Annotated in this window: 40 protein-coding genes and 1 pseudogene; 21 read left to right on the top strand and 20 right to left on the bottom strand. The window is 62.2% G+C overall.

All coding sequences use genetic code 11. From position 1 onward, the window contains the following. The 6 genes from FFS60_RS23430 to FFS60_RS23405 form a co-directional block, all read left to right on the top strand. A partial coding sequence (locus FFS60_RS23430) for an Ig-like domain-containing protein (protein WP_256658137.1) occupies positions 1-1,871 on the top strand: 1,871 nt, incomplete at its 5' end. Positions 1,872-1,967: 96 nt separating this feature from the next. Beyond that, the gene (locus tag FFS60_RS23425; RefSeq protein WP_137823317.1) at positions 1,968-2,480 is read left to right on the top strand and encodes a hypothetical protein; all 513 of its coding nucleotides are present in this window, start codon (positions 1,968-1,970) and stop codon (positions 2,478-2,480) included. Positions 2,481-2,963: 483 nt separating this feature from the next. Continuing rightward, positions 2,964-5,252, top strand: a complete 2,289-nt coding sequence (locus tag FFS60_RS23420) for a type I secretion system permease/ATPase (RefSeq protein WP_137823316.1) — start codon at positions 2,964-2,966, stop codon at positions 5,250-5,252. A gap of 11 nt (positions 5,253-5,263) precedes the next feature. After that, on the top strand, positions 5,264-6,517 hold the full coding sequence (locus FFS60_RS23415; protein ID WP_137823315.1) for an HlyD family type I secretion periplasmic adaptor subunit: 1,254 nt from the start codon (positions 5,264-5,266) through the stop codon (positions 6,515-6,517). Positions 6,518-6,556: 39 nt separating this feature from the next. Further along, the gene (locus tag FFS60_RS23410; RefSeq protein WP_171016565.1) at positions 6,557-8,131 is read left to right on the top strand and encodes a TolC family protein; all 1,575 of its coding nucleotides are present in this window, start codon (positions 6,557-6,559) and stop codon (positions 8,129-8,131) included. Positions 8,132-8,286: 155 nt separating this feature from the next. Next, positions 8,287-9,009: a response regulator transcription factor gene (locus FFS60_RS23405; protein ID WP_137823313.1), complete on the top strand. Its 723-nt coding sequence runs from the start codon at positions 8,287-8,289 to the stop codon at positions 9,007-9,009. Between the two features lies 1 nt (position 9,010). Here the strand turns inward: FFS60_RS23405 and FFS60_RS23400 are convergent, their stop codons facing one another. After that, positions 9,011-9,232: a hypothetical protein gene (locus FFS60_RS23400; protein WP_137823312.1), complete on the bottom strand. Its 222-nt coding sequence runs from the start codon at positions 9,230-9,232 to the stop codon at positions 9,011-9,013. A gap of 101 nt (positions 9,233-9,333) precedes the next feature. Here FFS60_RS23400 and FFS60_RS23395 point away from each other — a divergent pair, with 101 nt between their 5' ends. The 3 genes from FFS60_RS23395 (at position 9,334) to FFS60_RS23385 (ending at position 11,744) form a co-directional block, all read left to right on the top strand. Then, positions 9,334-10,242 carry an EAL domain-containing protein gene (locus tag FFS60_RS23395; RefSeq protein ID WP_137823311.1) on the top strand — a complete coding sequence of 303 codons (909 nt, stop codon included), beginning with the start codon at positions 9,334-9,336 and terminating at the stop codon, positions 10,240-10,242. A 155-nt stretch (positions 10,243-10,397) separates the two neighbouring features. Continuing rightward, positions 10,398-11,117: a serine protease gene (locus tag FFS60_RS23390; protein WP_137823310.1), complete on the top strand. Its 720-nt coding sequence runs from the start codon at positions 10,398-10,400 to the stop codon at positions 11,115-11,117. A 297-nt stretch (positions 11,118-11,414) separates the two neighbouring features. Next, positions 11,415-11,744 (top strand): YegP family protein, encoded by a 330-nt coding sequence (locus FFS60_RS23385; protein WP_171016564.1) that lies wholly within the window; start codon positions 11,415-11,417, stop codon positions 11,742-11,744. Between the two features lie 89 nt (positions 11,745-11,833). On the opposite strand, the gene FFS60_RS23380 is transcribed toward FFS60_RS23385, so the two are convergent. After that, the gene (locus tag FFS60_RS23380) at positions 11,834-12,334 is read right to left on the bottom strand and encodes a hypothetical protein (protein WP_137823308.1); all 501 of its coding nucleotides are present in this window, start codon (positions 12,332-12,334) and stop codon (positions 11,834-11,836) included. 318 nt (positions 12,335-12,652) lie between these two features. Between FFS60_RS23380 and rnk the strand changes: the two genes are divergently transcribed. Continuing rightward, a complete protein-coding gene (rnk, locus tag FFS60_RS23375) occupies positions 12,653-13,060 on the top strand; it encodes a nucleoside diphosphate kinase regulator (protein ID WP_137823307.1) in 408 nt (135 codons plus the stop codon). 32 nt (positions 13,061-13,092) lie between these two features. Here the strand turns inward: rnk and FFS60_RS28915 are convergent, their stop codons facing one another. Together FFS60_RS28915 and FFS60_RS28910 are read right to left on the bottom strand one after the other, a co-directional pair. Further along, positions 13,093-13,398, bottom strand: a complete 306-nt coding sequence (locus FFS60_RS28915; RefSeq protein WP_218570614.1) for a hypothetical protein — start codon at positions 13,396-13,398, stop codon at positions 13,093-13,095. A 36-nt stretch (positions 13,399-13,434) separates the two neighbouring features. Further along, on the bottom strand, positions 13,435-13,662 hold the full coding sequence (locus tag FFS60_RS28910; RefSeq protein WP_218570613.1) for an AAA family ATPase: 228 nt from the start codon (positions 13,660-13,662) through the stop codon (positions 13,435-13,437). A gap of 394 nt (positions 13,663-14,056) precedes the next feature. Between FFS60_RS28910 and FFS60_RS23365 the strand changes: the two genes are divergently transcribed. Next, complete coding sequence (locus FFS60_RS23365) at positions 14,057-15,457, top strand: amino acid permease (RefSeq protein ID WP_137823306.1); 1,401 nt, start codon at positions 14,057-14,059, stop codon at positions 15,455-15,457. Positions 15,458-15,679: 222 nt separating this feature from the next. Here the strand turns inward: FFS60_RS23365 and FFS60_RS23360 are convergent, their stop codons facing one another. Then, positions 15,680-16,828, bottom strand: coding sequence for a DUF1624 domain-containing protein (locus tag FFS60_RS23360; RefSeq protein ID WP_137823305.1), 1,149 nt, complete (start codon positions 16,826-16,828; stop codon positions 15,680-15,682). Positions 16,829-17,120: 292 nt separating this feature from the next. Between FFS60_RS23360 and FFS60_RS23355 the strand changes: the two genes are divergently transcribed. Beyond that, complete coding sequence (locus FFS60_RS23355) at positions 17,121-19,178, top strand: TonB-dependent receptor (RefSeq protein ID WP_137823304.1); 2,058 nt, start codon at positions 17,121-17,123, stop codon at positions 19,176-19,178. Between the two features lie 210 nt (positions 19,179-19,388). Here the strand turns inward: FFS60_RS23355 and FFS60_RS23350 are convergent, their stop codons facing one another. Then, on the bottom strand, positions 19,389-19,724 hold the full coding sequence (locus FFS60_RS23350) for a hypothetical protein (RefSeq protein WP_137823303.1): 336 nt from the start codon (positions 19,722-19,724) through the stop codon (positions 19,389-19,391). Positions 19,725-19,819: 95 nt separating this feature from the next. On the opposite strand from FFS60_RS23350, the pseudogene FFS60_RS23345 reads away from it, so the two are divergent. Further along, positions 19,820-20,479: pseudogene (locus tag FFS60_RS23345) on the top strand (Fic family protein); the annotation flags it as partial. A gap of 220 nt (positions 20,480-20,699) precedes the next feature. Here FFS60_RS23345 and FFS60_RS23340 read toward each other — a convergent pair. Beyond that, complete coding sequence (locus FFS60_RS23340; protein WP_028628843.1) at positions 20,700-21,026, bottom strand: DUF2388 domain-containing protein; 327 nt, start codon at positions 21,024-21,026, stop codon at positions 20,700-20,702. A gap of 280 nt (positions 21,027-21,306) precedes the next feature. Here FFS60_RS23340 and FFS60_RS23335 point away from each other — a divergent pair, with 280 nt between their 5' ends. After that, complete coding sequence (locus FFS60_RS23335; RefSeq protein ID WP_137823302.1) at positions 21,307-21,609, top strand: hypothetical protein; 303 nt, start codon at positions 21,307-21,309, stop codon at positions 21,607-21,609. An 84-nt stretch (positions 21,610-21,693) separates the two neighbouring features. Here the strand turns inward: FFS60_RS23335 and FFS60_RS23330 are convergent, their stop codons facing one another. Next, positions 21,694-22,584 carry a nitrilase family protein gene (locus FFS60_RS23330; RefSeq protein ID WP_371926482.1) on the bottom strand — a complete coding sequence of 297 codons (891 nt, stop codon included), beginning with the start codon at positions 22,582-22,584 and terminating at the stop codon, positions 21,694-21,696. Beyond that, positions 22,565-24,064 carry a cytosine permease gene (locus FFS60_RS23325; RefSeq protein WP_137823300.1) on the bottom strand — a complete coding sequence of 500 codons (1,500 nt, stop codon included), beginning with the start codon at positions 24,062-24,064 and terminating at the stop codon, positions 22,565-22,567. Before FFS60_RS23325 ends, FFS60_RS23330 begins: the two co-directional genes overlap by 20 nt. 310 nt (positions 24,065-24,374) lie before the next feature. On the opposite strand from FFS60_RS23325, the gene FFS60_RS23320 reads away from it, so the two are divergent. After that, positions 24,375-25,277, top strand: coding sequence for a LysR family transcriptional regulator (locus FFS60_RS23320; protein WP_137823299.1), 903 nt, complete (start codon positions 24,375-24,377; stop codon positions 25,275-25,277). Positions 25,278-25,290: 13 nt separating this feature from the next. Here the strand turns inward: FFS60_RS23320 and FFS60_RS23315 are convergent, their stop codons facing one another. The 5 genes from FFS60_RS23315 to FFS60_RS23295 all read right to left on the bottom strand — a co-directional run bounded on the left by FFS60_RS23315 (position 25,291) and on the right by FFS60_RS23295 (position 31,320). Beyond that, complete coding sequence (locus FFS60_RS23315) at positions 25,291-26,061, bottom strand: ABC transporter substrate-binding protein (protein WP_137823298.1); 771 nt, start codon at positions 26,059-26,061, stop codon at positions 25,291-25,293. A 273-nt stretch (positions 26,062-26,334) separates the two neighbouring features. Next, entirely contained in the window at positions 26,335-26,958 is a 624-nt protein-coding gene (ycaC, locus tag FFS60_RS23310; protein WP_137823297.1) for an isochorismate family cysteine hydrolase YcaC, read from the bottom strand. A gap of 102 nt (positions 26,959-27,060) precedes the next feature. After that, complete coding sequence (locus FFS60_RS23305; RefSeq protein WP_137823318.1) at positions 27,061-28,899, bottom strand: amidohydrolase; 1,839 nt, start codon at positions 28,897-28,899, stop codon at positions 27,061-27,063. A gap of 259 nt (positions 28,900-29,158) precedes the next feature. Then, positions 29,159-30,094: a LysR substrate-binding domain-containing protein gene (locus FFS60_RS23300; RefSeq protein WP_137823296.1), complete on the bottom strand. Its 936-nt coding sequence runs from the start codon at positions 30,092-30,094 to the stop codon at positions 29,159-29,161. A gap of 275 nt (positions 30,095-30,369) precedes the next feature. Further along, the gene (locus tag FFS60_RS23295; protein ID WP_137823295.1) at positions 30,370-31,320 is read right to left on the bottom strand and encodes a GlxA family transcriptional regulator; all 951 of its coding nucleotides are present in this window, start codon (positions 31,318-31,320) and stop codon (positions 30,370-30,372) included. Positions 31,321-31,529: 209 nt separating this feature from the next. Here FFS60_RS23295 and FFS60_RS23290 point away from each other — a divergent pair, with 209 nt between their 5' ends. Then, complete coding sequence (locus tag FFS60_RS23290) at positions 31,530-32,144, top strand: DUF4157 domain-containing protein (protein ID WP_137823294.1); 615 nt, start codon at positions 31,530-31,532, stop codon at positions 32,142-32,144. A 257-nt stretch (positions 32,145-32,401) separates the two neighbouring features. Next, on the top strand, positions 32,402-34,105 hold the full coding sequence (locus FFS60_RS23285) for a BCCT family transporter (protein ID WP_137823293.1): 1,704 nt from the start codon (positions 32,402-32,404) through the stop codon (positions 34,103-34,105). A gap of 79 nt (positions 34,106-34,184) precedes the next feature. Here FFS60_RS23285 and FFS60_RS23280 read toward each other — a convergent pair whose 3' ends face one another. Beyond that, positions 34,185-35,081, bottom strand: coding sequence for a LysR substrate-binding domain-containing protein (locus tag FFS60_RS23280; protein ID WP_028628832.1), 897 nt, complete (start codon positions 35,079-35,081; stop codon positions 34,185-34,187). 88 nt (positions 35,082-35,169) lie between these two features. Next, complete coding sequence (locus FFS60_RS23275) at positions 35,170-35,418, bottom strand: hypothetical protein (RefSeq protein ID WP_137823292.1); 249 nt, start codon at positions 35,416-35,418, stop codon at positions 35,170-35,172. Between the two features lie 115 nt (positions 35,419-35,533). Between FFS60_RS23275 and FFS60_RS23270 the strand changes: the two genes are divergently transcribed. Together FFS60_RS23270 and FFS60_RS23265 are read left to right on the top strand one after the other, a co-directional pair. Further along, on the top strand, positions 35,534-36,406 hold the full coding sequence (locus FFS60_RS23270; protein ID WP_137823291.1) for a WYL domain-containing protein: 873 nt from the start codon (positions 35,534-35,536) through the stop codon (positions 36,404-36,406). Positions 36,407-36,647: 241 nt separating this feature from the next. Then, the gene (locus FFS60_RS23265) at positions 36,648-37,541 is read left to right on the top strand and encodes a LysR family transcriptional regulator (protein ID WP_028628829.1); all 894 of its coding nucleotides are present in this window, start codon (positions 36,648-36,650) and stop codon (positions 37,539-37,541) included. An 8-nt stretch (positions 37,542-37,549) separates the two neighbouring features. Here the strand turns inward: FFS60_RS23265 and FFS60_RS28905 are convergent, their stop codons facing one another. From FFS60_RS28905 to FFS60_RS23250, 4 genes are read right to left on the bottom strand one after another with little or no spacing between them, the layout of a single operon-like run. After that, the gene (locus FFS60_RS28905; RefSeq protein WP_028628828.1) at positions 37,550-38,341 is read right to left on the bottom strand and encodes a carboxymuconolactone decarboxylase family protein; all 792 of its coding nucleotides are present in this window, start codon (positions 38,339-38,341) and stop codon (positions 37,550-37,552) included. Next, the gene (locus FFS60_RS28900) at positions 38,319-38,804 is read right to left on the bottom strand and encodes a cupin domain-containing protein (protein ID WP_028628827.1); all 486 of its coding nucleotides are present in this window, start codon (positions 38,802-38,804) and stop codon (positions 38,319-38,321) included. The genes FFS60_RS28905 and FFS60_RS28900 overlap by 23 nt, the downstream gene beginning before the upstream one ends. A gap of 17 nt (positions 38,805-38,821) precedes the next feature. Further along, positions 38,822-39,874 carry an alpha/beta hydrolase gene (locus FFS60_RS23255; protein WP_137823290.1) on the bottom strand — a complete coding sequence of 351 codons (1,053 nt, stop codon included), beginning with the start codon at positions 39,872-39,874 and terminating at the stop codon, positions 38,822-38,824. A gap of 60 nt (positions 39,875-39,934) precedes the next feature. Then, positions 39,935-41,026 carry an alpha/beta fold hydrolase gene (locus FFS60_RS23250; RefSeq protein WP_137823289.1) on the bottom strand — a complete coding sequence of 364 codons (1,092 nt, stop codon included), beginning with the start codon at positions 41,024-41,026 and terminating at the stop codon, positions 39,935-39,937. Between the two features lie 580 nt (positions 41,027-41,606). On the opposite strand from FFS60_RS23250, the gene FFS60_RS23245 reads away from it, so the two are divergent. Then, entirely contained in the window at positions 41,607-42,101 is a 495-nt protein-coding gene (locus FFS60_RS23245) for a BRO family protein (RefSeq protein ID WP_051246662.1), read from the top strand. 177 nt (positions 42,102-42,278) lie between these two features. Then, positions 42,279-42,638, top strand: a 360-nt coding sequence (locus tag FFS60_RS23240) for a GNAT family N-acetyltransferase (RefSeq protein ID WP_137823288.1), incomplete at its 3' end; no start/stop codon positions are given.

The raw sequence follows: 42,638 nt of genomic DNA, 5'->3' as shown, positions 1-42,638 counted from the left end.
TCATCCTCGACAACGGCACCAAGATCGGCGAAGTCGAAGTCGGCGAAGACGGTACCTGGGCATTCACCCCGGAAACCGAACTGGGCGATGGCGACCACGGCATCAGCGTGATCGTCCAGGACCCGGCCGGCAACCAGTCCGAACCGTCCGATGAGTGGGTCATCACCGTCGACACCCAGGCACCTGATGCACCGGTTATCGGCAGCGTCCTCGACGACGTTGGCGTCAAGACCGGCGAACTGGCCTCCGGCGATGTCACCGACGACCAGCGGCCCACCCTTTCCGGCACCGCCGAGAAAGGCGCCACTGTCGTCATCTACGACAAGGGCGTGGAGATCGGCCGCGTGGTCGCTGAAAGCGGTACCTGGTCCTTCACCCCGGAGCAGGACCTGGCCGAAGGCGAGCACAGCTTCACCGTGCAGGCCATCGATACCGCCGGCAACGTCTCCGAGCCGTCTGGCGCATTCGCGGTCGTGATCGATCTGGATAGCGATAGCACTCCGACGCAGCCGGTCATCGAGTCGGTGTACGACGACGCTGGCGACAAGACCGGTGACCTGCTGTCCGGCGATGTGACCGACGACAACCGCCCGCGGATCTCCGGTAGCAGCGACCCGCTCGTCACCGTGATCATCTACAACGACGGCGTCGAGATTGGCCGGACGCAGGCCAATGGCGAGGGCAACTGGAGCTTCACGCCGGAGAACGATCTGGTCGATGCTGTGTACAACTTCACCACCGTGGCCACGAACGCCGCTGGCAGCAGCGAACCTTCCGAGCCGTTCGAGGTGATCATCTACACCGGTAACGGCCCGCTCCAGGTCGCCCGCCTGTCCCACATGGGCAAGGACTCCGGCCAGGATGGCAATGACTTCGTCACCAACAGTGGCAGCTTCGGCCGCCTGATGTACGGCGTACTGAGTGCCGAGCTGGCTGCGGGCCAGAGCCTGCAGGTCTCCACCGACGGCGGCAAGACCTGGTTCGACGCCCTGGTCAATGGCACCGACTGGGCCGCCCAGGACCTGAACGCCCATACCGACAGCTGGAACATCCTGACCCGCGTCATGGGGGCGGACGGCAAGACTGGCTTCGTGATGGAGCAGAGCGTGGTCCTGGACACCACCGCCTCGCGCGCACCGTCCTCGATCCAGCTGGATGGCACCAGCTTGCTGGTGGCGTTCGATCCGTCCAACGTGGCCGTGGGCGACCGTATCTCGGTCATCGCCGACGGTGGCACCCAGCGCTTCGAGTACACCCTGACAGAAGTCGACATCATCGCCGGCAGCGTCAGCCTGGAAGTGGGTGCGATCAGCTCGGCCAGTGCCGCCCTGGTGGACCAGGCCGGCAACCTGTCCGGCTTTGCCAACACGGGCAAAGTTCCAAGTGGGGACTACGTCCTGACCGGTGACGTGTCCGAGGTGTACGGCACCACCAAGGACAACGTGTTCACCATCGGCGACGTCAGCGTGCTTCAGAACATCAAGGTGATCGAAGGCAACGCTGGCGTGGACACCCTGGAGCTGGCCGGCGCCGACCAGGTGCTGGACCTGTCCGCCTGGCAGGGCCGCCTCAGCTCCATCGAGATGATCGACATCACCGGTTCGGGCGACAACACCCTCAAGGTCTCCCTGGGTGATGTCCTCGACTTCGGCCATCGTGCCTTCATCAACGATGAAACCATGCAGCTGGCGATCAAGGGCAATGCCGGTGACACGGTCCAGATCAGCGACCTGCTGCCCAACGGCATGGATGTCGGCGACTGGGAACATCTCGGCCCCATCACCCTCCCAAGTGGTGTCTACGAGGTCTACCACCACACCGAGCTGGCTGCGGACATCCTTGTTCAGCAAGGCGTCACGGTGCAGTTCTGACCCATGGGCGGCGCCCGTTCCGGGCGCCCCTCCAACCCACCCGTCCTGCGCCAAAGGAGGCGCAGGACTCACCTCACCTCGAGGAGCTTTTCAAACATGATCTCCCGACACAGGAAACATGCTCTGCCAGCCTTGCTGGCCCTTCTACTGATTCCTTCGGCGTTCGGGCGTACCGAACAATCGACCAACGCTCAGGTATTCGGCGAGCAATACCGCGCCGTCGCACCGGCGGCAGCGGACCAGACACAGGTGGTCTACTACCGCCCCGCTTCCGATGTACTCAAGGCCCCGGGCGCCAACCTGTACATCAACGGACACTTTCACACCTCGCTGCTGCCGGGAGGCTTCACCACCTTCTGCCTGCCGCCAGGCCCGCACCTGCTCGGCGCTTACCAGAACGATGCGCCGCTCTATCGCGGAAAGACCGAGGAGCTCTACCGCGTCAATCTGGATGCTGGGAAGACCTACTTCGTGAAAGTGTCCGAAGACGGCAAAGGCATTCCTGTTTCGGTGGAACGCCAGGAGGCCGAGCAGAGCCTGCGTAATGCCCGCGAGCAAAAGCAGGCGATATCCCGTGCGGCCACCCCGGCCTGCAAGTCGTCCCTCTGACAGTTAAAGGCTTTCCAATCAGAAAGCCCGTTGCGTATCAAGGGGGTGTAGCGGACCCACCTCCGGCGTCAGGCGGCTGCATCCAGAAGGCAGAGGACCTGCCAGCTTCCCGCTCCGAGTTCGGCTCGTTGCAGGAAGAAAAGCGCAAAGCAGCCGTGCTGTCGCCAACCTTGGTACGGGGAGCGAATGGACTCGCTTCCTGTACCCCTGCACCTGCACCGGCTGGCCAAAACAAAAGTCTCGTACTCGTCCCAATGGACATAGGCCGTATTCGAACTGGCCCGACAGACGCTGCCCCCTACCAAACCCTAAAGTTCTGACCCGCTGGTAGGCACAGGGGTCCTCTTCATCGAACCGCTGCTTCCCCTGACACCTGCCCTCTCGGCCGGCGCGACCTGGAACCCGTTACACGGACCAGCAGCTGCAACGGCTCGCAAGGCGGCATCGATCCGCCGCGAATTCAGAACACAGAGGAACACAGAGATGTCATCGGCAAACCAACAACCGGATCCGCAGGACGCGTCCGTGATGCTTCCACCGCCCACGCGTGTCCTCGACACATTGCTCGAAGCCGCATTGTGGATGTGCAAGCACCAGGGCGCGCCACGCAGCGCGGATAGCCTGTGCGCGGGCCTGCCCAAAGGTAACCTGCTGACGCCTTCCCAGGCACAGACCGCCTTGGGAAACGCCGGCCTCACCACTGGTATCGTGCGCCGCCGTGCCCATGAATTCGCCCAGCACCTGATGCCGATCATCCTGCTGCGCAAGGATCAGGGCGCCGCCGTTCTGTTCGGCTCCCGACGCAACGCGGAAGGCAAGCTGGTCTATCAGGTAATGCTGCCGGAAATGGGTACCGACACCCGTGTCGAGATCGATGGGCAGGAACTTTCCGAGTGGTACTCGGAGCACGCCATCCTGGTGAAACCAAGCGCCCAGGTAGACGCTCGTGCAGGGGTCGAAACCCCGCGCTCCGCGGGCCACTGGCTGTTCAGCACCCTGTGGCACTACCGCCGCTACTACCGGAGCGCAGCGATCGCAACGGTACTGGTCAACGTCCTGGCCCTGGCCAGCATCTTCTTCACCATGAACGTGTACGACCGGGTCGTACCCAACCAGGCCTACGTCACGCTCTGGTCGCTGGCCATCGGCGTGGGCATCGCCATGTGTTTCGAGGCGATCACCCGTTACCTGCGCGCCCACCTGCTGGACGTCGCGGCGAAGAAAGCGGACCTGGTACTCGGATCTCGCCTCTTCCGCCAAGCATTGGGCGTACGCATGGAACACAAGCCCTCATCGGCCGGTGCCTTCGCCAACCAGTTGCGCGAATTCGAATCCGTGCGTGACTTCTTCACGTCAGCCACGCTGGCCGCACTCTCCGACCTGCCGTTCGTACTGTTATTCGTCGGCGTGATCTTCATGATCGGTGGTCCGCTCGGCTGGGTGTGCCTGCTGATGGTGCCGTGCATCCTGGCGATCAGCGTCGCGGTCCAGTGGCCACTGGCCCGCACCATGCGTGAAAACCTGCGTGAGTCCTCGCTCAAGCAGGGCGTTCTGCTGGAGTCGGTGGAAGGAATGGAAACCCTCAAAGCCGTTGGCGGCGAAGGCTACATGACCCGCCGCTGGGAAGCCTTCAGCGCCGCAGCGGCGAGCACTTCGATGAAGTCGCGCCAGCTCACCAGCACAGCCCTGAACCTGGTGACCTTCCTGCAACAACTGCAGACCGTCGTACTGGTGGTAATGGGTGTCTACCTCATCGGTGCCGGCGACCTCTCCCAAGGCGCACTGATCGGCACGGTCATGCTGGCGGGTCGCGCCACGGCTCCCCTCACCCAGGTGGCCGGTCTCGCCGTGCGTTTCCAGCAGGCCAAGGCCGCCCTGTCGACGCTGAACCGCCTGATGGAAATGCCCCTGGATCGCGAGCCGGAGAAAAAGTACCTCCAACAACCCTCCCTGCAGGGCAACCTCGAACTCAAGGCCGTCCAATTCTCCTATCCGGCGCCGCCGGACAAGCCCAACCCGCCGGTGCTGGAAAAAATCACCGTGGAAATCCAACCGGGCGAGCGCGTGGCCATCCTGGGCAAGATCGGCAGCGGCAAATCGACACTGCTGCGCCTGATCGCCCGCCTCTATCGCCCCACCGCCGGGCAGATGCTGATGGGTGGACTGGACGTCGAACAGATCGATCCCGCCGACTGGCGTAACGCGGTCGGCTACGTCGGCCAGGATGCCCGTCTGTTCTACGGCACGCTGCGCGAAAACATCATGATCGGTCGCCCCGACGCCTCCGCTGACGAGTTGCTGCGGGTCCTGAAACTGACGGGCCTGGACCAGGTGGCACAGAAGCATCCCATGGGCATCAACCTACCGATCGGTGAGATGGGTGAAGGTCTGTCGGGGGGCCAGCGACAGCTCGTGTCCCTCGCCCGCAGCCTGCTGGCCCGCCCGCAGATACTGCTGCTGGACGAGCCCACCAGTGCCATGGATACACAGACCGAAGCGATCTTCATGGCGCACCTGGCTCGCGCCACCGAAGGACAGACCCTGGTCCTGGTCACCCACCGCACCTCGTTGCTCAACATCGTGGACCGCATCCTCGTGGTGGACGAAGGCCGCATCGTGGCCGATGGCCCCAAGAACGACATCATCGCTGCGCTGACCGCATCGAACGACCAGCCGGCCAACCAGAAAGCGGCTCCCGTTCAGCCGGCAACGGCCCGCTCGACCACCCACCCGGCGGCGAAGGTGGAAACCACCACCCGCATCGCCCGTTGAGAAACAGCACCATGATCAAATCATTCACGCGTCCTTTCCGACGCACGCCCAAGGACGCAGCGCTGAAACCCGGCGATGCGGCCTTCATGAGCGATCTGCGCGAATCGCTACTTATTCAATCCACCCCCGGCTCGCGCCTGGTGCTGGGCGTGATCGGCGCACTGCTGATCACGGGTCTGACCTGGGCGCATTTCGCTCGGGTCGAGGAGATCACCCAAGGTGAAGGCAAGATCGTGTCGAAGAGCCGCGAACAGCTCATCTCGAGCCTGGAAGGCGGCATCATCGACGAGCTGCTGGTGCGCGAAGGCGACATCGTCGACAAGGGGCAGCCACTGATCAAGATCAACCCGATCCGCGCCGAGTCCACCTACCAGGAAATGCGCACCAAGCTGATGGGCCTGAAAGCCATGATGGCGCGGCTGCAGGCGGAGGCCTATCAACAACCGCTGGGATTTCCAGAAGAGCTCCTGACCGAGCCCTTGATGATCGAGCAGGAAACCAATGCCTACAACGCGCGCAAGCAAGCACTGACAGACAGCATCAGGGCGCTTCAGCAAAGCCATGAGCTGATCCTGAAAGAGATCGCCCTGGCCGAACCGCTCGCCGCGCGCGGCCTGCTTTCGGAGGTGGAGATCCTGCGTATGCGACGTCAGGCCAACGATCTGAAGATCCAGATGGTCGAACGACGCAACCGCTACCAGGGGGAGGCGAACAGCGAACTGGTCAAGGTCGAACTCGAAGTCGCACAGATCACGGAAGGACTGGTGGGGCGCAAGGACGTGCTCGAACGCACCACGATCTACGCCCCGGTATACGGGACGGTGAAAAACGTCCGCATCAGCACCATTGGCGGCGTGATCCAACCCGGCGAAGACGTCATGGAAATCGTCCCGCTGGAAGACCAACTGATAGTCGAGGGCCAGATCAAGCCGCAGGATGTCGCGTTCCTGCGCCCCGGCCTGCCGGCCACGGTCAAGGTATCCGCCTACGACTACGGCATCTACGGCGGCCTCAAGGGCACCGTCGTGCACATCAGCCCCGACACCCTGCAGGACGAGAAGAAGCTCGCTGCCGGGCGCCCGGACGCCACCTATTACCGGGTCCAGGTGCTCACCGACACCAGTTGGCTGGAGTCCGCCAGCAAGCGCCTGCCGATCATTCCCGGCATGACGGCCACAGTGGAGATCCGCACCGGCGAGAAAACCATCCTGGACTACCTGCTCAAACCCATCTTCAAGGCTAAAGAAGCCTTCCGTGAAAGGTAACGGACCATGTATTCGACGAAGATCACACGAACCAGGTCCGTGCGTCGCGACTGGCCCCTGCGGACACTATTCATGGTCATGGTCGGCGGCCTGCTCCTTATGCCGCAAAGCCTTCTGGCACAACCCGTGGTACAGGATGTCCAGCTCAACGCCGAGCGCACCGTCAACCTGAAAGCGGCGGATGACACACCGAAGCCGGCCGCGCCTTCGGCAGTCACTCCGGGCACGGCGAATGGCAATGGCAATGGCAATGGCAATGGCAATGGCAATGGTCGTATAGCCTCGACCACCGCGCCGACCAATGCCGGCAAAGGGCGTGGCTCCGTGCACTTCTCCGAGTGGCTCAAGGACAATCCGGACGCCGCGCGCCGCAGCAGCACCGGCAGCGTTCAGGAGAGCGAAATCCGCGCGATCCTCGCTCGAGCGCTGGACCGCGCCGTCGACCGCAGTCCGTTGCTGCGTCAAACCCATGCCGAGCAGGCTGCCGCCGCAGCCGATGTGCGCGAAGCCCAGGGCCAGCGCTGGCCGCAGATCGACGTGGGCGCGAATAGTCGGCCGGCTTCGCTCGGCGGCGCCTCGAACGACAGCACCAACCCTCAGGCCATCAACCTGAACATGACCACCAATGTGTTCGATTGGGGGCGCACCAGCAGGACCATCGAAAGCCGCAAGGAACTCAACAACGCAGCCGACCAGAAGTACCTGGCCAACCTCGAAACGCTCGCGCGCGATGTATCGCTGAACGTAGTGGAACTTGAGAAGAACCGCCGCGTCAGCGCCATCAGCCAGCACTATGTCGAGCGCATGAGCACACTGGTGGGCATGCTCAAGGAGATCGTGGCCACCGACCGAGGACGCTCCAGCGAACTGACGCAGGCCCGCGCCCGCCTGATGGAAGCCCAGGCCAGCCTCGATGCCTCCAGAGCGCGTGAGCGAGATAACGAGATCAAGCTGCGCAAGCTGATCGGCGAAGCGCCGGTACGGCTGCCCGAGAATGGCGACTGGGCCCTGGTCAGCGCCAACCTCAACGACCTTCTCGCCGCGGCGCAACAACACCCTGCCCTGCGCCAGGCCGAACATGAGGCTAACGCATCTGAACGTCACGCCGAATCGCTGCGCGCGGGTGAAAAACCGCAACTGAACTGGGTGGTGACCAAGACGACAGGGGAGGACCAACTGGGTCGCGAGCAACCCTGGCAAACCATGGTGACGGTGAACTGGCCATTGTTCCGGGGCGGCTCCGCCCGGGCCGCGCGCGAGGCCGCACTGATGCGCGCCGATGCCGAACGCGAGCGCAAGGCTCAGCAGCAACTGGACCTGGAGTTCGAGACACGTACAGCCGAGCAGGACGCCAACACGCTGCTTTCCAGGGCAGACCTCTACCGCGACCTGACCAGCGAGACTGACGCAGTGCGCAAGGCGTTCTTCGAGCAGTGGTATCACCTGGGCCGCCGCACCTTGCTGGATGTCCTGATCGCCGAGAGCGACCACAACAGCAACCGCATCAATGAGGTCTCGAACCGCTTCGATGGCTACCAGGCCATCCTTAAAGCCTATGCGAGCGCCGGCCAGTTGACCCAGTGGCTGCGCGGCAGCCAGAACCCGAAGGAATAAAAGCGGGCTCGCCACGGGCACTCGCCAACCAACTTTCAGACTTGAACCTCGCGCTAAAGCAAACTCTCGGACAAGTCCTTATTTTTTAATGGCCTGATAGCAATATAGTTATCTGGCTGTCAGATCGAGCGCGCCACAAGCACTCGGAGAACATTATGAAGATCAACATCATCGTCGCCGACGACCACCCCGCAGTGCTTCTGGGTATCACCCACGAGCTTGCGGCCATCCCCACACTGGAGATCGTCGGCCAGGCAAAGAATTCGACAGAAGTGATAGAACTGCTCTCAACGCTAAGTTGCGACATTCTAATCACCGACTATGTCATGCCGGGTGGAAGCGCAGGAGACGGGATAGCCATGCTGTCCTTCCTGCGCCGTCGCTATCCTGACTTGAAGATCATCGTATTCACGACCATCAATAATCCGGCGATAGTCGCCGAGATACTCAAACTAGGTGTTGGTTCGGTGCTGAACAAGGTCGACGACGTTGGCCACCTCATTTCCGCGGTACATGCCGTGTATGCCGGTGCCACCTACATCTCGCCACAACTCAAGGCAGCAGCCCAGCAGTTGAGTCACAACAACGGTTCGCGCAGCTCCAACTACAAGCTGACACGACGAGAATCCGAGGTCATTCGCCTGTATGTATCAGGCCTTTCGGTCAATAACATTGCGAATCAGTTGAAGCGCACCAAGCAGACCGTCAGCTCCCAGAAAGCCAGTGCCATGCGCAAGCTTGGACTCACCCGCGATGCCGACTTGTTCCGTTTCGCCTATGAAACAGGAATAGTCGACTCTGGTCAGCCGGTAGAAGCGACCTCTATTCCGGAAAACCCACTGGCATCCAGCAAGGAAAAGATCTACGTAACACACTGAGTCACTCTGCTTTCGGTTTTTTCATTGGCGGCATGACTACCAACAAGGCTACATGATCAAAATTTTGATGCGAAAACCAGCTCTCCGGAGCTGGCTCAATTACTAGAAACAAGACAACACCAAGGAAGAACATGCGCAAATCAAAGTATCGCGCTGTCACTAACACTCTGTTGGAATTCTCGAAACTTAACGAATCCGAACAGAATGCGTTCATTTCAATCATGAACAAATTCCTGCTCGCCTCTCACAAGCGTCGCAAGCTTTTTGTAGAGCAGTGGGAATTCGAAAAAGCTTCCTTGGAAACGCTTCCAGACGAGACAGAAAATGCGAATACCTCGCCACCTGGCTGACACCCCTTCCAAACTCATCAGCTCACGGGCCATCGACTTTACCGAGCCAACGCTGAGAATGGCACTAAGGACGGGCGAAGGCCTGCGTATAGTCGTACAGCCTCAGTTCAACCTCGACACGGGGAAGATCGTAGGCGCGGAAGCACTGGTACGCTGGCGGTACCTGGAGCGTGAAATTGCTCCGGATCGTTTCCTGCCGACGCTGATTCGACTCGGATTAGAGCGTGACTTGTTCGAGTTCGTACTCGATCAGGCCCTGGGCCTGCTCCTGACGCTAGAGCGCTTCAACATCCAGTGCCCCATCGCGGTGAATGCCTCGGCAACGGTACTGTCCAGTGCGGATATGCCGCACAATCTGGAAGCACGCCTGAGACATTCCGGCCTGCCTGCTCATCTGCTGAAGATCGAGCTTACCGAGGACGTCGCCGCGCCGGATCTGGAAGCACTCGCGGTGCGGCTTTCCGGCATTCGCGAGCGCGGCATCGGCATCAGCATGGATGACTTCGGCGTCGGCCGGTCCTCGATGAAGCGACTCGTCTCGCTGCCATTCTCCGAGCTCAAGATCGACCGGATGTTCGTGCAGGAGATAGCCAACTGCCCAGCCTCCAACGCCGTCGTGCAAACCTCGCTGGGCCTTGGCGCCAAGCTGGGCATACAGGTGGTGGCCGAAGGCGTCGAGACCGGCGAGCAGGCGATTCTGCTGCGGGACATGGGCTGCTCCCGTGCCCAAGGCTTCGGCCTGAGCGCCCCGCTGGAAGTCGGCGCCTTCATCGGGTATCTGGCACGCAACCTGAAACACGAGATGGCCGACACGATTTCCGCCATGGCGCAGCACCAGGGAACCCCACTGTACGGATGCCGCACAGCAAGCCTGCGGGCTTGACTGCTCCAATCGCTTGAGCGTCCGGGCCGGCCAGCCGAACAAATGTGACTCAGTCGCCAGATCGAACCAATCACCCAAAAAACGACTGACACGCCCGATAAAAAACAAGGATTAGTCCTATTCTTCCGCGAAAAGGTGTTCGCGGGAGATAGGCCATGTCGTGTCTCTGGATCAGGGTTCTCGGTCTCGTCATGTTCGTAGCCCTGAGCGGCTGCACAAGCGCGGTCCGCAGCGTATCGCCCGACGAGCCACTGCCCGGCTACTTCAAGGTCAGTTCGAGTGGCGCGGCTGCGCTGCTCTACATGGGCAGCGCGGTGCAGTGGAACGAACGCTATGCGGTCAGCGCCGCGCACATCCCCTCTCTGCCCAATGTGGTTCATCGCTGCAGCACCGGCTGCGACCTGGTGTTCATTCGCCGGGACGCCGAGGACAAGCCTCCAGCCTGGCGCCCGGCCATCACCGGCGAAGTCTTGGAAACCGTTGGACAAAGCCCCTTGCTTACTACGGTCAAAGGCACCGGTACCAGCAAGGCACAACGAGTGCGCTTGAACGAGAAAGGCGACCGTACCCCGTATGCCCTCAGTGATGCGCCGGTGATCGAAGGCATGTCCGGCGGGCCGATATACGGTGCCGACGATGCCGTGGTGGGCATGACGGTCGGCATCTACTTGCCACGTTTGCCACTTCCCCCGTCACTCGCGAACAGCGAGACCCTCACCGTCTACGTGCCCTACGACATCATCCAGCGTGAATGGCAGCTCTTCTCGGCGCGCCAGAGCGTTGAGCGGTATTCGCTGCGCGAAGTGGCACTGCACGAAACGCCCGCGAAAACGGGTCAGCCCTCGCGTCTTGTATCGACACGCTGGAAACCCTGAACAAGAAGAACGTGAGCCTGGTCTGGAACGGGTGCGCTCCGGGATAGGCTTCATCCTGCCAGCCCGGACAGCCGAATCCGATGACTCATGACCACGCCCTGAGGACGTGGTTTCCCAAGTTCAAATCAGGCAGCAGTTTGGATAATGTATCGCGAAGACCAACGTCTAACTTTTCCAATTAAAAATAGAGCCATACCTACAACCCACCAACAGAATTCATACCAGTCTTGTTTACCGCCACATAGCACTCGTCCAAACTCAGCATTTCCCCAGAAGCCTAAACAAAGGTTTAGCGAAATGAGCAGTTGGTACGAAGTAAAAGCAAACTCCACCGGAACGTTCCGCTTCCGACTCAGGTGCCCTGAAGGCAAGATGCTGATTGAAAGCTCCACCTACGAAAGCAAGAACGAGGCAATTAGCGCGATCGAACTCATGAGTAAAGTCTGCGCAAACCCGGACCGTTACAAGCGCTTTATCCACTCCAGCGGAAAAAACTACTTCTCGCTGAAGGACAAAGCCAACAAGGAAATCATCGCAAGCCATCTCTATGACTCCGAAGCGACTCGTGACAAAGCCATGGAGTTCATCGCACAGATGGGCCAGTCGAAAGAAGTCAAATTCCTCTGATGATACAATCAGGCCCCGGATGAGAAGGATTGAACCGAGCCATACGGGGCCTACTTCCGGATTGATCGTAGTTCCTACCGGTAAATGAGTCAGAGGGGACCATCCAACCTGAACTCCCTTTCCCCCTGTACCGAGAGCGGAATCGTTGAAGGCATTGCAGTGGCATGGCAACAGGACGCGTCAATATCACGCACTCGATGGTGGAAAGACATGAGATTTTCGAGTTGATAGATATTAATCGGCCGCGGCAGCAGTCCAAGTAAGGGGACCTTGTTCAGCCAGGCCCAGCGCAACATGGACAGTTGTCGCGCCTCCGTCACATCGGCCAACAGGATGATGTGCTGGATCTTCCCCCCCAACTCTTTCAACTCCATGCACCCCTGCACGCCATAACTAAAATCGTCATATACCATGTAGTCGAAAGACCTTCCCTCCCTGACCAGACTCAGCGCCTCCTTCACATTGGTACAAAGCGTCAGACTGAAAAATCCCAGCTCATTCATTATCCGGGTATATTCAATAATATTCCCTGCATTCTCGCAGAGTATAAGTGTTTTACTAACGGACCGATGCATCGACTTATCACTCATTTAATCTGAATTAATCCAGATACTACTCCGGAGCTTCAGTGGCGATGAATCTGATCAATCCCAAAGAAAAGACACATTCTTGGTACAAATTCGATTAACGGATTTTCAGAGCATTGTCATGATTACGGTCGTCGGGATGCACTTGCTGCAACCCGACTCGTCAGACGTTGTAGCCGGTTCACCGGCTGCAGCCTCGCGCCGTTTTTCCAGCAACTGACCACGAGTCCCAGGACCAGTCACCCCATCGATGAGCATGGAGCGACCCCGTCCATGCGAACACGCGCTTTTTCCCTTTAGCTCAGGAGGCTAAGGATCGCAATGAACAGCAAACCGCCCATTATCATTTCCAGACTCGACCTTGAGCGCCTGGAACGCCTGATCGACGACCACGAACGAATCGACCCGTATCTGGAAGCCCTGCAAGCCGAACTGGATCGGGCCGAAGTAGTGGCTCCCGATGCTGTTCCACCGGAAGTCGTCACCATGAACTCGACAGCTCGCTGCCGCGAAGAGTCCAGCGGCAAGGAGTATGTTCTGACGCTGACCTACCCTCAGCAGGCCTCGGTACACGGGAAGGTGTCCGTCCTGGCCCCGATCGGCAGCGCTCTGCTGGGCCTTTCCGTCGGCCAGCGGATCGACTGGCCAAGTCCGGGTGGCAAGACCCTGAAGCTGAACCTGCTGGGTGTAGAGCGCCAGCCATTCGCAGCGGGGCATTCGGGGTGTTGAGACAACACCCCGAATGCAGATGACGAACAATCTCAGGTGACCTCGCAACAGTAACCGGCCCCATCAACACCTACACGCGACTCCCGATAACGCAGCCCCGCCCGGGTAGTACAGAGGACACTCTGGCTGATTTGAGGCAACAGGCCGTTGATCAGCAGCGCCTTGATCATCCGGGCACCGGTCTCCACCTCGGTGCAGCGGTTGACGATCAGTTGCACTAGTTCTTCGTCGAAGCGGCACGCAATCTCATGGTTGTCCCAGAGACGCTGGGCGATGCGCGACAATCGCAGTCGGACGATTTCCACCAGGCTGGCATCAGCCGGTGGATAGTAGGGCACCACTTGCAAGCGTCCGAGCAGTGCCGCCGGGAAGACCTACAGAAGCGGCTCGCGCGCAACCTCGACCAGCACCTCGGCTTCCGGCGCGGGTGTTCCCCCCCGGCACAAGGCATCCAGCCACTCACTGCCGATGCCTGAGGTCAAGATGATCACGCAGTTGCGGAACTCGATCAGCCTGCCCTCGTCGTCTTCCATCCAGCCCTTGTCGAAGACTTGGAAGAACACCTCATGGACGTCCGGGGAGCCGGTGGCGAACGTGGCCACCTCATTCTCCGGAGCTCCGGGCCCTGGTCAATGTCGGAAGGGGCGGGCGACCTGAAGTGGCTGTTACCTAAAGCCCCACCCAGGAGCGCGCCTGCTTCTAAAGCCGACGTTCCACCTCATTGAAATCGCAACTTCCTTCACCTCTACGCATTACTTATCGATGCATCCCGCTGTTCTGGAACCTAGCTCCGGCGCGGCCTCCAGTGATGGACTCGTGCATGGGGGAGAGTTCTGGCCTCTTACTTGCACATACTTGTATGTACAGGAATGGACGCGTACAGATACTCGCATTTCACCTGTACAGACCTGCAACGATCAGGCTGCCGAGATTCGACCGGTGCGCTGAGCGCGGTCATCGGCTTTTGATTACAAGAACAACTGGGAGAGCAATGGAATGAGCACACAACCCAAACTGCAGCGTGGCCTGAGCGCACGCCATATCCGTTTCATGGCCCTGGGCTCGGCGATCGGCACCGGACTCTTCTACGGCTCCGCCTCGGCGATTCAGATGGCCGGGCCGGCAGTGCTGCTGGCCTATATAATCGCGGGCGCGGCGGTGTACATGGTGATGCGCGCGTTAGGGGAGATGGCCGTGCACGAGCCAGTTCCCGGTTCCTTCGGCCACTACGCCAGTAGCTACATCGGGCCGCTGGCAGGCTTCATCACCGGCTGGACCTATGCCTTCGAGATGATCATTGTCTGCCTGGCCGATGTGACCGCCTTCGGTATCTACATGGGCTTCTGGTTCCCCGAGGTTCCGCGCTGGATCTGGGTGCTGTCCATCGTGTTCTTCATCGGCGCGCTCAACCTCTGCAACGTCAAGGTATTCGGTGAGCTGGAGTTCTGGCTGTCGCTGATCAAGGTCAGTGCCATCGTTGCAATGATCCTCGCTGGCTTCGGCATCATGCTCTTCGGCTTCGGTATGAGCGGGGGTGGCTCCGGTGCGGCTAGCGGCATCGAGAACCTCTGGGTTCATGGTGGATTCATGCCCAACGGCATCAGCGGGCTGGTCGCTTCCTTCGCGGTGGTGGTGTTCGCGTTCGGCGGCATCGAAATCATCGGCATCACCGCAGGAGAGGCCAAGGACCCGCAGCGCGTGCTGCCCAAGGCGATCAATGCGGTGCCCATGCGTATCCTGCTGTTCTACGTGCTGACTTTGTTCGTCCTTATGGCGATATTCCCCTGGCAGCAGATCGGCACCCAGGGCAGCCCCTTTGTACAGATATTCGATAGCCTGGGGGTCAGCTCGGCTGCTGCCATTCTCAACGTGGTGGTGATTTCCGCAGCCATCTCCGCGATCAACAGCGACGTCTTCGGTGCCGGTCGCATGCTCTTCGGCATGGCCCAGCAGCGCCAGGCGCCGGCTTGCTTCGGCCAGGTATCGCGCCACGGTGTGCCTTGGATGACCGTGGTGGTGATGGCCGCCGCTTTGCTTCTGGGCGTGCTGCTGAACTACCTGATCCCGGAAAATATTTTCCTACTGATCGCCTCCATCGCCACCTTCGCCACGGTCTGGGTCTGGCTGATGATCCTGCTCGCCCAGATCGGTATGCGCCGCCGCATAGGCCGCGCGGAAGCCGCAGCACTCAAGTTCCCCGTCCCACTCTGGCCCGTCGCTCCGGCCGCGGCCGTCGGCTTCATGCTGTTTATCATCGGCGTACTCGGCTACTTCCCGAAGACCCAGCCGGCACTTTGGGTTGGCATGGTCTGGATTGCCCTGCTAGTAGCTTCTTACTGGCGGTGGGTACGTCCAGCCAGCGGCCGAGGACACTCGTTGTCGCCGCAGGGCGACTGAGGTCGCAACTTCATGGTCGTGGTTCCTGGAGTACTTCACAGGCGCCGTGAAGCTCGTTACGCCGGACGAGCAGAAGCTCGATGTCGCGATTCACGCTCGGCCAGATTCTGTGCGCCTGGTTGTACTCCAGATCCCTTCGAAAGATCGTTTCGCAGACTTGAACAACTTGAGAGGCTGTTGCGGCCGCCGCGACGATGCATTCGCCGGTCGAACACTTCAGGCTCAGAAGTACTTCAGCCAGGCAATGTCACGGCGACGCGCCTTGAGCCGGGCGAACCAGCGAACGGGCAGGTAGAGCGCGACGACCAACAGCAGCGAGCACAGCCACACCGGCAGCACTGAGTCGAAGCCGAAATACTGCCCGTGGTTCGGCCCCCATATCGCCATGCTGGACAGGTACAGCAGCTTCAACACATACAGGTGCAGCAGGTAGAAGAACATCGGTGCCGCGCCGAACACCGCCAGCAGGCGTGCCAGGTTGACCTGCCCGCGACGCTCGAAAAACACCAGCAGCAAGAGTCCGATGCCCAGTGTCAGGGCGAGGAACAGCAGCGACGGTGGGTATTTGGTGATGTTCAAGAAGCTCATCAGCGTCTGCAGTGCCGTCTCGCCGCTGGTCCAGGGCTTGTCGCCGTAGCTATTGCACAGCCGCAGTACCACGAAAGTGCCCAGCGCGGCGGCGGCGCATAGCAGCAGGTTGCGCCGACGCTGCGCGGAGTCCGTGGTACGACCGAACCAGGGCCCTGCGGCATAGCCCAGAGCGATCACACCGATCCACGGCAGCAACGGGTAGGAAGTGCGCAGACGCAGCCAATCACCGACCTCGATCCAACCGCGGTCATGCAGTATCGACCAGGGGATATACGCCCAGTCGCCCGGTATGACGTGCACACCATCAAGCAGGTTGTGCCCCGCCACCAGCAACAGCCCGAGGGCGGCCAGCACAGCGCGTGGCAGCCAGACCAGTATCGAGAGCGCCAGCATGCTCAGACCGATGGCCCAGATCACTTGCAGATAGATGACGCTGGGCGGCAACTGGAAGGTCCAGGCGAAGTTCACCAGGGTGATTTCCAGCGCCACCAGAAACAGGCCTCGCTTGAACAGAAAGCGTGAAACTGCTGTCCGGCCCTCGTGCTTTTCCCCATAGAGGAATGCCGACAGGCCGGTGAGGAAGACAAAGATCGGTGCGCACAGGTGCGCCAGGGTGCGGCTGAAAAACAGCGCGGGTTCGGTCTGGCTCACGTCCATCGGGTCGCTCACCTGCATGTGCAGGTAGAACGTCTCGCGGACGTGGTCGAGAAGCATGAAGAGGATCACCAGCCCACGAAGGGCATCGATGGAGTGGAGCCGGGAGGAAGGTATCGCTGTCATCTGAATCAACTGCCACAAGATTTATGTAATATTATTACGTACTATATCTCCCGACCACCAGTGTCATGGGCATACAAACGAGCCCGGGGCGGCGGTCGCCATCTCCAGAAAGATTGCTTCAGTCAGCACCCCATGAAACCAGGCCAATCACTTCATCCCCCGATGTTCGACGTGGGCCGGCGCGTAACTACTGCACCAGCCGGCCTCGACGGCTCCGCTTAGGCAATCCAGTCCGCTCCAGCCGCTTTGCAGAATTCCCCAGATCACCCTGACAAACCTTCAAGGAAACACGATGAAGTACGAACTCGTTCCCCTGGCGGTATTGGCGGCGCTTGCCAGCGCGGTCAGCCAAGCTGCGCAGAGTGGCGAATCCACCATCACCCTCGGTGAGATCCATGTGGACGGTAGCGCTGGCCAATCGCTGCAAGCAGGCGGCAGCAGCGTGCTGACCTCGGTCGATGTCCTCGGCAGCGACAAGGTGGAAGACAAGAACGTGATGAACAGCTGGGAGCTGCTGGGCCAGATGCCCGGCATCCAGCTCACGGAAACCCGCCAGGGCGCCGAATCCGGCAAGGCCACCTTCCGCGCCTTCAACGGCGAGGGTTACATCAACGGCATCAAGACGCTGATCGACGGCGTGCCGAGTAACGTCAACAGCGGCAACCAGCGCTTCATTGATATGGTGTTCCCGCTCGACATCGACTACATCGAGGTGGTGCGCGGCACCAACGATCCTCGCTACGGCCTGCACAACATCGGTGGCAACATCAACTTCGTGACCCGCCAGGGCGGCAACTACACGGACAGCCGGCTGACCTACGGCAGCTTCAACACCCAGGAAGTGCAACTGGCAGTGGGCCACGAGTCAGAGAACTTCGCGCAGAACTACTTCCTCGCCAAGCAGGACTCCGACGGCTATCGGGACCATGACCAGTCGAACAAATACTCCCTCAGCGGCAAATGGTTCTACACCGACGATGCCAGTCTGCTGAAACTGGGCCTGGTCACTCGCCTCTACCACCACCAGGCCGAAGAGCCGGGCTTCCTGACCCGCGAAGAACTCAAGGCCAGCCGCACCGATTCCGACCCGAAGAATGCCAACGACGGTGACGACCGCGACATGAAACAGGTGGCGGTGCACCTCGACTGGCAGATGCGCGACGACCTGAGCCTGAGCAACAAGCTCTACTACAACAGCTACGAAGACGACCGGAAGGTGACCTTCACCAGCTACCCGGTCGGCAATGCACCGCGCCAGCGCCGCCAGTGGGATGAGCAACAGACCGGTATGCTGAGCAGCATGACCTGGGCGACCCGCGACTGGCTGACCCTGGAAGGAGGCCTGAACGTCGAGCACCAGGACAACGAGTACCGCCGCTACCGCTACAACTACAGCGTACCGACCAACTTCGACACGACTCCCGCACGCGTCCAGAACGACGACGCCTACACCCTCGATAACTTCGGTGCCTACGTGCAGGCGGTGATCCAGCCGATCGAGTCGCTGAAGATCATTCCGGCCTACCGTGTCGATCGCTTCTACGGCGAGACCGAGTTGCCCGACGGCACCGAAGCCGACCTGCAGGACTACGGCTCGATCCAGCAACCCAAACTCAGCGTGGTCTACAGCCTGACGCCGAACATCAACCTCTACGCCAACTGGGGCCGAACCTTCCAGATCCTCACAGGCTCCAGCGCGCCGGCGTACATGACCGCCGGACAGGCCAGCTTCGACCCCTCGATCAACACCGGCAAGGAAGTGGGCATCAAGTTCAGCCCGGTGAATGGCACCGAAGCGCGCATCGCCGTGTGGCAGCAGGACGCCACCGACGAAGTGGCGAACATGCCCAGCACCGGCACCACCGTAGGCCTGGGCGAGACCCGTCGGCGCGGCATCGACCTGCAAATCACGTCGAACATCACTGACCAGTGGTCCGTCTGGGCCTCCCACGCCATCCAGGAAGCCAAAGTGGTCAGCGCCTACACCGCCAGCGGTGCGTCGCTGGCAGGCAAGGAGGTGTTCTCCACGCCGCGCTACATCAGCAACCTCGGCACGGACTACCAGCTCAACCACGACTGGCGCGTCGGTCTCCAGGCCCGGGCCCAGGGCGACTACTACATCGACGAGCTGAACCAGCAGGGCAAATACGGCGGATACGCGCTGCTGGACGCCAACGTAAGGTACACGCTCTCCCCCACCGCTAGCGTGGATGTCCAAGTGAAGAACCTCACCGACCGGGAGTACGAGTACGTCTGGTACGACAACTTCTTCTGGGGCGGCGATGACCAACCCATGTTCTCGCCCGCACCGGGACGAACCGCCTACCTGTCCCTCAACCTGAAGCTGTAAACGGAAGGCGCTGTCGACCCGCCCCCCCGGCCCACCGGTGTGGGCCTGCCACGCAGGTTTCCACCGGCCACCAGGGCGTAGCCATCGCTGCGTTATTGGTGGACGGGAAGGCGTGGCTGCCGCTGAATGAATGCGCGCGTTTGCTGGAGCGGGCGCCGGTCGTGCTTGGTTAGAGAGAAAGGGGGCAGGAGAATGGATCTGCCGCCGTTCTCAATAACGATCTTCGCCTGTACGGCCCCCCAAAAAAATGAGATAGCCCAGGACCGCCAGGCCGCGATCAACGCCGACCAGCGCGGGAGGCAGCCGCAACAGCGTGAAGCGGTGCGACCAGTCGATTTCACTGATGATGGTCGCCCGCCAGATGGCTTTGCCCTCCGGCGTGGGTTGGAAAGGCGCCCCGAGTAACGTTTTTGTGCAAAAAGCCTGGTTTAGTAGCAAAAATAAGCAACTGGTAGCCTTTTTGCGCACCGAGCATCGGTTAGCGTTTTCGACTAACGTACTCCATCCAGTAACGTTTTCAGGTTCCCGGTAGAGGATTTCTTCCATGCAGGTCGGCTTCAAAGCTCTGGCGGCCCGCTACGGGGTCGAACCGGCACAACCTCTACGCGTCGACTCGGTGATCGGCACGGTGCGTGCGAACCGCGACACGGGGCGCCGAGTCGCTAGCGCGAGCCGCGGCTTTAGCATTTGGCTTTGTCTACATCCATCCCATGCGGGATGGCAACGGACGGATCCATCGCTTCCTGATCAACGACACCCTCGTTCGAGACAATGCTGTCCCGAATGGCGTGATACTGCCGGTCTCTTCAACCATCACGAGTTCAACCGAATTTCGTGCCGGCTACGACAAAGCGCTCGAGGTGTTCTCGCGCCCATTCATGCGGCGCTATGCGACGTCCTATCGGTTTAGCGAACTCGTTACCTACGAGGACGGTACTCCCAGCAACTTCGTGTTCGACGACTACGACGATGCGCGCTTTGCCTGGCGCTATCCGGATCTGACCACTCACGTTCTGTACACCGCGCGAGTCGTCGAGCATACGATTCGAACGGAGATGGCCGAAGAAGCCAGAGTCCTGGTGATCTTTCAGCTCGCCAAGGCGCGGCTCAAAGAAGTCGTGGAGATGCCAGACCAGGATTCGAACCGCATCATTCGTGCCATCAAGGAGAACGGCTGGAACGTCTCCCGCAAACTCAAGAGGGAGTACCCGCGACTCGACGATGAGCGCCTGGCAGAGCGCGTCGTGGAGGCCGTTCAATCGGCATTTGAAGGCCGGGAGATGAAAGGCGGCGACGTGTGAACTCCTTCACATCCGTCGGATCCTGAGGTCGGCCACAGGCGATTACCCGTGGCTGCAATGGCCGGATTGGCTGATGGCGAACGGCCTGGCGGACGCACGACCGAAAGGCGTGCTGCGTTTCCACCGATACGACCTGGTGACCCAGGCCGAAGCCCAGGTCGACCAAGGCGGAACAACGCCAAGCTGAGCTGCGAAAGGCGCTTGGGATTCCTGTGCCCGATCAGCGCGGCTCAGCCGCCAGAATCGCCCCCGCCAGCTCCAGGTCACTGCGCGCTTGCAGCTCAGGATTCTCGCTACGAAGCCGTTGCAGCTCCGCTTCGAGGTACGGCCCGCGAATCTCGCCCTCGCTGGCGATGAAGCTGCTGGCGTCGTCTTGCACCGGGCCGACGACTTTGTCGTCGCCGCCGCTGGTCAGGTAGGTGGAGGCCGTCGTGGCGCCGGTGGAGATGAGGTTGCGCAGCAGGTCATCGTGATCATCCCGTGCCAAGACCGATGTGCAAGGAAGGGCAATGAGGACGAGGGTTGCAGCGGTGATGCGGAAACGCATGGTGACTCCTTGGTGTTTGCGTTTCCCTCAGAGTGCGGCCCGTGAAACGAGTTCCAGCCTGCGTTGACCGATCACCGTGCTTTTCACCCGCCGTCTGTCAGGTTGCGACATCCGACCTCGGAACCCTGCCGCCCACGCTGTACTAGACTGCACCACCACTGTGCACAGGAGCAGCGTTGATCAGGGCTCCGCGCACAGCGCATCCAGGATTTCCAATCACTGCATCCGGTAATTCGCTGGCCAGGAGAGCCGACCTTCCCAGGGGAGCGCGAGCCCAACCATGCCGTACAGAAAGCACTTGATTGCCACTGCCACTTGCCTTTCAGCCATCTGTATTTCCAGCACCCAGGCCAGCGAGTCGGCCATTCAGGCGCATTGCCTGGAAAAATGGAGCGGTGACGCCATGCGCGCCTACTGCCTGGAGGAACAACGTGAAGCGGCTGACGCGGTCGCCGGCTACAGCGGAGCGATTCGCAGCCGCTGCGAGTCGGAATGGCACGCCGACTTCCATATGGTCCTGTTCTGCATCAAGGAGCAGCAGTCTCCGTCCCAAGCCGCCGTTTCAGATGCGATAGCGGATTAGGCAAGCAAACGTCGTAAGAACGAGCCCTGCTCGCGAAGGGATCTCCGTTCGCGAGCAAGCTCGCTCCTACAGGAATGCCGCCAGCTACTCCAGCAATCCAGCCACTCCATACAACTCCGGGCGGCGGTCGTCATGCAGGTGGTTTTGCTGGCTGATGCGTTTGTTGCGCGCGTCGTCCAGCTTCAGGGTGGCCATCAGGATCTGTTCCCCGCCCTCCTCGGCCGGCCCGGCCAACGGGTAGCCGTCCGGGTCGACGATGACCGAGCCCTGCACCCAGTTCACCCCGCGCTCCGTTCCATGACGGTCGCAGGCGGCGATGAAGAGGCGATTGACTGCGGCATTGGCCTGCACGCGCACCACTTCGGCCGGGCGCTCGATGGGCGGGCGCGGGCCGTCCGGCCAGTTGACCGGTGCGCAGAGCAGGTCCGCGCCGGCCAGTGCGGGCAGGCGCACCCATTCGGGGAATTCCAGGTCGTAGCAGACCATCACGCCGATCCGCCCGAAGGCGGTTTCCACCACCGGCGGCGGTTCGCTGCCGGCGGTGAAGATGGCGTTCTCGGCGTCCCACAGGTGGGCCTTGCGGTAAATCGCGCGCACACCCGTGGCGTCCACCAGGGCCGCGCTGTTGGCGACCCGCTGTGCATCCAGCCGCTCGCAGAAACCGCCGACAATGACGATCTCCAGCTCGCGAGCGAGGGCCTGCCACAGGTGCAGCGTCGGCCCGTCCAGGGGCTCGGCCAGGGTCAGCGCCTCCGCCAGGTCGCGGAAGACGTACCCGCTCTGCACCAGTTCCGGCAGCACCACCACCCGGGCGCCCTGCAGCGCCGCCGCGCGGATGGCCCGCTCGGTGATGCGGCGGTTGTGGGCGAGATCGCCGACTTTCGGCGCCAGCTGGCAACAGGCTACCGGGATGTTTCTGGAGGCGTTCACTGGGTTGTACTCCCTGCTGTTTCCGTCACTGCGCCGGGTCCGCATCCGGTCGGGCGATGGCGAGAATGTCGCGCTCGCTGAGGCTGTCGATGAGGCGTCGTTCGCCTTCCAGGTCGAGCGAGCGGCTGAGGATGAAGTAGGTCAGGCCGGAGACCAGCAGCCCCACCAGCCAGGCGATATCAACGCCGTCCAGCAGGCGCGCCATGGGGCCGACGAAGACTTCCTGGCCGGCGGCGGCATCGAAGATGAAGAAGAACGGGACCATGCAGGCGAAGCCCACCACATAGGCAACGATGCCCCGCAGTTGCCAGGCGCCATACATGCCCTTGGGCGTGAAGAAGTGCGGGATCGCATAACGGCCCTTGCGCACGAAGAAGTAGTCCACCAGATTCACGGCGGTCCAGGGCACCAGGAAGTAGAGCATCAGCACCAGGAAGGTGTTGAGGATGGAAATGCCGTTCCCGCGGATAGACAGCACGCAGGCCAGGACCACCAGCGTGATGACGCATATCGACAGCACCCGTGCGCGCGGCGTGGGGTCGATGCGGCGAATGGAGTCGATCCCGGTAAGCAGGGTCAGCATGGCGCTGTAGGTGTTGAGCGCGATCACCGGCAGGAAGCCCACCACCGACACCAGCACCAGCACATGGCCCAGCCCCGGCATGAGGGAAGTACCCACGCGGTCCAGCGCCACCAGCGCGTCGGACGCCTGCAGCAACTGCGCGAGCCAGGCGCCGAGGCCGATCATCCACGCGCCCGACAGGGAGGCACCGAGAAACACCGCGGCGATCAGCTTGGGCCGGCTGGTGTTCTTCGGCAGGTAGCGCGAGTAGTCGGACACATAGGGCGCGTAGGAGATGTTGTAGCTGGCGGCGATGGCGAACTGGGTGGCAAAGGCGACCCAGCTGAAACCGAGGCTGGCCGGTTCGGCCGTCTCCACCTGCCCGGCACCGAACATCAGTGCGACAGTCACCAGCGCATAGAGCGGCAAGGTCAGCATCAGCGCCCACTTGAAGGCCTTGTGCATCAGGTCGTGGCCGTAAATCGCCAGCAGCGCGCCGATGGCGATCACCACGCAAGCCACGGGGATGGCGTCCAGCCCGAAGACGTTGTTCAGGCCATCGATGATCAGCGAGACGTTCACCACGTTGAAGCCGACGAACACGAACATGGTCGCCAACAACGCCAGCACCACCCCGCGATAGCCGAACTGCGCGCGCGACTGGATCATCTGCGGCAGCCCCATCTCCGGCCCCTGGGAACCGTGGAAGGCCATGAACAGAGTGCCGAACATGATGCCCAGCGCGCCGGCCAGGGTTGTCCACAGGGCGGACAGCCCGAGGCTCGGGCCGACGAAGCCGATGGAGATCGTGAAGAAATGGAAGTTGCCGAGGAACCAGAATGGCCCCTGGCTGCTGAGCCGGGCATGGCGCTCGGACTCGGGAATGTAGTCGATCGAATGGCCTTCGATGGCCAGGCCGCCGTTGGCTTCAGCCGCCTGGGCGGGCTGGGTGGACCCTGACATGGGATGCTCCTTCGCTCTCGGTCGAGCGAACTGTTGTTCTTGTGAGGATGCGGTCAGCGGCTACGCAAGGCCCCTGCCATACATCGGCTTCATCTATGTTGGGTGAGGTAGCGTCGCCCAAACCCTGTGGCGAACGCCTCCGAACGCGCCCTATGATGGCGCGCCCGCGACCTGGCTCCTGCCCTTATCCCTGCTGGCTATCAGCCCTGCCGCTGAAGCCGCAATCTAGGCGCCCCGGCAGGCGCTTAAAATAGCGCGGGCCAACTGTTCACATAGACTGAACTCTATGTAATTAACTTTCGGAGGCTGCATGCTGGGGAACGTGTCCGAGCTGGATATCCGCTTGATCCGCATCTTTCTCGCCGTTGTCGAAGCGGGCGGTATTTCGGCTGCGCAGACCGCGCTCAACACCTCGCAACCCACCATCAGTGCCCAACTGGCCTCGCTGGAAACCCGCGTGGGATTCCGCCTGTGCCAACGCGGCCAGGCCGGTTTCGCCCTCACCGCCAAAGGCAGCCAGTTCGTCGAAGCGGCGCGCCGTCTGCTGGCTGCAGCCGAAGGCTTCCGCCTAGAGGTGCAGCACATCAACCGCACGCTCACCGGCACGCTGAATGTCGGCCTGCTCGGGCAGATCGACCCGACCGCCAACAAGAAAGTCGCCCAGGCCATCGCCCGTCTGCGCGCGCGGAACCAGGGGCTGTATTTCCAGTTCACCGAACTGTCGTCGTCCTTCCTCGAAGAAAAACTGGTGAACGGCCACCTCGACCTTGCCATCGGCTACTTCTGGCGGCGGCACGACAGCCTCGACTACTTCTCGCTGTTCTCTGAAACGCAGATTGCCTATTGCGGCTCCTCGCACCCGCTCTACGAACAGGCGGGCTCGCTCGCCAGCCAGGACGTGGCCGAGCACGAATGGGTCTGGCCCAGCCACCCGTTGCCGGAAATGCCAGCGCCTGCCGCCATCGACCGCTTGACCGCCCTCACCGACAGCATGGACGGCGCCGCTTTGCTGATTCTCTCCGGCCAGCACCTGGGCTTTCTGCCACAGCACTATGCGGCGCGGCATGTGGAACTGGAGCAACTCCGCGCGCTCGATCCGGCGCAACTGCGCTATGAGGTGCAGTTCCACGTGGCGGTGAGGCGCTCCACCCGGCAGAGCGAGTTGGTGAGCACCTTTCTGGCGGAATTGATGGACGTGTTCGAAGTAGCCTGACGCCGAACACCGCTCACAAGCCGTACTTGGCCTTCAACGCCTGCACCGCCTGCTGCTCTCGCTGAAGAAAAGCATCGAAGCGATGGATCAGCTCCGGATGCCGAATGCTCGACAGGTGATAGAAGCTGTCGCGGAGCGGCAGCAAGCCGGGTTCCACCACCAGGTCGTTCGCCCGCCCCTCACGCTTGAGGTGAAAGTGCGCCACTTGCTGCGCCATGTTGGCGGCGTCTATGTGGCCGGCCAGGACCATATGGATCAGCCCTTCCGGGTTGGGCGCCTCCTCGATAACAACCCGTCCGGCGGCGATGTCGTCCTGGAATTTCCACGGCGTGAAACCGCGAACGAAGCCAAGCCGATGGAAGTTCTCACGCGGCTGGCCCTTGCGCTCGGGCAATACCAGCATGACATCCTGGAACTGCAGCACCGGCTGTGAATAAGCGATGTGGGACGGCTTGTGCGCCGCCTCCCAGCGCGGATTGTCAGGGAAGACCAGGTCGAGCCGACCCGTCAGGTAGCCATGGGACAGGCGCCGCACCGGCAGCGCCACGTAGGTGAAGTGCAGGTTCTCCCGCGCCGCGAACAGGTCCAGCAGATCGCGGGCGTAGCCACGGTACGGGTAGTCCGGCGCTACGGCGGAGTAGATCGGGTAATAGTCCACCTGCTCCACGCCGATGAGGTATTCCGCCGGCTCAGCGGCCAGCCCGGACTGCAGCCAGAAAACAGCGAGCAACAGCGTGACGAAACGCTGTGCTCGACAACGGCATGTAACCAGCGGGATTGGCATGGAAGGGCAAGAGCCTTGCAGAAATGCCCGCCAGTTTAGGCTGGCGGGAAGTCGGCAGTCTCCCCCCTTTTCAGTCTTTCAGTGGCACTCTGCCTTTGACATGGCCGGTGCCTGCCTTGGGGTCTTCCTTGCTTACTCCTCAAGAGATTCGCGACCGCTTCAGGCGGCGCCCTCGTTTCGAAGTACCCACGACGCGACAGCCTGCGGCGCTGGGCGCACCCACAAACAGAAATGCCCGCACAGTGCGGGCATTTCTGCTTTACCGGGACGGACTTACTTGGCGTTCAGCGCCGAATAGCTCTGCATCAGGTTGGCGTAGGCCGGCAAGTGGCTCGCCAGCAGGCCGCCGAAGCCTTCGATGTCGTTGCGCCAGTCACGGTGCAGCTCGCAACCCACGGCGAACCAGTTCATCAGCTGGGCGCCCGCCTGGCTCATGCGGTTCAGGGCGGCATCGCGCACCACCGGGTTGAAGGTGCCGGAAGCGTCGGTCACCACGAACACTTCAAAACCTTCTTCGATGGCCGACAGGGTCGGGAAGGCCACGCACACGTCAGTCACCACGCCCGCGATGATCAGTTGCTTCTTGCCGGTGGCCTTGACGGCTTTGACGAAGTCTTCGTTGTCCCAGGCGTTGATCTGGCCGGGGCGCGGAATGTAGGGCGCGTCCGGGAACATCGCTTTCAGCTCCGGCACCAGCGGGCCGTTGGGGCCGCTTTCGAAGCTGGTGGTGAGGATGGTCGGCAGGCTGAAGAACTTGGCGATGTCGGCCAGGGCCAGCACATTGTTCTTGAACTCGTCGGGGGTGAAATCACGGACCAGTGACAGCAGGCCGGCCTGGTGGTCGACCAGCAGTACGGCGGCGTTGTCCTTGTCGAGGCGGTTATAGCGCGTTGTCATGGCATTTTTCCTTGCTTGGGTGGTGACGAACTGTTTTTCCGTAGGGGCGATTTCATTCTCCAAGCAGGCCGAAGGTCTGCCCTTCGAGCCCGCAGGGGGCGGTCAGAAGGCAAAGCACGAACAGCCAAAAGCGCCCCAGAACCCCTGGAAATCACTCACTGGCACATTGGACTGCCGCGCCCGCTCGTGGCTGTGGGCATGCACCGCGCAGGCGCCGACGCACTGGTGGACCTGGGCGGTCAGCGGGGCGGCAGGTTTCCAGTGACCGGGAACCTTGGCCACCGGCGACCAGTCGGGCAGCACCGGCAGTTGCGGTGGGCCGAGCTTGTCGAACTCGCCGGCGGCGTACACCACCTTGCCGTCGACCACGGTCAGCACCGACTCGATCCACTTGATGGCTTCTTCCTCGACGCTGAAGAAGTCCGCCGACAATGCCGCCAGGTCGGCCAACTGGCCCACCTTGATCTGGCCCTTCTTGCCCTGCTCGCTGGAGAACCAGGCACTGCCGTGGGTGAACAGTTGCAGCGCGGTGTCGCGGGACAGGCCCTGGGGGTAAAGCTCCAGTCCGCCCACGGTCTTGCCGCTGACCAGCCAGTAGAGCGAGGTCCAGGGGTTGTAGCTGGACACGCGGGTGGCGTCGGTGCCGGCACCCACTGGCACGCCCTCGGCCAACATGCGCTGGATCGGCGGGGTCTGCTCGGCGGCTTTGGCGCCGTAGCGGTCGACGAAGTACTCGCCCTGGAAGGCCATGCGGTCCTGGATGGCAATGCCGCCGCCCAGGGCGCGCACGCGTTCGATGTTCTGCGGGCTGATGGTTTCGGCGTGGTCGAAGAACCAGGGCAGGCCGTTGAACGGGATGTCGCGGTTGACCTTCTCGAACACGTCGAGCATGCGCGAGATGGATTCGTTGTAGGTGGCGTGCAGGCGGAACGGCCAGCGCTGTTCCACCAGGTGGCGCACCACCGGCTCCAGCTCCTGCTCCATGCTCGGCGCGAGGTCCGGGCGCGGTTCGAGGAAATCCTCGAAGTCGGCGGCGGAAAACACCAGCATCTCGCCGGCGCCGTTGTGGCGGAAGAAGTCGCTGCCGTCGCCGGGTTTGACCTGCTTGCTCCAGTTCTGGAAATCGGCCAACTCTTCCTTGGGCTTCTGGGTGAACAGGTTGTAGGCGATGCGCACGCTGAGCTGGCCCTGCTTGGCCAGTTCCTGGATCACCTGGTAGTCGTCCGGGTAGTTCTGGTAGCCGCCGCCAGCGTCGATGGCGCTGGTCAGCCCCAAGCGGTTGAGCTCACGCATGAACTGGCGGGTGGAGTTGACCTGGTACTCCAGCGGCAGCTTCGGCCCTTTGCTCAGGGTCGAGTAGAGGATCATCGCGTTGGGCCGGGCGATCAGCATGCCGGTGGGTTCGCCGCTGGCGTCGCGCTGGATCTCGCCACCGGGCGGATTGGGCGTATTGCGGTCGTAGCCGACCACCTTGAGGGCGGCACGGTTGAGCAGCGCACGGTCGTAGAGGTGCAGGACGAACACCGGCGTGTCCGGCGCCGCCTTGTTCAACTCGTCGAGCGTAGGCATGCGCTTCTCGGCGAACTGGAATTCGTTCCAGCCGCCGACCACCCGCACCCACTGCGGCGAGGGGGTGCGATCAGCCTGGTCTTTCAGCATGCGCAGGGCATCCGCCAGCGAGGGCACGCCTTCCCAGCGCAACTCCAGGTTGTAGTTGAGGCCGCCGCGGATCAGGTGCAGGTGCGAGTCGTTGAGGCCGGGGATGACGGTGCGCTTGTTCAGGTCGATGACCTGGGTCGCGTCGCCGCGCAGGGCCATGGCTTCGGCATCGCTGCCGACGGCGAGGAACTTGCCGTCCTTGATGGCCACTGCGCTGGCGGTGGGCCTTTCACGGTCGACGGTATGGAAACGGCCGTTGAACAGGATCAGGTCAGCATTCATGTCGTTCCTCGATGGGCTGGCGAAGGTCGCGCCGCCACTGCCGGTAAATGGCAGGGCAGACCACAGGGCACCGGTGGCGCCCAGCACGGAACTGGTCGCCAGGAATCGGCGACGGCTCTTGTCGGAGGGGTCTTGGCTCATGAACGGTTCCTCGGTCAGTGGGCGCCGGAGCGGTGGCACAGGTCGGACCCCGAGCATGCCGTGCCCCGGCGAAAAGCGATTGCACGTATGTGCCGTCTCGCACTGGAGCGCGGCCGTGCTAGACGGCTTCCGGTTCACCCAGCTCATGCAGCGAGCGCGACATGTGCTGGTAGATGTGATTGCGCAGCCAGCGTTCGGCCGGGTCGTTGTCATGCGCGCCACTCCAGACCATGGAGAGCTCGGCAGGGGCGATGGGAAACGGGGGATCCTCGGCACGCAGGCAAGTGCCTTCCACCAGCGCGCAGGCGGCGTAATCCGGCACGGTGGCGATCAACTCGGTGCGCGCCAGCAACGAGCGCAGGCCACTGAACTGCGGCACCGCCAGCACCACGTTGCGGCTGCGCTCCACCCGCTGCAGGTCCAGGTCAATGTTGCCGCACAGGTCTCCGGAGAAAGACACCATGGCATGGGGCCGCTCGCAGTAGTCGTCCAGGGTCAGTGGCTCCGGCCGGTCGTCGCCACGCAACACCTTGCAGGGGATGTCCCGCAGCTTGCGGCGCTTGGCGTTTGCCGGCAGGTCCTGGGTGTAGCTGACGCCCACGGAAATCTCCCCGGAGGCCAGCAGCGAGGGGATCAGCAGGTAGTTCACCCGGCGCACCACCACCTTGATGCTTGGCGCCTCTTCGCGCAGCCGCCGCAGCAGTTCGGGAAACAAGCCGAACTCGGCATCGTCGGAGAGGCCGATGCGGAACACCTCGCGACTGCTGGAAGGGTCGAACTCCCTCGCACGGCTCACCGCACCGGAAATGGCATCCAGGGCCGGACGCAGTTCCTTGAGGATGGCCTGCGCCCAGGGCGTCGACTCCATGCCGCGTCCTTGGCGGATCAGCAACGGATCGTCGAAGAGGTCGCGCAAGCGCGCCAGCGAGGCGCTCACCGCGGACTGGCCCAGGAAAAGCTTCTCAGCCACGCGCGTCACGTTCTTCTCGAACATCAGGGCTTCGAACACCACCAGCAGGTTGAGGTCGACGCGGCGCAGTTCGTTTCGGTTCATGGAGCCATCCTGGTGGAGGAATCGGTGTCGTGGTGATGGGGTGGGTCTGGCAGGAATTTCCAGGCCCGATTGAATGTAGGCCATGGCCAGCGGCACGGTAGTACCAGGTTGGCAGTCACCCCCCGTTCATCACCGGTGCGCGCACGCGGCCGCATGGGCAGGCGTGCGCCCGGCTCTCGACGAATGGCTTTATCTTGTCACTTGGAGACTGGGCGACAACCGCGCAGCGAGGCCGGGTACGGACATCGGAGTGCCCGATGCGGACACGCGGTCACTCAGTTGAACTGCAGGCGGTACTGCAAGGGGGTCAGCCCCAGCCGCTCGACGAAGCGCTGGCGCATCAGTCGCACGCTGCCAAAGCCGCTGCGGAAGGCAATAGTCTTCAGTGGCAGGTCACTGGACTCGAGCAGGCTCCGGGCCTGGTCGATACGAGCGTTCTGCAGGAATTCCATGGGCGTCATCTGCACTTCGCGGGCGAACAGACGGGCGAAGTGGCGCGGACTCATGGCGGCGATCTCAGCCATCCGCGCGATGCTGAAGGACTCGTCAAGGTGCTCCAGCACGTAGTTCTGCACCCGACTGATGGGCGTCTCATGGGTGGTGATGTTGGCCACCAACGGGCTGAACTGAGCCTGCCCACCCTGCCGGCTCATGACCACCAGCAACACCTTGGCGACGTCCAGGGCGACCTTGCGACCATGGTCCAGGGCCACCATGGACAGCGCCAGGTCGATGCCGGCGGTGACACCACCCGAGGTCACCAGGCGGCGGTCCTCGAGGAAGATCTGGTCGGTCTCCACACGCGCCTTGGGGAAGGCCTTGATCAGGCGCTCCGTGTAATGCCAGTGGGTGGTCACCCGATGGCCGTCCAGCAAGCCGGCATGGCCGAGGATAAAGGTGCCGGTGCAGATGGAGCCATAACGCCCGGCCCGCTCGCTCGCGCCGCGCAGCCAGGTCAGCAGCTCGGGATGCTGGTGGTTGTAGGCGCCGGGGCCACCGGGTACCAGCAGCAGGTCATAGCTGCCGGTGGCCTGTTCGAGGGTGAACTCCGCCTGCATCAGCGCGCCGTTGGACGCACGCAGGGGGCCGGACTCGGTGCCGATTATGGTGATGCGGTAGTGCTTGTCCGGTGCCAGATAGCGGTTGGCGATCGAGAAGACTTCCAGGGGGCCGGCGATGTCCAGGAGCAGGAAGTCCGGATACAACACCATCGCTATAGTTTTCATGGACTTAGGCATACCAATGCGGGACCGAGAGGAGCATGGGGGAAGACGTGGTGAGACGCAATTGCGAGTTCACCGCACTGAACCTGATCGATATTCTTCCGCTTGGCGCCTGGCCGACCCCAGCCCGACAGCCGGATGAGGAGTGCGCAACCAATGCCCGCCTCCGCTGTCCATAATGGTGCGCTCCGTCAGCGCCTCCGGGAGGCCCCTTGTTCGCTGTATCCGCTCGTACATTGCTTCGCCAGACCATTCTCGCCCTGTCCTTCATTTCCACCGCTGCCCTCGCCTGCCCCGCCGGGCAATCGCAGGTGTGCGTGGTGACCTGCTTCTGTGCACCAGGTGCCCCGGGCGATATGGCGCCGCTGCTGGAAAGCGTCAACCAGGTGGCCGCCACCAGCCTGCAGCAGTGGATCGTGCAATCTCGAAGCAACATGCTTGCCACCCAGTTGCAGCCGATTCCGCTGCATATCCGTGCGCAGCTGGAGCCCTACTACGACCTGCGGGTGCTGGACACGGCGCGCTACAAGGTGGGCGTCGACGCCGAGATGAATGCCGCCAACACCCTGATGCAGAACCCCGACGTGGAAGCGGTGACCCTGGTGGACGTGATCGTCTTCCGCAACGAGGACGATGCGCAGAACAACATCGCGCTGTGGGCCCACGAACTCCACCACGTGAAGCAGTACCTGGACTGGGGCGTGGCAGATTTCGCCCGCCGCTACACCCGCGACTTCAACGCAGTGGAAGCGCCGGCCTACAAGATCCAGGGCGAAGTGGCGCGGGCGCTCAAACCGACAGTGGCGAGTAGCGGCAAGGCACTCTGAGCCAGGTTGCTGGTGGCGTCGGCGAGGATGACGATGGTGGGCTGAAGCCCACCCTGCGTAACCGGTCGATTGCCCCTGTAGGGTGGGCTTCAGCCCACGCAGTAGCGCGGCCACGAAGGCGTCACCCATGCCGAAATATCATCGAGGCATGACGAAAAATGAGTTGTCCGACAATCCCCTCTAGCCCCATTTTGTCGCTCTAGATTGGGCCCTTGCGCCCCGTAGAAACCCTTGAACAAGAACAAGAGGGGATGTAGATGCGTGCAGAATCGGGCCTGTTCAAGGGCCTCAATCCCACGGTGACGCTCGGCTCGATGCTGATTGTGATCGCCTTCGTCGTGAGCTGCGTGCTGCAGGCCGAGCAGGCAGGGGACGTGTTCAAGGCCACTTCCAGCTTCGTCCTGCAGCAGTTCAAGTGGTTCTACCTGGCCCTGGTCACGGGTGTGCTGGGGCTGCTGATCTACCTGGCCATGAGCCGCTTCGGGCACATCAAGCTCGGACGTGACGAGGACGAACCCGAGTTCAGCTTCGGTTCCTGGATTGCCATGCTATTCAGCGGCGGCATGGGCATCGGGCTGATCTTCTGGTCAGTGGCCGAACCCATGTCCCACTACGCCGGCAACCCCTTCGCCCAAGGGCTGAGCGACGAAGCCGCCACGACCGCCATGCGCATCACCCTGTTCCATTGGGGTCTGCATCCGTGGGCGATCTTCACCATCGTCGGCCTGGCGCTGGCCTACTTTGCGTATCGCAAGGGCCTGCCGCTGACCATGCGCTCGATCCTCTACCCGCTGATCGGCGAGCGCATCCACGGGCCGCTTGGCCATGCCGTGGATATCACCGCCGCCGTGATCACTGCCTTTGGCGTATCCCTTTCCCTGGGCATGGGGGTGGTGCAGATGAACACCGGCCTCGCCCAGGTGTTCAATCTACCGATCAACCTCAATGTGCAAGTGGGCCTGGTGATCGCCATCAGCCTGGTCACGACCCTTTCCGTGATGGCCGGCGTGTCCCGCGGCATGAAGATTCTCTCGGAGTGGAACATGATCCTCTCCGTCGTCCTGGTAGCCGCCGTGCTCTGCCTGGGGCCGACCCGTTACATCCTCAACCTCATGCTGGAAAGCACCGGCGACTACGCCCAGAACATCATGCACCTGAGCTTCTGGAGCGACGCGCAGAAGGACGACGGCTGGCAGAACCTGTGGACCGCGTTCTACTGGTCCTGGTGGCTGACCTGGGGCCCCTTCGTCGGCCTGTTCATCGCGCGGATATCCAAGGGCCGTACCGCTCGCGAGCTGATCGTCGGTGCGCTGCTGGTGCCGACCCTGGTCACCATCGTCTGGATGTCGGTGTTCGGCGGATCGGCACTCAAGGCCGAACAGGAAGACCGCCTCCAGCACGAGCAGCGCGTGGCCGCTGGCGAGCTGTCCGGCCCTCAGGCCGAGTTCAAGGGCGGCACCGTGCTGCAAGCCACCCAGCAGGAAACCACCTCGGCCATGTTCGTGCTGATGGACCGGATCGACACGGGGCTGCTGGGCAAGGCGCTGAGCATCCTGATCTGCATCCTGCTGGCGACCTACTTCATCACCTCGGCGGACTCCGGCACCCAGGTGCTCTGCACGCTCAACTCCAACGGCAGCGTCGACCCACCCAAGAGCATCCGCCTGGTCTGGTGCGTGCTCCAGGCCGGCATCGCCATTGCCCTGCTGCTGGCTGGCGGGCTGACGGCGATCCAGATGGCCAGCATCGCCGCGGGGCTGCCCATCGCGCTGTTCGTCCTGCTGCTCAGCTACACGCTGATGCGCTGCCTACGCGAAGAGCCGCTGGGCGCCCTGCCCGGCCATCCGGGCGGACGTCGCCTCCCCGGCCAGGCGCCCCACCTGGTGGACGCCCTCGCCAGCGGCCAGGCCCAGCGCAACACCGACCCAGCGGGCGCCCTCACTGCGCGTAAGCAGGTCTGACCAGCCGCAATGCGAAACCCATCGCCTACCAACAGCATGGGTTTCGCTGCGCTCTACCACATCCTACGATTGCCCCAGGTCACAGGCTCTCCGTCAGCCACTGGCGGAACTGCCGCACGCTCTGCCTCGGACTGCCCGGACCGGCGCGTTCCAGCAGGCAGAAACTCCCCTCGGTCTTCAGCGCGAGGCTGTTCGGTCGCACCAGGGCGCCGGTCAGCAGGTGGTCATCCACCAACTGATGCCAGCCCAGCGCGACCCCTTGTCCAGAGAGGGCCGACTGGATCAGCAGGCTGTAGCTGTTGATATTGATCCGCTGGCGCGGCATCAGCGGACCAAGGCCGAGTCGATCAAGCCATTCCGGCCAGCCGATCCAGTCACGCTGGGTGGCCTCCAGCCAGAGCCAAGTGCAATCGGCCAAACCGTCCACCGTCGTCAATTGCGGGTGGCGCGCCAGGTAGGCCGGGCTGCATACGGGGAAGACTTCTTCGGCGAACAGCGGCGTGCTTCGCATGTCCTTGGGCGGTTTGCTGCAGTAGTAGAGCGCGAGATCGCACTCCAGGCGGGAAAAGTCCCTGACCTGATCGTCAGCGACGATGCGCAGGTCGATGTCTTCGAAACGGCTCTTGAATTGCGGTACGCGCGGCAGCAGCCAGTGCGCCGCCAGCGCCGTGCTGGTGACCACCGTCACTTGCTGGTCACCACGCCAATGACGGATTTCGTCCGTGGAACGGGCCACGTGCAGCAGGCTGTCGCGCACGGTTTCGTAGTAGCGGCTGCCCGTGGGCGTGAGGTGAATGGTACGCGTGCCACGCTCGAACAGCGGCTTGCCCAGGTACTCCTCCAGGTGACGTACCTGGCGGCTGATGGCGCCCTGGGTGACATTCAGTTCGCTCGCGGCGTGCGTGAAGCTCAAGTGCCTGGCGGCAGCCTCGAAGGCGACCAGGCTGTTCAAGGGAGGCAGAGGATGGATCTTCATGATTCAGGCCAGCGGCGATGGATGCTCTCATCGATGGCGCGATCTTAAGGCCCCGCTCCCCTGTCGTCGCCGAGGCTGGCGGGGATAGCTATCCCGGTGTCGCAGACGGCTTGGTCAAGTACTGGCCAGTCGCCCTCAAGGCCGCACGCATCTCGCGGTTTTCCCGACGCAACGCCTCATTGGCGGCTTGCAGCCCCTCCAGGCGCCGACGCATGTCCGCCAGCGCCTCCTGCCCGTAGCGCACTCGCAGTTCCTGCCAGAACAGGGCCAGCATCAGCAGCACAATCAGCAGGATCGCACCGCTGAGCAAGGCCCAGGCCAGTTCCATTGCGTTCATCCCTGTCTCCAGAATGGGCGGTCTTGCCCGATGACGCGAAGATATGTAGCGTCACAAGACAGGTCTAGAATGTGGATGTGTACAGGTAAACTTTTGGCACGGATGGAGGCACGCCATGAAACGCAAGCAGTCGATCGAACACGTGCGCTGGGACCTGGCCCTGCGCTACCGCCTGATCGAGACCGTTGTCTGGTGGGAGGGGCGCCTGACCACCAACCACCTGATGCAGAGCTTCGGCATCAGCCGCCAACAGGCGTCCAAGGACATCAACACCTACATCGGTGAACATGCGCCCAAAAACCTGACATATGACAAGCACCTGAAAGGCTATGTCCCCAGCAAGCAGTTCCGTCCGCTGTTCATCGACGACAGCGCCGATGCCTACCTCCACCTGCTCAACCACAACCACGAGCGCGCGCCCCATATCGAGGGCCTGGCCCTGGCCTACGCCCACACCGAAGTGCTCAAGGTGCCAGACCGCTCGGTACGCCCCGAAGTGTTGCGGCCGCTGCTCAAGGCCTGTCGGGAAGGGCTGCGGCTGGAAACCGAGTACGTCTCCCTGGCCAACCCCGCCCCGGAAATCCGCCTGATCGCCCCGCACACCCTGGTCTACACCGGCATGCGCTGGCATGTACGCGCCTACTGCGAGAAGAACCGCGCCTACCGCGACTTCGTCCTCAGCCGCCTGCGTGGCGTGCCGGAGCTGCTGGACGCCTCGGAACACAGCCGCGAGCAGGACGAGGGCTGGAATACCCAGGTGCAGGTGATCATCGAGCCGGACCCGCGCTTGAAACCGTCGCAGAAGACGCTGATCGAAGTCGACTACGGCATGCAGGACGGCCGCCTGGTGCTGGATACCCGTGGCGCCCTGGTGCAATACGTACTGCAGCGCTACCAGATCGACCCGAACAAGCTGCAGGCCAAGGCTGTGGCCCAACAGATAGTCGCCGCCAACCTGGAAGAGCTGGAGCGCTGGCTGTACAGCTGAGCGCCCTCACACCACGTCATTGTGGGGGCGAATTCATTGGCTATGTCCGCGTTAGCTGTTGCTTGGCGGCAACCGGTGAGCGCGAGTGCCTGTAGGACGCCGAGTTCCTGCTGGCGAGAATGTCCGCATTCGCTAGCAAGCTAGCGCCTGAAAGGGACTCCAGGACCTTCGCCACTGCCTGGCGAATGATTTGCCTATCCAGATGGCATAATCTCAACCGGCTCATAACAGGTACGCATGAATGACCGCTGAAAGCTACGACCAACTTGCGATCTTCTCGGCCGTGGCGCAGGAGCGCAGCTTCACCCGTGCCGCAGCCAAACTTGGCATGTCGCAGCCTGCCTTGAGCCGGGCCATGCGTCAGTTGGAGGAGCGACTGGGCGTCAGGTTGCTTTCGCGCACCACTCGAAGCGTGTCTCCCACGGAAGCCGGCGAACACCTGCTGCGGGTGGTCGCTCCCAGGTTCGAAGAAATCAACAACGAGTTGGCATTTCTCAGCGAGTTCCGCGACAAGCCGGCAGGCACGCTGCGTATCACTGCCGGCGAGCATTCCGCGATCACCATCCTGCACCCCGTACTCGCGAAGCTGCTGCCCGAGAATCCCGATCTCAACATCGAGATCATCGTCGACTACGGTCTGACCGACATCGTTGCGCAAGGCTACGACGCCGGTGTCCGGTTGGGTGAGCAGGTCGCCAAGGACATGATTGCGGTGCGCATCGGGCCCGACATGCGGATGGCCGTTGTCGGCTCACCGGAGTATTTCGCCAGGCATTCGAAGCCCAGAATCCCGCGCGACCTCATGCAGCACAACTGCATCAACATCCGTATGCCAACCTACGGCGGCATCTACCCCTGGGAGTTCGAAAAGAAGGGGCAAGAGCTGAAGGTGCGTGTCGAGGGCCAACTGGTGTTCAACAACATCGCCATGCGCCTGGAGGCCGTCCTCCAGGGGCTGGGGCTGGCCTACATGCCCGAAGACCTGGTACAGGCGCATGTCGCCGAGGGGCGGTTGATCCGCGTGCTCGCGGACTGGTGCGAACCGTTCACGGGATACCACCTCTACTATCCGAGCAGGCGTCAGGCCTCACCTGCCTTCTCCTTGTTCCGCGACGCCCTGCGCTACTTGGGCTGAGCCCAGAGTCACGGCCGCCCAGCGGCTTCAGCCAGCTGCGTGTCCAACGCCTCGCGGGCGCGCCTGGCTGCATCGGCATCGCCGTTGTCGGCTAGCGCCTGGATCAGTTGACGCAACTGCGAAACGGTCAGGCCCACCCTCATGCTGGCGGCCATGTGCGAACGCAGTTGCGGCTCCACACCGGGTGTAGCGGCCAGCGCTCCGACCGTGGCCAGCTCACGGCTTTGCCAGTCCAGGTTGTCGCGCTCGAAGATGTCGCCGAACAAATGCGCCTGCAGGTACTGATTGATGACGGGGGCGAAGTCGAACAGCGGGCCTTGCACAGGTGCGCCCGCAATACGGGTCTGATTGGCCTTGCCCGCCGCGAGCAGTTCGTCGCCGGTGGGAATGACGCGACTGGGCTCGCGTCCCGGCGCATCCTGGATGCCGCGCTGCTTGCGCGCCTCCGCCACCCTCATCAGCTCACCGAGCGCGTTGAGACTGCGCGGAAAGCCGGCATAGGCGTATAGCTGCACGAGGATTTCCTTCGCCTCACTGATGGTCAGGCCCGCATCCAGCCCCTGGTTCAAACTGGCATTGAGTTTGGGCATGTCGCTCGTGGCCATTGCGGCTGCGATCAACGGGATGGCCTGCTGCTTGGCGGACAGCGTCTCGGACGCGGATTGTTCGGTGATCATGGTTTGCGGCTCCAGGGTGCCCTGGGCAGCGTGGCTCGACGTAGCCGCCAGCCCCAGGCTCAGCGCGAATGCCGCTGCCAGCGTTCCGGGCTTGCAGTGTCTAGCGTGCGTTGTATTGGTCATCGGTCACTTTCTCCAGCCATTCCACGTTCTTGCCATCCATCGAACCCGTCACGGCCAGGTGAGTCATTGCAGTGGTCGGCGCGGCACCGTGCCAATGCTTGACGCCCGGAGGGCATAGGATCACGTCGCCCGGGTGGATCTGCTGCACGGGTTTGCCCCATTCCTGCGTCAGGCCGACGCCGGAAACCACCACAAGACGCTGTCCTGCGGGATGGGTGTGCCAGGCCGAGCGCGCACCGGGCTCAAAGGTCACGTAGGCACCGGACGCATTGATCTCGTCGCTGGCGGGAAACAAGGGATCGACGCGCACCCGCCCGGTGAAGTTATCCACCGGCCCGGCTACGGAAGCCTGAGTGCCTGCGCGGCTGATCTGCTGGCTGCCTACAGACTCTTTGGCCTCGCTGGCCGCGTTGGCGAAAGGAATCGCAGCGCATACCGCGATCCCGAGCAAAGTCTTGTTCATGGTGACGCATCCTTTGTTTAGAGAGTCCTGGCGTAGAACGCCGACAGCTTGCCCATTGCGGCGTCGACATACTTCGGAACCCAGTAGGTTTCGATGTGCGTGGCGCCATCGATCATGAACAGCTCCTTGTCCTTGGTTCCGCTGGCCTTGGCGAACGCCTCTTCACTCATGTACAGGCTGTCGGCTTTGCTGCCCGCGATCATCAACAACGGTTTGTCGATCAGTTCGATCTGGTTGCTAGCGTCGAAACGCATCAGGTCCAGCAAGCTGCTCATGGTGTACTTGAAGGTCGAGTTGGGGTGCGCGTGCGTCTTCCAGTAGTACTCGTAACCCTGCCGATACAGATCAAATGGCAGTTTGGCGATCTGCTCATCGGTCAGATTGGCGTCGCCGGCATAGAGCACCTCGCCACCAGCCGCTTCCTGGGCGCGGGCAGCTGAAGCCCGCGTCAGGCGTTCCTGAATGGTGTCCAGTTGCGAATCCACGTAGCCATTACGACGAACCCGTCCGGAGTTGAACATGCTCAACGTCGCAATCGAGCGGAATCGCTTGTCGGTTTGCGCCGCCGCCAATGAATAGCCGCCACCGCCGCAGATACCGAGCAGGCCCAGGCGTTGCTGATCGACGCCAGCGTACTGGCTGATGAAATCCGCCATCCCGTGGATGTCCTCGATGCGGTGCGCGGGTTTGTCCACATTGCGCGGCTGACCGCCACTCGCCCCCTGATAGGCCGCATCAGCAGTGATCGTAATGTAGCCCTGATCCGCCAATCGCTGGGCATACAGACCTGCGACCTGCTCTTTAACCCCACCATTGGGATGCGCCACCACGACTGCTGGATATTGCTTCGCCGGATCGTAGTTCGCGGGGGTGTAGACGTTGGCTGAAATATCCAGGCCATTGAGTGTGTACGTGACCGGGTGGATGTTGATCTTGCCCGGCTCGTTCTTCGCAATCGCACCGTCGTAAACCAGGGTGAATGGGTTCTGCTTGTAATCCCCAGCGCCGGCCTCGGCCGACAACATCCCGACCATGGCGGCCATGAGGGTCGCCTTTATCGTTCGCTTCATCTGAAAACTCCTGCCAATTTCTGACGCTAAAAGGCACGGCGGCCATCGCCGTGCGCGTGGTCAATCCAGGTCTTTTTCTGCGAGAAACTTCGAAACCAGATCCGCGATTTCGACGTTGTTGATGTCCGAGAACGGAAAATGGGAGTTGCCCTTGATCCCGATCTCCGGCAAGTGAATGAGCGTTACGTCGCCGCCATGACGATTCACCGTATCCCGCCACAGGCGCGCCATCTCGAGCCGGGCACGCCAGCTGTCCTGAGCAGGCAAACGAACCGGTTTGGCGGGGATGTTGTCGCCATAGAAAATGACGATGGGGATGCGAGTCAGCGCTGCGAACTGCGCCTTGGATACGACATGGGCCGAGAGCGTGTCGAACGCGCTGGGAATCGGCGCGGGCACTTCCCCTTCTGGAAACACGAAGCTGCTGCCCGGCTCGAACGCCACAATCGCCCGCACGTTGCGGTTCTTGATCGCAGTCAGCCAACCGGGCCCGCCACCCTGCGAATGGGTGAACAAGATGGCGGGGCCAGTCTTCTCCAGCAGTGCGGATACGCCATCGGATACAACCTCGATGTCGTAAGGGCCGGTGTTGGGCGTCATCGAACGGAAGAACTGCTCCAGCGCCTCCTGTCCTCGCGGAAACTGGCTGCCCTCGAAGGTCTCGGGCCACAGGCCGATGCGGAACTGGTTGAACCACATCTGCTCATCCGCGACCGGCTTGATCGCTGTTTCAACCAGGCTCCGTCCCGCATCGCCCCGGCGCGGCTGGTCGATCAGATAGGTGGAGAAGCCGCGACGCAGGAAGATGTTCTGGAACCCTTCACGTCCATCGGCCGTCGTCTCCCAGGACTTCGCGGATTGCCCTGCGCCGTGCCACATGACGATCGGCAGCGGGCGAGCGTCGACCGGCACCTGATAGAACGCGTACACATGGTCACCGTGGTAGCTCTGGCCATCGGGCTTCGTAGGCTTGTAGGGGTCGAAGCTACCTGGCTGGGTGATCAGCCCACCGCCGGCAATCAGGCTTCCCTGGTCCTTGATGACCAGCGGACTGCGATCACCCGCGCTGACAACCGCAGAGGTGCATAGCGCGATACACAGGGTGCCTGCCTTAATCGCAGGCATGCACTTATGAATGATGTGCGGGGTCATGGGTTGCGCTCGGTTTGAAATAACAGAGCACCAAGCTACCCCTCGCGCATTGATTAATGAATAGCACCAGTCGAATAGTACTGATACCAGAAACACATAGATAAACCGTGTGAACTCAGCTCCCCGAGACAAGCATCAGCGTCCACGACGAGGGGCCGGAGGTGAGCGTTGATCGGCCGGGCTCGGTATCACCCGTTCATTGCGGGCCCTCGGCCTACACACCTGCACCACACCCGCTTTCGCCGTCCTACAGAGAAATTTCCCACACACCAGTAACCTTGAGGGCCTACAAGCGCGCTCGATAGTGTTCCGGTCCGCCACGGTCAATCCCGTGGCCGGGTTTGACAGCCCGTTGTCCAGGCGCGATTGCGCCAACCGGTGCATGCGAGGAACAGCGAAGGTTCTTTGCAGGCTCTGATACGCGTGCAGTATTTGCTGCAACGCTTCATGGCAGATCGCGTGGGGAGATCCTCGTGATCTGCCGGATCCTGGACCCGGTCTGTCAACCCCGCGCGGTCTGCCGCCCTTCGATTGACAGCGAACGACGGTAGCTCCTCAACCAGTCCCAGGAGTTACACCCATGCATGAAGCATTCACCCCCATCACCCTCCACCGCTACACCCGCCCCCTGCGCGGCGTGATGATCGACGGCCAGCCCTGGACCAGCGCCTTCGACTTCGCCCGGCTCATCGGCCACAAACATCACCAGCGCCTCTACGACCAGATGGACCCCGACCAGCGCCAGACCCTGCGTTTCCTCTACGCCACCGGCAACGAAGAGAACGTCCCCGTCATCAGCCAGTCCGCCACCTACCGCACCCTTTGCCGCTACTACCGCCCCGAAAACCGCAGCCTCCGCTACTGGCTCGACCACGAGTTCTTCCCCACCCTGCGCGACGCCGAATCCCTCGCCCCCAGCCAACCCCGACGCGTAGTGATGAAATGGGACGGCCTGCGGCAAAGCCTGCTGGAATGGCAAGGAAGACTCTGGGTGCCCCTGGAAGAACTTCCCCACTTCGCATCACAACAAGCCCCGCAAAGCCCCAGCCGCCTGCCGAGCTGGTGGCGAATCTGAAAACAAAGGCGCCGCCCATTGGCGGCGCCTTTGCCTGAACTGCGAACCGGAGCTTGGTGCAGAGCGCGGCGGAGGCCGAGTCCTACGACCGCTGTATGACGCGCTTTTATCCAATCTGTGTCTGTCACCTCGTGCCCGCCCGCCCTAGATTTGGATTTTTCCGTCCAGGTGCCCGCGATGAACGACATACCCGGCAACATCGACTTTGCAGGCTTGACGGCTCGCAGGCTCGGGCCCGATGACCTTGAGATCATCTGCGTGCACCGCGAAACGATGTTCCTCGAGGCTGAAGGCGACCCCTCGAAATTGCGCCTGATGACCGAGCATTTCCGCCCCTGGCTGCAGCAACGCCTACTCGACGGCCGCTACTACGGCTTCGCGCTGATGGACGCCGAGCAGCCTGCTGCGGCGATTGGCCTGATGAGTATCGACTGGCCCCCTCACCCGTCCCATCCAGCCTCGGACCAGCGCGGCTATGTGCTGAACGTATTCGTTGAACCTGCCTACCGGCGCCGGGGCTTGGCTTCGGCCCTGATG

Source organism: Pseudomonas sp. D(2018) (genome assembly GCF_005502555.1).
Lineage (GTDB): Bacteria > Pseudomonadota > Gammaproteobacteria > Pseudomonadales > Pseudomonadaceae > Metapseudomonas > Metapseudomonas resinovorans.
This window is presented reverse-complemented; position numbering and strand designations above follow the sequence as displayed.

What these genes read in the sequence shown, in the direction of transcription:
- FFS60_RS23325 (WP_137823300.1), bottom strand. Translation starts at nt 24,064, where the DNA reads ATGTCAGGGTCCACCCAGCCCGCCCAGGCGGCTGAAGCCAACGGCGGC.
- FFS60_RS23315 (WP_137823298.1), bottom strand. Translation starts at nt 26,061, where the DNA reads ATGCCAATCCCGCTGGTTACATGCCGTTGTCGAGCACAGCGTTTCGTC.
- FFS60_RS23415 (WP_137823315.1), top strand. Translation starts at nt 5,264, where the DNA reads ATGATCAAATCATTCACGCGTCCTTTCCGACGCACGCCCAAGGACGCA.
- FFS60_RS23275 (WP_137823292.1), bottom strand. Translation starts at nt 35,418, where the DNA reads ATGAACGCAATGGAACTGGCCTGGGCCTTGCTCAGCGGTGCGATCCTG.
- FFS60_RS23395 (WP_137823311.1), top strand. Translation starts at nt 9,334, where the DNA reads ATGCGAATACCTCGCCACCTGGCTGACACCCCTTCCAAACTCATCAGC.
- FFS60_RS23390 (WP_137823310.1), top strand. Translation starts at nt 10,398, where the DNA reads ATGTCGTGTCTCTGGATCAGGGTTCTCGGTCTCGTCATGTTCGTAGCC.
- FFS60_RS28905 (WP_028628828.1), bottom strand. Translation starts at nt 38,341, where the DNA reads ATGACCAATACAACGCACGCTAGACACTGCAAGCCCGGAACGCTGGCA.
- ycaC (WP_137823297.1), bottom strand. Translation starts at nt 26,958, where the DNA reads ATGACAACGCGCTATAACCGCCTCGACAAGGACAACGCCGCCGTACTG.
- FFS60_RS23280 (WP_028628832.1), bottom strand. Translation starts at nt 35,081, where the DNA reads ATGAAGATCCATCCTCTGCCTCCCTTGAACAGCCTGGTCGCCTTCGAG.
- FFS60_RS23355 (WP_137823304.1), top strand. Translation starts at nt 17,121, where the DNA reads ATGAAGTACGAACTCGTTCCCCTGGCGGTATTGGCGGCGCTTGCCAGC.
- FFS60_RS23380 (WP_137823308.1), bottom strand. Translation starts at nt 12,334, where the DNA reads ATGAGTGATAAGTCGATGCATCGGTCCGTTAGTAAAACACTTATACTC.
- rnk (WP_137823307.1), top strand. Translation starts at nt 12,653, where the DNA reads ATGAACAGCAAACCGCCCATTATCATTTCCAGACTCGACCTTGAGCGC.
- FFS60_RS23335 (WP_137823302.1), top strand. Translation starts at nt 21,307, where the DNA reads ATGCCGTACAGAAAGCACTTGATTGCCACTGCCACTTGCCTTTCAGCC.
- FFS60_RS23305 (WP_137823318.1), bottom strand. Translation starts at nt 28,899, where the DNA reads ATGAATGCTGACCTGATCCTGTTCAACGGCCGTTTCCATACCGTCGAC.
- FFS60_RS23365 (WP_137823306.1), top strand. Translation starts at nt 14,057, where the DNA reads ATGAGCACACAACCCAAACTGCAGCGTGGCCTGAGCGCACGCCATATC.
- FFS60_RS23320 (WP_137823299.1), top strand. Translation starts at nt 24,375, where the DNA reads ATGCTGGGGAACGTGTCCGAGCTGGATATCCGCTTGATCCGCATCTTT.
- FFS60_RS23400 (WP_137823312.1), bottom strand. Translation starts at nt 9,232, where the DNA reads ATGATTGAAATGAACGCATTCTGTTCGGATTCGTTAAGTTTCGAGAAT.
- FFS60_RS23360 (WP_137823305.1), bottom strand. Translation starts at nt 16,828, where the DNA reads ATGACAGCGATACCTTCCTCCCGGCTCCACTCCATCGATGCCCTTCGT.
- FFS60_RS23330 (WP_371926482.1), bottom strand. Translation starts at nt 22,584, where the DNA reads ATGCGGACCCGGCGCAGTGACGGAAACAGCAGGGAGTACAACCCAGTG.
- FFS60_RS23285 (WP_137823293.1), top strand. Translation starts at nt 32,402, where the DNA reads ATGCGTGCAGAATCGGGCCTGTTCAAGGGCCTCAATCCCACGGTGACG.
- FFS60_RS23385 (WP_171016564.1), top strand. Translation starts at nt 11,415, where the DNA reads ATGAGCAGTTGGTACGAAGTAAAAGCAAACTCCACCGGAACGTTCCGC.
- FFS60_RS23295 (WP_137823295.1), bottom strand. Translation starts at nt 31,320, where the DNA reads ATGAAAACTATAGCGATGGTGTTGTATCCGGACTTCCTGCTCCTGGAC.
- FFS60_RS23425 (WP_137823317.1), top strand. Translation starts at nt 1,968, where the DNA reads ATGATCTCCCGACACAGGAAACATGCTCTGCCAGCCTTGCTGGCCCTT.
- FFS60_RS23270 (WP_137823291.1), top strand. Translation starts at nt 35,534, where the DNA reads ATGAAACGCAAGCAGTCGATCGAACACGTGCGCTGGGACCTGGCCCTG.
- FFS60_RS23255 (WP_137823290.1), bottom strand. Translation starts at nt 39,874, where the DNA reads ATGAAGCGAACGATAAAGGCGACCCTCATGGCCGCCATGGTCGGGATG.
- FFS60_RS23300 (WP_137823296.1), bottom strand. Translation starts at nt 30,094, where the DNA reads ATGAACCGAAACGAACTGCGCCGCGTCGACCTCAACCTGCTGGTGGTG.
- FFS60_RS23405 (WP_137823313.1), top strand. Translation starts at nt 8,287, where the DNA reads ATGAAGATCAACATCATCGTCGCCGACGACCACCCCGCAGTGCTTCTG.
- FFS60_RS23245 (WP_051246662.1), top strand. Translation starts at nt 41,607, where the DNA reads ATGCATGAAGCATTCACCCCCATCACCCTCCACCGCTACACCCGCCCC.
- FFS60_RS23420 (WP_137823316.1), top strand. Translation starts at nt 2,964, where the DNA reads ATGTCATCGGCAAACCAACAACCGGATCCGCAGGACGCGTCCGTGATG.
- FFS60_RS23250 (WP_137823289.1), bottom strand. Translation starts at nt 41,026, where the DNA reads ATGACCCCGCACATCATTCATAAGTGCATGCCTGCGATTAAGGCAGGC.
- FFS60_RS23265 (WP_028628829.1), top strand. Translation starts at nt 36,648, where the DNA reads ATGACCGCTGAAAGCTACGACCAACTTGCGATCTTCTCGGCCGTGGCG.
- FFS60_RS28900 (WP_028628827.1), bottom strand. Translation starts at nt 38,804, where the DNA reads ATGAACAAGACTTTGCTCGGGATCGCGGTATGCGCTGCGATTCCTTTC.
- FFS60_RS23350 (WP_137823303.1), bottom strand. Translation starts at nt 19,724, where the DNA reads ATGGAAGAAATCCTCTACCGGGAACCTGAAAACGTTACTGGATGGAGT.
- FFS60_RS23340 (WP_028628843.1), bottom strand. Translation starts at nt 21,026, where the DNA reads ATGCGTTTCCGCATCACCGCTGCAACCCTCGTCCTCATTGCCCTTCCT.